Here is a 57,095-nt window from a genome sequence, read left to right as displayed (position 1 = left end):
TCGGGGTGGAGGGCGGCGGTCGCGAGCGCGTGCGCGCTCCCGCCGGAGAACCCGGCGAGTCCCGCGGTCTCGATCTCGGCGGCGTCGAGCACCGCGGCCGCGTTCGCCCCGGCGTCGCGCACCGTCCGGTCGGGTTGCGGGTCCGACCGACCGTATCCGGGCCTGTCGTGCGCGACGAGCCGAACGCCGTGCTCCGTGGCTGCCGGCTCGAGGAGCCCGGCCAGCAGGCGTGACCCGGGCGTTCCGTGGAAGAACAGGACGGGGTCCCCGTCCGGATCGCCGTACTCGGCGTACGCGATCGTCCGGCCGTCGTCGACGGAGACGGTCGAGACGTCGGCTGTCGCCGCCGATGCTCCCGTCGCCGTCGATGCTCCCGTCGCCGCCGCTGGTGTCGTCGCCGATCGCGATGTGGAGGGCTGCGTCGGCATCGATCCGGAGGCTACGGTCGGCCGGTTGAAATCGATGCCGGAACGGCGCGGCCAGTCCCTCGGTCCCGTCGGTCCCGTGGGTTGGACGGTGCGGGAAGCGCAAGCCCTTTGCCGCTCTCCCGTCGAACTCCGCCGGTATGTCCCCGTCGCGACGCCGCCTCCTCCGAACCGCCCTCTCCGGGATCGCGCTCGGGGTCGGGACAGCCGGCTGTCTCGACGCCGCCGATTCCGGATCGACGTCCGACCGTCCCGCCGGCCCGAACCCGAGCTCCGGGACCGAGACCGACCCGCCCGTTCGAAAGCCCAGAAACCCCGGCGGACGGTCCGTCCTCCGCGAGGCGGACGCCACCGGAACGCCGTCGACCGGGAGTGGAAACGGGAACGGGAGCGAAACCGGAACCGGGAACGGAACCCGAACCGGAACCGGAGCCCGAGGCGAGCCGAATTCGGGACCCGCCGCGAGCGGACCGCCCGTCGGCGCCGTTCCCGGGGCCATCAGCCGGGAACTCATCGTCGACGCCGACCGCGTTCCCGAACTCGCGTTCGCCGACGGCGTCCCCGCCGACGCGGCCGCGTCGGCCCGGTCGTTCCTCGAGGCGACCGACTTCGAGACGCAGTCGGTGTTCTTCAGGACGTTCGGGATCGAATCCTGCGAGCGGTTTCGGATCCACTCGGTCTCCTGGGAGCGGGACCACGTCGAGTTCGAGTACTGCCGCGAGCTCAGGCCCCCCGACCGGGCGTGTACGGCCGACGCGTGGGACGCCGTCGGGCTGTTCATCCGGCTGCCGGTGACCTTTCGCTCTCCCACGGCGTTGTCCGGCTCCGGCGCCAGCGGCCGGTCCCCGTGCCGGAACGTCGACACGAGGTACGACCGCATCGACGCGAACGCCACCGTCGAGGGATCCCCAACCGTCGTCGACCCGACTGACGCCGGCTCGACTGACATCGGATCGACGGACGACCAGCCGACTGACTCGGCGACCGTGACCGTGGGAACGTCAACTGCATCGGACACGTCAAACGCGTCCACTACGGCCACTGCGTCCGACGCCTCCGACGGGGGTGACGGATCGTGACTCCGCCGAACCGATCACGTCGCTCCGTACTCTCGGGGATCGGGACCGCGGCGATCGGGGCCGTCTGTGCCGCCGGCTCCGTCTCGCTCGCCGGCTGTACCGACCGTTCGGACCGGTCCGTCTGGGACGATCCGCCGACGTTCGACCCGACCGGACTGGAGTCGGTCCGGGAGTCGTCGCCGCCCGCCCGGCCCGCGATCGTTCCGGTTCCGTTCGATCCGACCGTCGCCGAACGGTTTCGGGGCCGGGTTCGGGCTCTCCTGGCTCCGATCCCCGAGCCGCTGTCGGCCGAAACGCTGCCGAACGGCGCGATCCGGAGCCGGATCCGCGAGGAGCGTGCCGCGGCTCGCTCGGCGCTGGCCGCCCACGAGAAACTGCGCGACCGCCGAGCGTCGCCGCCCGCGCTTTCGGTCGCGGACCGGCTCGTGACCGCCCGGGGACACGCCGCGAACGCGGTCGGAACGTGGGCGGCCGTCGCCGAACGCGGGGCGCCACGTGACGTGACGCGGTCGGTGGACGCGACCCTCGAGACGATCGAGTCGTTCGGCGGGGCGCTTCCGGGGCCGGCACGGACCGTCCAGGAGGGGACCGCCGTCTACGGGGCGATCGAGCGCTGGCTCGACGTGGCGCGGCGGTCGACGCTGGTCGGCGGCGTCGACGCGATCGAGGAGCGGGCGAACCCGCTTCGAACCGGGTCGGCCGTCGGCGACGTCGAGACGGTGCAGGCACGGATCGACGCCGGTCGCCACCTCCGGCGCCGGTACGTCGCGCTGCCCGCGGTTGCCGACGGCGTTCCGGCTGCAACGGTCGAATCGGCCATCGTCGACGCCCTCGAGGCCCTCGCGCCGCGGATCGAGGAGCGTCTCCTCGATCTCCACGGGGCCGACGCGTCCGAGGAGCTCGAACACCCGATCCGCTACCCGGATTCGGACGTGTACCGCGAGGAGTCCTCGCTGCCGCGGGACGCGCCGAGCGTCCGGCTCCTCTCGCGGCGGATGGGCGAGTTCTTCGACGAGGCCCGGTTCGACCCGATCGCGCTGCCGGGCTTTTCCGCGACCCATCCGGCGACCCGGCTGCGGCGGACCCACCGGACCCTCGCGTACCTCGACGCGTTCGACGTGCTGGGCGAACGCCTGGCGGCCGACGACCCGTTCCTGCCGGACGACGGCGCCGAGATACGGTCGGCGCGGACTGACGCGATCGACGCGATCGAGTCGCTCGCGTCCTCCGACGCACCCTTGAATCGGTGGCTGGCTCGCCGCCTCGTCGAGGACCTCGATCGCCCGGACGAGATCCTCGCCGACGCGACCGAAAGGGGCGTCGAAGCGGACCCGTCAGCGTCGGTTCTGCAACCGATCGCCGACGCCTACGCGGAGTATCGGTGGATCGATATCCTCGCGGGGACCGTGCCGGATGCGACCGGGACGGTCGCGGATGCGCTGACGTGACTGCAGTCAGGTTCGCTCCCGTCGACGTCGGATACTTCGTCGGGGAAAGCCGGAATCGACGGCGTTGATATTACTATTGCGACACTGTTCAAATAATATCGAAAAGTGAAGCGGACGTAGTTTTTTGGTGCCTATGCCAGAAACCCGCCGCCTCACCGAGTGTAGTGGCTTCCCGGGGCGAGAGTTTGTGGAGCGAAAGGTGACACTCGAGTCAGCTATGAAGCTCGGTATCGAACTGCATTTGGCTGGACTATCGCTGTCAGATACCGTTTCAGTCCTGCTGGTTGAGTGTCGAGCACTGTCGCTCTACCGTTCACAACTGGATTCAGAAGGCTACCCTACAGCCTGTAGAGAGCCACAGCCCGAATTGCGTCGCGGTTAACGAAACGTAATCCGAGTGAATGACCAGCGCTACTGGTTGTTTGCTGCAACTGATCCTGACTCGAGTCGCCTGCTGCACGTGCGACTATTTTCAACCCGGACGTCTGCGCTGACCGAGATTTTCCTCGCGGAACTCCAAAAGAACCATCTCATTGACGACGCGATCTTTCTGGTCGATGGCGCACCCTGGCTGCAGGCGGCCTGCCACCGTCACTTACACCGATTCCAACACGTCATCTACGGGAATCGGAATACCGTCGAACACGTCTTTAAACGACTGAAACATCGAACTGCAGCCTTCGCCAACCACTTCAGACACGCTGATCGGAACACAGCAGAAACGTTGCTTCAAGCATTCGACGTCTGCTTCAATCAGCTACTCTGAACAATGCCGCGTTAAGTTAGAGGATGAGACACTTGAATTCAGAGTGTTTATGGTCGAAATCGAACGCCTTAGCGAACGTATTGCGTGGATTGATTTGTCGTTTGTGGTGCGAGATCGGACGCCACGATAGCCAATTGAAATAGGAATATAATATCAATTTAAATATACAAATTTAATGGGTATGATAGTATTTAGAAATATAGGATCAATCGGAGCCACATTGCTGTTTATGATTAGATTCATAAAGCTGACCTACAGCCGATCTCGACCGTATCTGAGGATCAACTTGCGGTTGATGAAAAGACGCTCCGTCTTCACGGCCAGCCATTCCGGCTGTACGACGCGGTTGCTACATCTACCAACGAAATTCTTCATCTTAGGCTCTACCCAACCACAACGAAACAGACGACACAATGGTTTTTTTTTATCGAGCTTCATCAACGCTACCAGCTTGTTGACGTCGAACCTCTCGTCGATGATGCAGGTTATCTCGCTAAAGACGGTTATCGAGTTTGGGTGATTCGCTATTGAAATCAAAACGTTATTGAACATATATTTTGGAAAATAGAACATCAAACATCACTGTTTGCAAATAGTTTTAGCAATGTCTCGGTAGAAACAGCTTAAAACTGGCTCGAAGCCGTCGCAGTCTACTACGACCCACGCCAAACTTAACGCGACCAGGTGAGATGCTCGTGGTGTTGTCACGAACGAACTAGGTGAAAATGTGTGGATGTCCTGCCGGTGAAATGCATCAAAGTTCGTGCAAACACCGCGTTGTTCGTCACAGTCGTCGAATTTCCGTAGAGACTTAGAGGCGGATCGAATGTGATGTAGGTGATGCCGCCTCGGTCGTGATAACTCGTCTCGCGGACAACTCTCCCTGTCCTCACTGCTTGGACCGGGTGCCACCGCTGACGGTACATCCGATATATCCGTTACTCGAACGCGAACTCAGTTCCGACGCGTCGCTCGCTCTTGCCCTCCTGGACGTGTTCAGCGAGCGCGACGTCGAGCGATCCCATACCGATCGGAACGAACAGGACACGGTGGTCAGCCCCGACGGAGCTTGTGTAGTCATCGACGAGCACCTCGCCGATAGTCGCGTCCACGTCGTTCCGCGTCAGGTCGCCGCGGTCGGCCATATCTGAGAGGACGCCGCGCTGGAGGCACGAACTAACGTCATCGACGACGATATGGTCGGCCGCTCGGATCGACTCGTCGGGGAGTTCGCGGTACGAGCCGAGGCCGACGATGAAAACATCGTCGGCGAGCCACGCCTCCTCCAGCACGGGGGTCTTCGAGTTCGTGACTGTCAGGACGGCGTCGCTACCGACAGCCTCTTCGGGATCGTCGCTGACAGTGAGTTTGGCCTCTAGCTTTGGGCGGAGCCTCGCGGCGAGGGTGCGGGCCCGGTTTCCGTCGACGTCGAAGAGTCTAAACCAGTCGACGCCGGTGAGGCGATCAACAGTGCGGAGTTGGAACTCGGCTTGGAAGCCGGCGCCCAGAACGCCGATCGACCGCGGGGTAGTCGGTGCGAGGTGTTTCAACCCTACGACCGACTGAAGTGCGGTCCGCACGCCAGTGAGGTACATCCCCTCCATAACTGACTTGAACTCGCCGCGTTCAAGATCGAACAGGAGGACCCGCGAACTAATCGGCATCTCACCGTCGGCGTCCCAGGTTGCGACGGCCCACTTCGTCCCCGCGACGCCAAGCCAGTCTACGTACGCCGGCATATTGATTGAGAACGCGTTCATATCCGGCCAGCCGCCGTCGTCGCCGAGGTGCATCGTTAGCTTCGGCGGGTTCAGTACCTTGTTGCGTGCGGTCTCGGCGTAAGTTCGCTCGACAACTTCAAGAGCGTTCTTGAGATCGATGCGTCTCTGCACGTCATCTTTCGAGTACAGTGTCGTGGCCATTCGTTGGTAGTGTACTGTGCTCCATTCGTGACGTATTATATATTTCGCCTCGACGGGTGTCCGTCTGCGACGGGATCGGAACCCGTCCCGACTGTCATCGCGAGCGATCGGTTGGTCGGCGTCCTGACGAATCAACGAAGTAAACGACCCATAAGCCCGCTGGTGCTCCTCTTTTTGATCGTCGAGGATGGCTTGAATGCGCCGGTGTTGCCGCGGTCCCCTCGGTGGGAATGCGAGGTCGCACCCGAAAACCCGCAGCAGGTTGATGGTGAGAACCTAGACCGTGTACGCCCTTTCCGAGCGGGTGATCGCCGTCGAGCGTCTCGCACACCGCCATCCCGTTCAGATCGTTGCTGTAGTACCTTTATCACCGTATGAACTAACCACCGGACGAGGCGGTCGGTATCTTTTGTCAGAATTCGTGATCGGTGCAGCGTCGATCTCGGAGAGACTGGCAGTGACACCCGCCCGCTGACGGTCACCACCCATCTGTCGCATTCCCCTGTGAGCGCTCCCAGAAGTCAAGGAAGTTCTCTCCAAGGATGCCCTCAGCGGCTTCGGGGAACCGCTCTTCGAGTCGCTGCCGGACGACGGGCCAGTTTCCGTAGGTCTCGAACTCACCGATCCCGGCCGCAATGGTACGCTGCTCAACCTTCTCGCGGTCGAACCCGAGTTCAACAATGTGATCTTTGTAGTACTCGAGCAGCTCCGGCGGAAACAGCGAGTCTGCCGGGTAGAAGTCTGTTCCGAGGCCGACGTTGTCGGCGCCTACGATCGAGACGGCGTGGGCGAGGTGCTCGAGGAAGATGTCGAGCGTCGGTTCGTCGACACCCGGCGCAATGAACCACGGAAGCGTGACGATGCCTATGTAGCCGTCCGCGTCGGATAGTGCCTCGAGTTCCTGGTCTGTCTTCCCCCGGTAGTGCTGGGCGACCGCCTGACAGGTCGCGTGCGTGACTGCGACAGGTTTGTCAGAATACTCGATAGTGTCGAGGGTCGTCTGTTTCCCGCAGTGGGAGATATCTACGATCCCCCCGAGCTCGTTGATGCGGTCGACGGCGGCTCGCCCGAACTTCGAAAGACCGCCCTCGGCGGGGTCGTTACAGCCGGTCGCGAGCCGGTTCTGGTAGTTATAGGTGAGTTGGAATAGGCGGACGCCCTCGTTGTAGAGGACATCGATGTCCGCGAGCGACCCGTCGATGGCACCGTCGACATTTTGCGTGTTCAGGACGATGCCCACGTCGTCCTCGGCCGCGACCCGACGTGCCTGCTCAGGAGAGGTCACCTTGCGGAGCCAGTCAGCTGAGTCAAACCGCGACTGCCACCGAGCGAGGTCGCGTCGTTGGCCGGCACGCTCCGATATGGACGAGTCGTGTGTCCACGGCGTGACAGAGAGTAGGTCGACGCCCGCCGTCCGATAGATATCCCGCACGGACGTCCGGAAGGCTGGGTCGTGCTCGAACCGCCTCACTTCGTAGTCCCAGATGGCCTCCCAGGCTTCGTCTTTCGACAGGCCGTCGGCTACCATTTCTCTGACCGCCTCGTCTACGTCCGTCACGTCACCGTACGCTCGGATCACCTGTTCCCAAGGAGCAGATGACGTGTAGTCGAAAACCGGTCCATCCCCTGTTTCCGATCGTTTCTCAGTCATAGTTGATTATCGAAATCGTCTTGTATCACTGTTTTGAATGCTGTGCATCCGTCGGGCGCACACCGCCCGAAAGAGTCGTCTCTGTCACCCGTACGGGCAGCCTGCAAGGAGAAAAGTGGTTGACATCGAGTCGCGTATGGTTATCAGTCCCACCAGTCACCTTCTCACCCACGCGATGGGCGGATTTCCCCGTCGCGTTGGGACTCCGGACCCAGGACTGGTCGCTGTCGAAAACGAGGCTCGTGTGGTTTACCGCCACCAACGCCCTGAACGTGACTGGAACCGGGTCAAACTCAACCACGAGCCGTCTGAACACACCAGTGTCACTTGATTGTATCACTATTTGCCACAATACTTCATTGAAAGTTACTATACGTATAGGTTGGGGTTGAGGTGCTTATTTATTGTGCTCTTCAGCCCGCGTGTCCGGGATGGTTCCCTGATAGTCCGAGAAGGACGGCTTCGTGCACACCTCTAGTCGACTATAGTGAACGATTGGCGAAGCCGAACGAGTGAGTCCTTTAATTCACTACTCGCTGTAAGATCCCGTATGAGTCCAGGAAAACAGTGTAAGTCGGTGCAGTCGGCGCGATAGAAGGACTCTGGTCTTACTAATGGTAAGTAAGTTCCAGCTCGATTGTATCGGCCGCTTCGCAAACCACGTTTGGTAATGTCTCGGTAAAGTGGTCGCCGCTCAGTCGATTTTTAGGGCCTGCAATCCCGATTGCACCCTGGACTTCGTCCTTCTTTAAAATAGGGCTCGCAACCGCATGGACGGTTTGTATAGTCTCACCTCTGTTCATCGCGAATCCACGATCCCGAATAGTCTCTAATTCCTCGAATAACGTGTCGGGATTGGTGATTGTGCTTCCGGTTCGCTCCGGGAGGCCGTAACGGTTGATGATGGCCTCGACGCGAGATATCGGTAAATTCGCGAGGATGGCTTTGCCCGCGGCGATGTCGTGTAACGGCGTGCGTTTTCCTATACGACCGCGAGTCTGGACGGCTTTCTCGCCAACACTTTTCATCAAATACACCGCTCGTCCGTGTTCCTCGACTACGATCCAAACGACTTCATCGGTCTCCTCTGCAACCTGATTAATGACCGAGCGCGCTGCGGTAGTCAGGTCCATAGTGTTTCGAACCACCATCCCGTTGTCGAGCGGCTTCAAACTCAGTCCATATCGGGAGCCATCTTTGACAACGTATTCGTGTTCAAATAGGGTTGCTAAATACGTGTGGGCAGTGCTCTCTGCGATGTCGAGTGCGTCCGCGATCTCTGTTACAGTGCCTCCGTTTGATTCTCGGAGATACCGAATCATCTCGAAAACCGTGTCGGCGGTTTTCACAGTCCGATTTGGCGTGTCAAATAGCCCCATAGAGATTGTTTCTCCTCGAAAGGTAAAAATCTATTTCTTCCTAGACTATATTTTCTCAATAGATATTTCGGTATTTGCAGAACGGATACGCTCCGCTTGCCCTTCTTGTGGAATCAGGTACTATTTTGCTTGTGCCGTTGCCGTTGTGTATCCCTAGGCGGTGACGGAATTGGTGATTGAGCCAGTTGAAATTGCTTCCGTACCAAAACCCGTTTGTATGTTAGTCGTTGATGCCTTCGGAGGGACTACTAGTGTCAAACTCACTCTCCTCCCGCTCCCAAAGTATCCAATTACAAAACTAATTCTGTAACGGAATCTCTGAGACACCGGGGTGTATACCGTCTGCAATAATAAATTTCACATCTGAAAATTCGGTATTTGAAGAGATTTTAGTTCCGTTTGTAGTTCCTCAATAGGCCGACAAGTGTACCGATTTGCTATCTTAGACTCCAGATCATCCATCAGCAGTTGAGCGATAGTTTTAAATACCTCCTACAGAGTACTATGATTGCAATATGGCAGAGAGTAGCAAACTCGATTCGAGTCGACGTCAGATTCTGAAATACCTGGGCGTATCATCAGCATCGCTCGGATTGGCCGGGTGTATGGGTGGTAGTTCCGGTAACGGAAGCGGAACTGACTCTAGTGGAGACAGTAGTGGCGGTACAGAAACTACCGGAGAGGCAGAACAGGAGCAGTACACTGTGCCGATGGGTGCGGGCTCGTCCGGCGGAAATACCTTCCAATTCTGTCAAGCTGTCTCGCGTGCACTTGATGAACACGCAGAAAAGGCACGAATGTCAGTACAGGAGACAGAAGGGTGGGTTTCAAACGCTTATTTATACGACAAGGGTAATATTCCAGCGGTTTCCCTAGACAACAACACTGCCGACTTGGCTTTCCAAGGAGCAGGTAAATTCAATGATCAACCCGTAGAGAGCCTCCCCTACCAGGGACTGGGCTATACAACGATCCAGATTTATTGGCTCGCAGTCGAAGGGTCTGGGATTGAATCAACCGCTGATCTTTCCGGAAAGAATGTTTTCCCGATTCAACCGGGTTTCGGTACTCGGCTGCTCACAGAGACGATTCTGAAGGAAGCCGATATGTGGAACGACATCCAGCCGGTAAATGTGGACGTTGGTGACGTCCCCGGTGCTATCGCTGAAGACCGTATTGATGCGTTTGCCACGTACGGCGTCAATGGGAAATCGCTTGTCTCTTGGGGGCAACAGATCGACGTTAACGCAGATGTCTACGCGATCGAGATGGGTCCTACATTCGAAAAGGCAGTTGACAATGTCGGCGGTGCTCGTAAAGTCGAGATCGAACCCTATGGATGGGATCAAGACGTGACAAAACTAACGGACAAAGTCACGAGCTGGTCCCTCGACGGCCAACTCAGATTCGGATCAGAGGTACCCAAGGACGTCGTCCACGAAATTCTCAGTGTCCTACACGACCACGTGGATACCGTCGAAGAAGCCGACTCCAATACGCTACCATACGGTGAGGTGGACACGTTCTCTGCATCGTACCTCCCTGACCAGCCAATTCATCCCGGTGCCGCAGCGTTCTTAAAAGAGAATGACGCCTGGAATGATGACTGGAAAGTCGGAGATGTTAGCACGTAATCCACGCTCCACTCGGAAGAGATTCGCAGAACAGAGCTAACAGACTCTCCTTGTCTCTGCAAAAGGTGTTCACCGTGGAATTTGGTGATAATTCCTTGAAAATAAAACAAATCTTGGAAATCCTATGTTTCAGGGATCATTTGGATCGACAGTGATATCTCGGGGAAATGGGGAACTTCGACCATCCTAATGGATAAGACGTGGATATCATTTACTGATCCCAGGTTATCCACGTAGTAGGTTCGTCGGAACGGCGTTCTCTTTCGCCTTGATAACGTACGAGAGGACATTATGCAACGATGGACCATCCTGTCTGCTCCGAACGCGAGTGAGTGTCGGTGGTCTTGAATGTTAATTGTCCTTACACCGTGAACGGGGCCGAGAATTGCTGGCGATACGATTGGGTGAGTTACTTTCGTCAGACTGATACGGTCCTGTAAAGTCTCTACGCTTTTATCGCGTAGATTGTTTGTGAGTTAGAGTGTTTCGGGTTGGTTTTCAACGCTTCTTTCGCTGGTTCTCGGAAGAATTCGCGGCGGAGTTGGAACGCTCTGAGATCCGGTGTGAGCCTGTCTTTGGAGAGACCTCGATGTGGCGAGAGCCGCCGTCGCGTCAGCGGGGTGTGGTTCGCAGATGTTCACGTGTACATCTCTGTCAACGTACTCACCGCGCTATAGACGACGTATTTGCGGTCGAACACATCGTCCTCATCGAGTGTATCGTACGCCCGAAAGCCATCAGTATAGACGGTCACCGACTCTTCTTTGTGGTCTGCAAGCAGGAATTGAATGTGCGGTCGCAATTCTCTCACAGATACCGCTGAAACGCTCGATAGCTGCCGTGAATCACGGATTTGGAACGGCAGCGTAAACACAAATGACGTCGTTACCCCAGCGAACCTGCTGGAACAGGTTCACGGCTCAACGCTCCGAGACGGACGTCTTGATTGGTAACTTCGTTCGTCTGATGACGCGGTCACCCTTGCCCGCTGTGAATTCCAGCGACTGCTGAGAACTGGCCAACAATCTTCTATCCAAGAGCGAGTTTCTAAATGCCGATCACGTCTGCACTCTCGTGATACATCCTTCGAATGTGATCGGGTATCCTAGGTGTGGACCGTGGAATCAGTGAGCGAAGGGAGAGACGGAAAGACACCTCAGTCCGTAATCTCCGTCTATTGGCAGATTGGAGTTAGTGAACGCCGGTATCTTTATCACAGGTGATGAGTGTGATAGTCATATGGACCCAGACCTCGATAGTCGGTTAGGAGGCCTAATCACGATTTTATCGTTAGCTGTCTGGACAGCCGTGATTTATTACGCGCATACCCAAATGATGCCCAAGGCCAAGTATGGGATCATTTTCCTCGGTGGTATGCTGTCCATCTACGCTCTCAAAGAGATAGCAGAAGTCGGCAAAGATGATGAATGGAGGATCGTCAAAATTGCCTCTCTTGGAGTGTCAATCGCGATTACAGTTGCCACAACTGCCTACCTTGTAGCTAATTTCAATGAGCTGTCGGTAGTCAGAGTTGGTTACGCGCTCAGTCATGAGTATATCCTCGCCGCCTTCTTCACTCTAAACCTCTTATTCTTGGTTCACCGTGAATTTGGAACTCATTTTCTCGTTATCATTGGGGTTGGAGTCGGATACGGGTACTTTGGTCAGTACCTGCCTGGAACACTCGGCCACGGAGGCCTATCGTTTCGTCGACTGTTACAGCTCCTCGTTCTCGATATCAGCGGTTTCTTCGGATTTCTGAACGAATTGACGGCAGCATGGATTGCTCTCTTCTTACTCTATGCCGCCTTCCTCAATAGTTACGGCGTCTTCGACGTTATATTCAACTTTGCTGGTAAGACAAATAAATATATTGATTCTGGTGTTGTTCAGACAGCCGTCATTTCAAGTGCTATCATCGGCTCGATAAACGGGAGTCAAACGGCGAACGCCAGTATGACCGGTTCTATCACTATTCCTCTAATGAAACGTAATGGAGTGAGGCCCGAGATTGCCGCTGCAATCGAGTCAGTAGCGTCGACTTCGGGACAAGTTCTTCCTCCGGTTATGGGTGCGGGGGCCTTCGTAATGGCATCCATCCTCGGGATCTCCTACACGACGATACTCGTTGCGGGAATCGTCCCGGCTCTGATCCTCGTCCTCAATATCGGTATCGCTGCGCACATCATCGGAAAGCACGAGCTCGACCGAGACTCAGTGGTGGACATCGCCGAAATCGAAAACAAATCCAGAGTCCACTATTTCTTTGATGGCATACGTTTCCTCGTTCCGTTTGGGATTCTTGTCTATACACTCGGAGTTCTCCAGTGGACGGTGATGACGTCGGCCCTTTACACCGCGATATCTATGCTGATTCTCGGTGTCAGCCTGCCTGTTATCCAGACGATGATCGACCCAGCGACTGAAACAGAACCTGTCACCACTCTCGGGCAGGAGCTTCGAAACACCGTTGACGGCTTTCGGTCAGCGGCGTACTCCACCGCACCGATCGCGATCATTATGGCGGCGATTGGCGGGGTGGTAACGATTCTCCTCGCCACCGGTGTTCCCGGCGCTATTTCCCTCCGTATGATCGGTTTGACAGGCGGTATTCTACTATTGGGAGCAATTCTTAGCCTCGCTTTATCCATTATCTTGGGACTCGGAATGCCGACTGTCGCAGCCTACACGATTGTTGCCCTTTTGGTCGCGCCCACACTCATCAACCAATTTGGAGTCCCGGAGCTTGCAGCACACTTTTTCGTGTTCTATGGCGCAATATTGGCCGGGCTCACACCCCCAATCGCGGTCGTGTCGGCCGTGGCCGCGGGAATCGCAGGCGCTGGGTTCATAAAAACTGCATACTATGGAATGAAAATCGCATTTTCGCTGTTCATTCTGCCGTTCGTCTTCGTCTATCATCCTGAGATCTTGATCACGTCAGTAGACCTCTCTGCCCTGACCAGCTCAGGGCTAGTTCTACTCGGATCAATTGGCCTTATCTACGGTATCAACGCCTATTTGTCATTCAACCGCCCCGTGAATGTGTTATTAAGAACTATTTATATCGTGGTCGGGTTGACAGCAATGCTGACAACGAATCAGACAATACAAGTTATCGCAGTATTTATGATTCCTGTTATTTATAGTGTACACAGAAAGATGCAGTCCATTGAACGGTTGAAAAACCCTATTGCACTCCCGACTCGCTCCTAACCGAATCGCATCTGGGTTCTATGTACCTGTAGGTAGCAGTATTGATTTGAAAGTCGAATAAATCGCCGAGATATTATTCCATATGTGATAATTAACTGACACTCCATAGCGTCACAAAGTGCAGATGAATTCGTCACTGCCGTATATCCTTACACCGATGGCACCTGATTAGAATTGAAGGCTGAAGTGACTGAACCTCTGAGTAATCTATGCCCGAGATCAACTGCCCCAGCGGAGTAGCGACTGCTTCGGGCCATAATTTGGAGAGAGAAGCGACATTGCGGTGGACAATGTATCCCGGTATTCGACTCTATTTTGAAAAAATATAATCTATAGATATTATCTCAAAGGTTGAAAGATTGGTGTCGAGAGCTGTCGATCGACTGTCCACAACTGGATACAGAAAGCCGATCTACAGCCGGTTGAAGGGGAGAGTTCGAATTACGTTGCGGTCGATGGAACTGTAATTCAGATTGATAACCAGCGCTACTGGCTGTACGCTGCTGTCAACACTGATAAACACGAAATCTTTTACGTGGTGGTTGGAAGAACACAAAATCTCGTCTCTCATCGATCTTTTTTGGCGGATTACACGAGACACACGACTGTCGACGACACGCTATTTCTCATCGATAGAACTCGGTGATCCAAGAAGCACTCCGTCGACACTGCCTCCGATTCCAATATGAAACATACAGAAATTAAACACTACCAAATAAATCTACAAAGAACTAAAACACCAAATAAATGAATTTATAAACTATTTCGCTACGTCGATCAAGCAACCGCCGAAACATAGTTACTTGCCTAGGCCTTGCCAAAACCAAATTATCTGAACAGTACGGCCAGTGCTGTTTGTTATTAATTCTAGACTCCAATATAATAACACTCATAAGCGAGGACGCCCTATCGGATCGTATGACTCACACACGGCGGGACCTCCTGGCGGGGACCGCAGGCGTGCTCGCGACGTCCGCCACCGCCGGCTGTACCGGACAGCTCCGGCGGATCGCCGGCGAGCGGTCGCTCGAGAAGGGCGGGTATGCCGCCTTCTTCACGCTGTACGACTTCGCGCGGCACGTCGGCGGCGAGACGTTCCCCGTCGAGAACCCGATCCCGACGGGCACGATGGGCCACGCCTACGAGGCCGGCCCGGAGCTCGCCACCGAGGTGGCCTCCCACGAGCTGTTCGTCTACCTCGACGTCGAGGGATTCCAGCGCTGGGCGCTGGACGCGGCCGCCACGATCGAGCGGGACTACCCCGGGGTCGAGCTCGTCGATGCCCTCGACGGGATCGAGCTGCTCGCGGCGGACGCGGATCACGCACACGAAAGCGGCGATGGCCACGGGACCGACGATCACGACGGGGAGCACGAAACTGACGGCCACGGCGACCACGAGACCGCCGACCACGAGACCGCCGACCACGGTGAAACCGGAACTGACGAGACCGCGGCCGACCGGTCCGGGGTGGATCCTCACTACTGGACCGACCCCGTCCGCGCGTCGCAAAGCGTGGAGAACGTTCGGGCGGGGCTCGAGGCGGCGGATCCGGACAACGCCGACGTGTACGCCGCGAACGCCGAGGCCTACCGAAGCCGGCTCGAGGACGTCCACGCGACGTTCGAGGAGGGACTGGCCGACCGTACCCACGGGACGGTCGTGCTCGCGGGACACAACTCCTACCGGTATCTCGGGGACCGGTACGACTTCACCGTGCACTCCCCGCAGGGGGTCTCCCCGCACGCGGAGCCGAACCAGGACGAGATCTCGGCGACGATCGACCTCGTCGACCGGGAGGGGATCGACGTGATCCTCGCCGACCACTTCGGCTCGAACGACCTCGCGAACACGATCGTCCGCAATTCGACCGCCTCCGAGGTGCGGGAGGTCTCGCCGGCCGAGGGCACCACCGCCGAGTGGAACGACCGGGGCTGGGGCTACGTCGAGCAGCTGACCGAGATCACTCTGCCGGCTCTCCAGGCCGGGCTGGGGGTCGACGCATGAGCACGGTCGCCGCCGCCCGGAACGTCACCTTCAGTTACGGCGACACCGTCGCGATCGAGGACGTCACCCTCGAGGTGGAGTCCGGCGAGTTCCTCGGACTGATCGGCCCGAACGGTTCCGGGAAGACGACGCTGTTGCACCTGCTGTTGGGACTCAAAGAGCCCGATTCGGGGTCGGTCGAGCTGTTCGGCGAGCCGGTCGCGGCGTTCGAGGACGGCCACCGGATCGGCTACGTCGCCCAACAGGCGACACAGAAGGGGTCGACGATGCCGGTCACCGTCGAGGAGGTCGTCGAGATGGGACGGTATCCCCACCGCGGCGCCGAACGGCTCACCGACGACGACCGCACGATCGTCCGCGACGCGATGTCGCGGGTCGACGTCGACGACCTTCGGGACCGGCGCATCAACGCCCTCTCGGGCGGGCAGCGTCAGCGCGCCTACATCGCCCGCGCGCTCGCCTCCGAGGCGGACCTGCTCGCGCTCGACGAGCCGACCGTCGGGGTCGACGCGGAGTCGCGGGACCGGTTTTACGGGCTCCTCGACGAGCTCAACGACGAGGGGATCGCGATCGTCCTGATCGAACACGACATCGGCGTGGTCACCGACCGGGCCGAGCGGATCGCCTGCGTCAACCGCGAGCTGTACCACCACGGGGACACGGAATCGTTCGTCGAGAGCGACGCGCTCGAGCGCGCATACGGCGCGACCGGGACGGTCGTCCACCACCATCACTGAGATGACCGGACCCATCCCTGAGATGACCGGACTCATCACGCGGCGTCGACTGTTGCACGGAGCGGTCGTCGGCATCGCCGGCGCCGTCCTCCTGCTCGTGGCGTTTATGGTCAGCGACGGGCTCGCGTCGCTGGGCCTCCCGGGCGGCGGGTTCGCGGCGTACCTCGTCCTGCTCGGACGCGCGGTCGGCGCCGTGACGGGCCTGGAGCTGTTCGGGTTCCGGTTCGTCTGGTACTCGCTGGCCACGGGCGCGCTGATCGGGATCGTGGGCCCGCTCGTGGGGATCTTCATCGTCCATCGGGAGATGGCGCTGATCGGCGAGACGCTGGCGCACACGGCCTTCGCGGGCGTCGCCGGCGGGCTGCTCGTCGGGAGCGCGACCGGCTGGTCCGCGCCGCTGCTCGTGTCGGCGCTCGTGGCGGCCGTGATCGGCGCCCTCGCGGTCGAGTGGCTCGCCGAGCACGCCGCCGCCTACGGCGACGTCCCGATCGCGATCATGTTGACGGGGTCGTTCGCGCTCGGGACCATCATCATCTCCTGGGGCGGCGGGTTCTCCGGGCTCAACATCGAGGCGTTCCTCTTCGGCAACATCTCGTTCGTCCCGGTCGACGGCGCCTGGCTGATGGTCGTCGTCTCCGCGGTCGTCCTCGCCGCGGTCGGGTCGCGGTACAAACAGCTGCTGTACGTCACCTTCGACGAGCAGGCCGCCCGGGTGGCCAGGCTGAACGTCGCCGGCTATAACCGGCTGCTCATCGTGCTCACGGCGATGGTCGTCGTGGGATCGATGCAGGTGCTCGGCGTGATCCTCGTGGCGGCGATGCTCGTCGTGCCCACCGCGGCGGCCTCCCAGGTCGCCACGAGCTTCCGGGAGGCGATCTACCTCGCGGTGCTCGTCGGGGAGACCTCCGTCGTCGCCGGGATCCTGATCGGCTACGGCTACGGGATCCCCGCCGGCGGCACGATCGTCCTGATCGCGATCGGCTGGTACGTCCTCGCGGTGTTGCTCGCCGACCGCGGGATCTCGCTGTCGACGCGGTCGGCGTCGTAGGATCCCGGCGGCTCACGCCGCCGCTCGGCATCGGCGGAGCGTGAGAACGGAAGTTCTCCCACAGCGAACACAACGCTTTTGCCCTCCGCCCGCGCGGGTTCGCCCATGACGGACGGGAACGCGGGAACCGTGAAGTCGGTCGAGACGATGTTCGCGGTCGTCGACGTGCTCCGCGAGCGCGACGGGGCACGGGTGACGGCGATCGCCGACGAGCTCGACCTCTCGAAGAGCGCGGTGCACAAGCATCTGAGCACGCTCCGGAACCACCGGTTCGCCGTCAAGGAGGGCGACGAGTACCGGCTTGGACTGGGCTTTTTCGGGTACGGATCGTACGTCCGGACCCGGTACGACGTCTTCCGGAAGGCGAAGCCGCTCATCCGGGAGCTGGCCGACGAGACCGGGGAGATGGTCTGGCTCATCACCGAGGAGAACGGGATGGGGATGTACCTCTTCGGCGACGGCGGCTCCCTCGACGTCAACGTCGATTCCCTGGTCGGCACCTGGCGACACCTCCACCTCAACTCCGGCGGAAAGGCGATCCTCTCGCGACTCCCGGAGGAGCGCGTCGTCGAGATCGTCGAGCGACACGGGCTCCCGCGGCGCACCGACGCCACGATCACCGACCTCGACGAGCTCCTCGCGGAGCTCGAGACGGTCCGGGAACGGGGCTACGCGCTCAACCTCGCGGAGGACATGGCCGGGATCCACGCGGTCGGCGTCCCGATCGTGCACCGCGACCGCGTGCAGGGCGCCCTCTCGATCGCCGGCGCCGCCAACCGGCTGACCGAGGACCGGATCCACGACGAGTACGCCGACCGACTGTTGACCGCCGTCAACGACCTCGAGTTGAACCTCACCTATCGGTAGCCGTACCGCGCGGCTCGTTCTCGTATAGTGATCGGTAGTTATCCCATATTCGTCGTGCTTCAAACTATATATCGTGTCTTATAGATCTTTTACAAGTATTTATCGCATATACAGCCAACTACAGATTATTTAAATAGATCTATTCAATATTTATTCGTTCTTTATGAGTGAATGAGTTTTCGAAGGAGCACTCCGCGGTCTCCGATATATTACAACCATAGGTTCGTAATATATTTCTCAGCGGGATCGATCGGCGCGGCGAACGTGTCACCCGTCACGTCGACGTCCCGATCCACACGCGTCGATCGTCGACCGGACCGATCCGCGATAATTGTTCTCCATCAGAGAACGATTTTGCTGCTTCGTTCCGACGCGTTTCCCCCGCTCGCGTCACCGCGTCGCCGCGAGCGGCCCGAACGCGGCGCCACCGTGGGGATTTACGTACTCGGGGATCGATCGTCGGGTATGGTCATCGGAGCCGACCTCGAAGCCGCCGCCGAATCGCACGCAGACCTGCCGGACGCCGACGAGGTGTACGACCGCGAGGAGCCGATCCCGCTGTCGGCGCTGTTCGACGACGCGTTCGTCGCGGCACACACCGACTTCGAGACCTTCGACGAGCTGGTTGCCGCGAGTCCCTCGGACGCCGACGTTGCTGGCGACCTCGGCGAAGTGCCGAGCGGACTCTGGGACGAGTTCGTCGCCGAACACACCGACTTCGCCGACGAGGAGGCGTTCGTGATGGCCGCCCGCGATAACTGGGTCGCGAAGAAGCTCGACCTCGAGTGATCGACGTCGATCGACGTTCCTGGCTGGCCGCTCTCGAAGCCGGAGTCGGGAGCGGCGGTCAGTAGTTGCCCGTCGAGACGATCGGCGGGGTGCCGTGCGGGCCGTAGGGGGCGTCGTCGAGCCACTCGCCGGCCGCTTCGAAGTGGTCCGCAAGCGACGCGGCGGCCTCCTTGCGCAACACGGTGACGGGGTCCTCCCCCTGGAGGTATTCGAGCGCCTGGCCGGCCGCGTTCAGGTTGTACTCGGCGGCCGTCTCGCGGCGGGCCGCGTAGAGCTCGACCTCGTCGCGGGCGACGGCGTCGGTCCGGGCGTTCACGGCGACCGCGATCGCGGAGGCCGCCTCGTCGGCGTCGGCGACCCCGGAGTTCATCCCGCGCGCCCCGAAGGGGGCCAGCAGGTGGGCCGCCTCGCCGGCCAGCAGCACGCGCCGGTGCTCGTCGACGAAGGAGTCCGCCATCACCTGGAGGAACTTGTAGGTCGACACCCAGGTGATGTGGTCGACGTACTCCTCACCCATCACGTCGCGGACGAACTCGCGCATCCGCCCGTCCTCCGTGAGCGCCTCGGGGTCGTCGTCCTCGAAACACTGGATGTCGAGCCGCCAGCCCCCCTCGAACGGGACCAGTAGAACGTTGCGCCCGTCGGTCTCCGGGGCGTCGTAGTGGAACAGCCGCTCGAGCGGCAGCGGGTCCTCGTCGGGGTCCTCGATGTCGGCGATGATGAAGGAGTTCTCCGACTGGTCGCCCTCGAACTCGGCGCCGATCTCGTTGCGAACCCGCGAACCGCCGCCGTCCGCGCCGACGAGGTACTCGCCCGTCCACTCGCGGCCGTCCGTCGTCTCGACGCGCACGCCGTCGGGCGAGGAGTCGACCGTCTCGACCTCGGCCTCCCAGTGGACGTCGATCCCGGCCTCCGCCAGCGCCTCGTGCATGTACTCCTCGGTCACGACCTGCGGGAGGCTGGTGAAATGCGGGATGTCGCCCGACCCGCCCGGCGAGTCGTAGGTCCGCCGGAACACCTGCTTGCCCCGCCAGCGCGTGTGGCGGGTCGGCCAGACGAGCCCCTCGTCGACGAGGTCGGTGCCGAGCCCGGGGTGGATGCGCTCGAGCGTCCGCAGCGTCGACCCGTGCACGTAGATCGCCCGGCTCCCGGACCGATCGCGGTCCGCGGGGTCGCGCTCGAGGATCGTCGATTCGACGCCGCGGGCGTGCAGCGCCAGCGCCGTCGTCATCCCGACCGGCCCGGCGCCGGCGATCAGCACCGGCGCGTCCGTGGTAGGTTCGCTCATATGAGACGTGTTCGCGTTACGCGACGAACATCAAAGCGTTTGCGGTCCCTTCGTGAACCCGGACCGCCCGCGATCCTCTCAGTACGGGAACTCGAACACGGCAGCTCAGTACAGGACTCCGAACCACAGCAGCTCAGTACAGGACTCCGAACCACAGCAGCTGGAGCGGAAAGAGGACGACCATCGTCACCAGCGAGCAGGCGGCGGTCGTGCGGATCAGCTCCCCCGTTTCGACGTCGCCCTCCGCGAGCATCGCGATCAGCACCGCCGACTGGTAGGGGAAGAAGTAGGTGCTGAGCGCGAGCGTCTCCGAGAGCAACACGGGCGTCAGCGGGAGCCCGGACGCCTCCGCGAACGGGATGAGCACCGGGGTGAGCACGCTCGCCACGGCCAACCCCTCCATCAGCAGCGCCAGGGCCGCGGTGCTCAGGTAGACGAGCGTCAGGCTCACCGCCAGCGGCACGTCCGCCGGGATGGAGCCCAAAAGCACCGTCGCCGCGGCTTCGGAGACGCCGGTCGCCGCGAGCCCGTCGCCGATCGAGAGCACGACCGCGACGAAAAAGAGGATCGTGAAGTCCGCCTCCGCGTCGACGATCTCGAAGGAGACGGCCCCGATCCCGGGCAGGAACGCCAGGACCACGACCGCGATCGCGCCCACGACCGGGTCGAGTCCGTGCAGGAAGTCGGTCGTCCAGATCGCCGTCCCGACGAGCAGGAACGCCAACATTCGGCCGGGGCGGGTGACGTCGGCGTCATCGCGAGTATCGGAATCGCGGGCATCGGAATCTCGGGTGTCGGAATCGCCGGTATCGTCCTCGGATGCGGACGCGACGTCGTCCTCCGTGGCCGACTCGATACCGCCTCCCTCGAAAGCGACCGTCGAGTCGGCGTCGGGCCGGAAGAGGAAATACACGACCGCGAGCACGGCGATCACTCGCGTGATCCCCATCACGGGGTACAGATGCAGCGCCCACTCGCTCCAGGCGATCGCGTGGCCGGCGACCGACTCGGCCAGCCCGGAGATGATGATGTTCGGCAGGTCGGCGGTCAGAAACCCCGGCGAGCCGTAGAAGGTCGCGAACAGCGGACCCAGATAGAGCCCGACCCGGGCCGTCCGGTCGTCGAACCGCGAGCCGATCGCCGAGAGGATCGGTGCGAGCAGCAGCACCCGCACGAGCGCGGAGGGGACGAGCAGCGCGAGCGCGTGCGCCGAGAGCCCGAGGCCGACGAGGAGGCGCCGATAGATCCGCGTCGGGGCCATCGTCCCGGCGCCGGACCGAACCGACGCGGGCACGCAACGGGCGATCACGCGGTCGCCGGCGAGCTCCGCCAGCCCGCTTCGACGGGTCGCGACCCCCATCAGCAGGCCGAAGCCGACCAGCCACGTCGCCGACGATCCGAAGCCCGACAGCGCCAGCTCCGGCGTGAAGACCGCCGCGAGCAGCCCGATCCCGATCACGCTGGTGTACGCCGGCCGGATCGGCGAGAGCACCCAGAGGCCGATGCAGAACACGGTGATCGAGAGCATCCGCCCCGGGTCGCCGCCGACGGCCACGAGGGGGATCGTGCCCGCGATCGCCGCGATCGGGAACGCGATCCTGGGGCTGCCGAGGCGCTCGCGGACCCGTCCGCTCACGGGTTCCGTCCTCCGGTGCAACCGAGCCGGTTCCGGCCGTGTTCTCGATCTCCCTCACGATGCCGGCGTCCCGCCCGGCTTCGGGACCACGTCTCGCTCCGCATTCGCGATCACTCCGCGAGGACGACGAGCGCGTCCAGCGCGACCGCGCCGTCCGGCGAGACGAGCACCGGATTGACGTCGATCTCGTCGATGGCCGGCGCCTCGACGAGGAGGTCGCCGACCGCCTGCACCGTCTCGACGAGCGCGTCGACGTCGCCCGGCGGCCGCCCGCGATAGCCGGACAGCAGCGGCGCGGCCGTCAGCGACTCGACCGCGGCGCGCGCCTCCGCCGCCGTCACCGGCGCGATCCGGTGGGCGACGTCCTCGTACACCTCGGTGAAGACGCCGCCGAGCCCGACGAGGGCCACGGGGCCGAACGACGGCGTGTTCATCCCGCCGACGATGAGCTCCGTCCCCGCGTCGAGGGCGGCGGCGTCCTCGATCAGCACCTCGGCCTCGATCCCCTCGGCGGCCGCCGCCTCGCGGATCGCGTCGGTCGCGTCGGCGACCGCGTCCGCATCGGCGAGGTCGAGCGCGACGCCGGCGCCGTCCGCCCATTCGGTCTTGTGGGTGACCGCGGGCGACGAGACCTTCGCGACGACGGGATAGCCGATCGCCTCCGCGGCCGTGATCGCCTCCTCCGCGTCGGCGACGACCGCGCGGTCGGGGGTCTCGATGCCCGCCGCGTCGAGCAGCGACTTCGACTCGGCCTCGGTCAGCGTGGTGCGGCCGGCGGCGCGGGCACGCTCGATGATCGATTCGACGGCGTCCTCGTCGATCCGGGTCACCGTGTCGAGTGGCGTCGCGGCGTCGGAGGCGGTCGTTCCGTCGGCGGCGCCGCGGTCAGACATCGGCGTTCACCCCCGTCGAGTCAGCGGTTCCGTCGTCGCTCGGCTCCTGCCGTTCGTCATTCGGTTCCTGACGTCCCCCGTCCGCGAGCGCGCCGTACCGCGCGAGCAGGCTCACCACGTCCGCGGCGCGCTCGGGCGAGTGGAACACGGGGATCCCCATCTCCTCGAGCGCGGCGACGTCGTCCTCGAAGTCCGCCGGGGGACCGTCCGTGGCGAAGACGATGGGCTTCTCGACCGTTTCGACCAGCGACCGCATCCGGTCGACGGGCAACCCGAGGGCGTCCTCGTACAGCTCGTTCACGAGGACGACGTCGACCGCGTCGTCCGCGGCGACCGCGGCGACGACGTCGCCGAACTCGGGCATCGGCCGGCCGGTGTCGATCGGGTTCTCGGCGTAGGTGATCCCCGGCAGGATCCCCGCGATCTCCTCGCTCGTTGCGTCGGCGAGTTCGGGGAGGCGCCCGCCGGAGCGCTGGATCCGGTCGGCGATGATGATCCCCGGACCGGCCTGGGCGGTGATGACGCCGACGTTGGGGCCCGCCGGGAGCGGTCCGTCGCCCAACACGGCCGCACCGTCGAGCAGCTCCCGGGTCGACTCGACGGTCGGGATCCCGTACTGCTCGAAGCCCGCGAGATAGAGCTCGTGGTCGCCGGTCAGCGCGCCGGTGTGCGACTCCGCGAACGCGCCCACGTCCGACTCCCCGACCTTGTAGGCGATCACCGGCGTGTCCGCGGCCCGCGACGCCTCGAGGAGCTCGCGGCCCCGGTCGGTGCCCTCGACGTGGAGGACGATCGCGTCGGTGGCGGCGTGGTCGTCGAAGTGACCGATCGCCTCCGGGAAACCCACCGTCGCGCGATTGCCGAGTCCCACCATCGCCGAGAGTCCGCGCCCCTCCCGGAGCGTCTGAAACGCCAGCGAGTGGGCGACCCCGCCGCTTTGGGCGATCACGCAGGTGCCGCCGGCCGGAACCTCCTCGACGCCGCTTGCGAACGATCCGCACAGACCGTCGCCGGGGATCACGAACCCGCTCGTGTTCGGTCCGAGGACCGCCATCCCGTGGTCCGTCGCCGTCTCGACGACCCGGTCCTGCCGGTCCTCCCCCTCCGGGCCGGCCTCGGCGAACCCGCCGGCGTAGATCACGGCGGCGTCGACGCCGGCGGCCGCACACTCCTCGATCACGTCCGGAACGACCGGCGCCGGCACCGCCACGAGCGCGAGGTCGACGTCGTCGTCGATCTCGGTCACCGAGGCGACGAACTCCCGGCCGAATATCTCGCCCTCCGCCGAGGGGTTGACGGGATGGATCGTGCCGTCGAATGGCCGGAGGTTGACCAGCACCTGGTGGCCGATCTTCTCGGGGGCACGCGAGGCGCCCACCACGGCGATCGACGCCGGTTGGAACAGGCTACCAACGTTCATACGCCGTGTACAGAGACCGCCGGCATATCCCTTTCGACACTTTTCGACCGGAACAACGTCCGTCGTGCGGACGTCGATCCGCCGACATCGGTCCGCGGACATCGATCCTGCCGATATCCTTTTGCCCGGCCCGCCCGTCGCGTCGGGTATGGCCGAGTTCGAGAACCCCTACGCCGAGGAGAGCCCGTTCGTGCAGGCGCACTTCGACTGCCTCGACTGCGGCGGCAAGCTCTGGGAGTACGCGGTCCAGCGGCGCATGGTCTGTGAGGACTGTCGAGCCGTCTTCGCGACCGACGACGTCTTCGACGCGCAGACGTAGGCCGTCAGCCGACGATCCGCGTTCGACCGTCTCGACCGCCAATACACTTATGCCGATCCTGCGATAACGGGACACTATGGCACAGTCAGAGCCTGATCCGGAGGAGCTCCTGGAGCTGAGTTCCGAAACCCGGACGATCCTCGAGGAGCACAGCCTCCGCCCGCTGTGGGAGGTCGAGGACGAGATGGGAACCGCCCTCGACGACCCCGAGGCGGACGTCTGGAAGTGGGAGGACGTCCAGGAGGCGATCGACCACATCGAGGAGGACGTGCCGATCGCCGACCTCCCGCCGGGGTTCCAGCGCCGCGTCGCCGTCCCGATCAACACCGCCCACGCGATCTCGAACAGCATCTACGTCGGGATCCAGACGGTCTCGCCCGGCGAAACGGCGCCCTCCCACCGTCACGGTGCGAACGCGCTCCGGTTCGCGATCGACGGCCACGAGGACATGAAGACGGTCGTCGCCGGCGAGGAGTTCCCGATGCGGAACAACGACCTGATCACCACCCCGCAGTGGGAGTGGCACGACCACGTCAACGACTCCGACGAGACCGCCGCCTGGCTCGACGTCCTCGACCTGCCGCTCGTGCTCGACTCGATGAACGCCCGGAACGTCTTCGAGAACCACGAGCTCGAGCGCCAGCCGGTCACCAAGACGCCGGGCTACTGGGACTCCCAGTACGGCAACGGCCGTCCCGAGGGGGATTCCGGCGACGGCTCGATCCCCGGGCCGTTCGAGGGGATCCGCGAGCCGACGCCGCCGTACCGGTTCGGCTGGGACGAGATGCTCGAGGCGCTGCGCCAGCGCGCCGACAACGACGAGCCCGACCCCCACGACGGCTACAGCCTCTCGTACGTCAACCCCGCGACCGGGAGCCCGCCGCTGTTCCCGACGATGACGTTCCGTGCCCAGCTGCTGAACGAGGGGCCGACCGACCCGCACTTCCACAACGCCACCGAGGTCTACTTCGTCATCGAGGGCGAGGGCGCGACCCACGTCGGCGACGAGGCCCTGGAGTGGAGCCAGTGGGACGTCTTCATCGTCCCGCCGGACGAGATTCACCACCACGAGCCCGACGACGAGGCGATCCTGCTCGGGATGAGCGACCGCCCCGTCCTCGAGGCGTTCAACTTCTACGCCGAGGCGGAGCCGTCCTCGTAACCGGCCGTCACTCCTCGAAATCGGCTCTCACTTCTCGTCGTCGGCGGTCACTCCTCGAAGAACGTCGTCCGCACGTCGTCGCGCCGGATCTTCCCGGTCGAGGTCCGCGGGAACGACTCCCGGGTGATCACGTACTCGCGGGGGCGCTTGAAGTCGGCCAGTTCGTCGTGAGCCTGACAGTACGCGTCGAGGTCCGCCTCGGTCACGTCCCCGTCGACCGCGACGACGGCGGCGATGCGTTGGCCCCACCGCTCGTCCTCGCGGCCGACGACCGCGGCCGCCCTGACGTCCTCGTGGGCGGTCAGCACGCCCTCGACCTCCTGCGGATAGACGTTCTCGCCGCCGCTGACGATCATGTTGTCCACCCGGTCGACGATGTAGAGGAGCCCGTCCGAATCGACCCGAGCCACGTCGCCGGTTCGGAGCCAGCCGTCGACGGTCAGGCGCTCGCTCTCGCGCGGCCGGCCGACGTACTCGGTGGCCATCCCGGGACTCTTGCCGATCACCTCGCCGGTCTCGCCGGGATCGACCGTGGCGGTCGGGTCGGGCTCGACCTCCGGCCCGACTGACTCGACCACGCGCAGCTCCCAGGTGAACGACTCCGTGCCGATCGTGCCGGGGTTCGCCCGTTGCGTTTCGGGGTCCGCGAACGCCAGGTTCGGGCCGCCCTCGGTGAGCCCGTAGGTGTTGTACAGCCCCTCGCTGAGGTGCTCGGCGACCGCCTCGGAGAGCTCCTCGGTCACGACCGACCCGCCGGTTCGGATGTACGACAGCGACCCGAGGTCGTAGCTCCCCTCGCGCTGCTCGTCGACGAGCGTGTGTAGCTGGGTCGGGACCGCGAGCAGCCCGGTCGCCGCGTTCGATTCGATCAGGGCGAGCGTCTCGGGCGGATCGAAGTCGGTCTGGACCACGAGCGTGGCGCCGGCCTGCAGGTGCGGCATGATCCACGCGTTCGTGGTGACCATGTGGTACCACGGCGTCGTGAGCACGCCGACGTCCCGGTGGTCCAGCTGCATCTCCATGACGTCCTGGGTGCTGCCGTACCACAGCTGCTCCTGGTCGAACGGCACCGCCTTTGCGACGCCGGTCGTCCCGCTCGTGAACAACATCCCGTGTTCGTTTCCGTACGATTGCGGCCGGCCGGCGTCGGGGGCGACGTCGGCGACGAGCGACTCGTACTCGCGGACGTCCCCGCGGTCGGTTCCGTCGCCGTCGATGCTGACTCCGGTTTCGATCGCGGTCCGGTCGAGGACGTCGAGGGCGCGGTCGGCCGTTCGCCCGTCGAAGACGAGCACCGCCGGGTCCGTCGGCTCGAGCATCTCCACGAGGGCGCCGGCACTCTCGCGGAAGGGAAGCTGCACGTTCCCGAGCCCGCGCTTGTGGCTCGCGAGGAGGACCTCGATGACCTCGCTGCCGTTGTACGCGAGCGTGGCGACGCGCTCGCCGGGCGCGAGTTCCTCGAGGGCGGTCGCCAGGCGGTCGGTTCGCTCGTCGAGGGCGGCGTACGTCAGGGATCGGCCGTCGTCGGTCCGGACCGCGTCCCGCTCCGGGTGACACCGGACCGACCGGTCGAATGCGTCGAGGTAGTTCATATGGGACGTGAGTACGTGTCGAACGGTGGCCGGTCCCAATAATTGTTGTCCTCCGTGGCGGGGCGATCCGGGGACGGACGCCGCGACCGCGTCAGGCGAGCGCCGCGAGCGCCCGCCGCCAGAACCGTTCCTCGCGGTCGGCGATCGTCCGCACTCGGCGGGACGCCTCGGCGAGGCGGGTCGACAGCTCCGCATCCGTTTCGGCCTCGCTGGCGCGCCTGAAGGTCGTCGCGAGCCGCGACCAGTCGTCCGCGATCCCGTGCATTCGGTCCGGCGCCGTCTCCGGGAGCGCAGGAACCACCCGGGCCGCCCGCTCGAGGAACGACGCGTACGGTCGCCGGAACGCCCCGCCGCCGGTCCCCCGCGAGTCGACGTTCTGGGCCGCCAGCCGAGCGGTCCACCGCGGTTCGGAGCGGTCGACCCACTGTGGGAGGTCCGCGGCGAGCGTCCGGATCCCCTCGATCCCGGTCACCGCAGCCACCGCGGACGCCGCCGAGCCGTCCGGACCCGCTGAGCCGTCCGGAACCGCCGCACCGGAGGGCCCCGACGCGGCGGCGGGATCGAGCATCGACCGGGCGGTCGCCGCGATCGCCGCCTCGACCGTGGCGGCGCCCATCCGGTCCGTCGCCGGCTGCTCCGGCTCCGGATCCGTGACGACCGTGGTCCGGTTTCGGATCGGGACCAGGTGGTCGTCGGTCATCGCGTCCCGGAGCGTCGTCAGCGGCACCCGCTTGACGTCGTCGAACTCGTTGTCGGCGATCAGCGCGACGCGGTCGGCACCTGCGGCGCCTCGATCGTGCTCGCGGTCACGGCCGTCCTCGAGTCCGACGCAGAGGACCCGGTGCGGCGCGAAGTGGGTGTCGGTGTCGAAGTACGGGAGCCCGGCGACGTCCGTGGCGAGCAGGACGGGGTCACCGTTCGCGAGCCGCGTCTCGAGACGGTCGCGGGTCCGCGCCCAGTCGTCGCCGGACCGACGGTCGTACGCCACGCCGATCCGGTCGAGGAAGGTCGTCTCGAGTCCCGGCGATCGACCGAAGAACGCTCGGTCCGGGCTCGAACCGGGCGTGAAGTAGGTGAACCCGATCCCCTCGCCGAGCCCGAAGCAGATGGTCTCCGAACACGTCGGACCGTTCACTCCCGAACACGTCCAGCCGTACCGTTCCGCCAGTCCCCGCAACGCCGTCGAGCCGCAGTGGAACCCGGACGCGTGGTCGAACCCCTCCAGCGTGGCGCTTCCTTCCGGCGTGGCGCTTTCCCGTCGACCGTCGTGGATGGCGGACATTTCGGTATCGGCGATACCGCCGGCAGCCGGGTGAAGGATCGTGCGAACATGTCCGCACTCGATTCGTCTCGGTTCGCGTCTCGATCCGCCGGATCCGACCTCATCCGGCGTGGATCCGACTTCGTCATGATTATGTATGCGCCCACGAGTCACACGGGTATGCGATTCGTCCAGTACGACGAGGGTCGACTCGGATTGCTCACCGACGACGGAACCGGAATCATCGATCTGACCGACCGGCTCGGGCTCGAATCCGAGGATCCGCTCGCGGAATACATCGAGAGCGACGACGACGCGAGCGAGTACGCCGACGCCGAGGCGGACGTCGCGGTCGAGGACGCCCATCTCGGCTCGCCGATCCGCCGGCCCGGCAAGGTGATCGCCGCGCCGCTGAACTACGAGAACCACATCGAGGAGGCGATCGCCGACCGCGACATCACCACCGACGAGTGGTTCTCGATCGAGGACAAGGGCTACTTCCTGAAGGCCCCCTCGAGCGTCGTCGGCCCCGACGACGGGATCGAGCTCCCCTTCTCCGACCGGCGGTGTGACCACGAGGTCGAGCTCGCGTTCGTGATGGGCGAGGACGTCAAGGACGTCTCCACGGAGGAGGCGTGGGACGGCATCTTCGGGTACACCATCCTGCTCGACATCTCCGTCCGCGGCGACCAGGACCGCTCGAACCGCAAGTCCTACGACACCTTCACCGTGATCGGCCCGGCGGTCGTCACCGCCGACGAGATCGACGACCCCCAGAACCTCGACCTCGAGCTGCAGCTGAACGGGGAGGTCCGCCAGTCGGACAACACCTCGGATATGGTCTACACCTGCGGCAACGTCGTCCAGTACGCCTCCATCGGCGCCACCGTCGAGGCCGGCGACGTGATCACCACCGGCACGCCCGAGGGCGTCGGCGCGCTGTCCGACGGCGACACGATCGAGGCCACCATCGAGGACGTCGGCTCGATGACCGTCGACGTCACCGAGCGCGACCGGACCTTCGACGACGTCAACGTGAACAAGGACGGCTAGGCGGGATCTGTCCGGTCGGCATCGGGATAGCCCCACCCATAAATATAATATTTCGATCTATATTTGATATTTTATATTGTTGCCGTAATTCAGGGTATCTCATTTTCCGGTCCGCTGATACTGTCGGGTCATCACTGATAACGGAAGGAAAAACAGGAGGTGTTCCCGACCGATCGCTCCCGCCGGTGGTCGTGTCGCGCTCTTCGCTTCGGGCGTGGTCGCTTGTGCCATCAGATAGCTCCAGCCCGCATTGATCCGAAAGTAGTCCTTGACGATGGGTTCCGGATGGGCGTCGCTGAGGGTATCATGGATGGCGGCTCCGCGACGCCGAGCCTGCTCACAGCTCGGTTCCGGAAAAAACTCGCGTGCAAAGAATGCGTACACGTGTGGCGTTTCAAATATCCCATCGATGATGGAATCGATCGAGGGTGGCGGAGTCTCATCCGTCGGCAGCGTCTCTTCATCAAGATACTCCTCGATCGGTTCGATGGCTTTCAACTCCGGGCTCGTTTTCGCCCGTCGCTCATGCTCCGAGAAGAACTCGATGCAACACTCCGGATACCCGTGAAGCGCTCCCTGATACCGTTCGAACGCGGCGCGATCATCGGCGACGACCGCGTCGATATTCCGGTCAAGGACGTCGTCCGGTGCCGGTGCATCCTCCTCGCGGAAAAAATAGATGCGTGCTCCATAGTTGACCCTCTCGGGCGTACGTAACCATTCCGGGAGTACAAAGCACGTGCCGGGAAACTGCCGTTTGAGATACTGCACCTCCGGAAGCCGTTGCAGCAACTCTCGATACTTCGTGGACGCTGATCTGAGGGTTTCGTGCGTGAGAGAGTCGAAGTCGAGTTGAATTTGATCGTGGAACCGGCGTGATCGAACGGCGATGTTCCGGCGTTCCGTCAGCGTCGGCGTGGTCTCAACCGCATCCATCGCCAACTGCTGTCCTCGAAAATACACCTCATCAAGCTGAATACTTGCACCACGCCGCTCGTTCGCGAGGACTGCCTGTACGTCCAGTGCTGCAAACGATGGCAGCGTGGCAACGCCGTCCTTCTCCGGAACTGACATAAAGCGGTGTTCAGCACGTTCAGCTATACCCTAATAAACGCTGGTGCTGAAACGACCGACGGCGTCGAAGCGACGTAACGCTCGTCCACGGAAGTGATGGACTCATCCAGATAAGTATATTTATTCTGTCTAATCTCTATTTTTATATATTTTTCGTCATTTATATTCGGATCCACGATCAGGTGCGGCGTCCGCCTGACTCAGGCCAGTCCGACGCCCTCGGCGATCAGCTGGTGGGACTCCAGCGCGTCCGCGTGGTCGGCCTGGACGTGCTGGATCATCACCTCGTCGACGCCGACGCGGTCGGTCAGCTGCTCGAGCAGGCCGGCGATCGTGTCGGGGTCGCCGGAGATCGCTCGCGGCCACTCGTCCGCGGCGAGCGTTTCCGGGGTCGGATCGGGCACGCCGCCCAGCTCGTCGATCGCCTCCTCGATCGACGGGCGGGTTCCCACGACCCCGCGACGCATTCGCGCGAAGGAGGCCTCGGCGACGGCGCGCCGCCGGGCCGCCTCCGCGTCGGTCGGTGCACAGACGGCGTTGACCGCCACGATCCCGTGCGGGGAGTCGGGCGTGCCGGGCCCGTCGGCGGGATCGAACCGGTTCCGGTAGGTCTCGAACGCGCGTTCCGCGAACCCGGGTCGGATGAAGGCGGCGAAACAGTACCGCAGGCCCAGCTCGCCGGCGATCGCGGCGCTTGAGGGACTCGAACCGAGGACCCAGGGGACGGGCATCGCCGCTCCCGACCGCGGAATCCGGAGGTCGCTGTAGGCGTGGTCCTCCGGGAACTCGTCCGCGAGGTGGGCCACGACAGCCTCGATCTTCTCGCGGTGGTCGCCGTCGGGGTCCGTCGCGTGGCGGTCGGTCCCGAGCGCGCGGTCGGCCGCCGGCGAACCGTTCGCGCGTCCGAGCCCCGCATCGATCCGGCCGGGCGCGAGCCCGTCCAGCGCGCCGAAGACCTCGGCCACCTTGAACGGGCTGTAGTGGTTGAGCAACACGGCGCCGGAGCCGAGCCGGATCGCGTCCGTCTCCGCGGCCAGATGCCCGATCAGGACCTCCGGCGTCGTGCCCGCGAGCGTGTCGGCCATCGCGTGATGCTCGGCGACCCAGAACCGCTCGAATCCCAGCCGCTCGGCCTGTTGTGCGGCGTCGACGGTGTTCGCGTACGCGTCGGCGGCGGTTCCGGAGTCGGGGACCGGCGAGAGGTCGACGGCGGAGAGCTGCATGGTCGAGGTACGTCGGTCGGTCGGAAGAACCGATCGACTCGACGTCCCGCGTTGCGTCGATACGACTCCGACGTCCGGTCACGGCTGTACGCTCAGGTCGAACTCGTAGACGCTCCCGTCGACGGTGGCGAAGAGGTGGTCGAACTCGATCCCGAGCTCGAACGCGTCGTCCGCCGGGAGGTGCTCGCCCGCCCCGAGCCGCTCCATCACGGACCGGAGCGCCGCGGACATCGGCAGCTCCTCCTCGTAGAAGGGCGTCCGGACCGCGGTCCGGACCACGTCGGCCCCCTCGTCCGGAAGCGATCCCGGCGACAGGTCGGTCCCGATGAGCGTCGACCGGACGCGGTCCTCGAAGTCCGCACGCGTGCTCGCGACCGGTTCGACCGAGTGTGTCGTCTCCGTCGGCGTCGCGGTCCCCCGCTCGGCGTGCGCTGCGAACCACCGGTCGTTCGAGCGGACGTACTCGAAGGGGGGATCGGGAACGAGAGCGCTTTCGTCCGCGTCGAGGAGTTCGTGGTACAGCGGGCCGCGCGTGCCGAACGCGTCCCCGCCGACGTCGATCGGCGGATTCCGGTCCGCGTAGACGGCCCCGAGCGCGGCGTCGACGATCCGGCGATCGGCCTCCGAGAGCGACTCGACCGGCGGGGTTACCCCCTCGGCGTCCGCCGGTGGATCGTCCACGAGATCGAGGTAGAACTCCCACCACTCGCGCTCGACGGTCCGTTGATCCTCGATGTGAACGCGGTAGTACGTGGCTCCGTCGTCTTCATCCGTCCCTGCATCGTCGACGACGAACCGCGCCGCCTCGCGAGTCTCGGACCCGAACTCGTAGGTGTAGGTCAGCGCGTAGTTGAGCGCCGTCATCGACCCGGTCCGGATCAGCCTCCGGTAGCGGTCGCGTTTGTAGTGGTCGGGGTAATCGATCGCGAACCGTGCCGTCGGCGCCGTCGGGTCAGCTACCAGCACCGAATCCGGAAGCGACTCGCGTTCGTACGCGCTCAGCCGGAGGGCGTCGGCCGTTCGCCCCAGACAGCCGGCGACCAGCGGGAGCGTCGTCGCGGCGGCCGCGGCCGCCCCGGACGCCAGGAACTCCCGGCGCCACCGGCCCGATCGGACCTTCCGTCGCGATCGACTCGAGCGGACTTCCCGGCTTGACCCGTCCGAGCGGTCCGAACGCTCCCACATTAGTATCCTCCGGGAAGCGCCAACAGGAAGCTCACCACGACGAACGGGATGGAGAACAACAGCGCGTAGCTCGCGCCGCCGGCGGCCAACAGCACCCACGTCGAGGGGCCGTACCCGGTCGGGTCCCAGTCCAGCGCGAGCCGGGGCAACGCCACGTTCGTGACGACCGGCACCCCGACCGCGTAGCCGACGAACAACAGCACGGCGACGTTGATGAACGCGTTGCTCCAGGCGACGCCGGCCGTATCGACCGTCGTGACGACGACGGCCGCGCCGATGATGTAGGGGATCGAGCCGCCGACGCCGGCGAGCAGGTACGTCGGGAGAACCGACCCGGTCGGCGGGAGCGCCGCGAGCAGCGACCGGATCCGGTCGACGATGAGGAACGGCGACCAGAGGAGGGTCGCGATGAGCCCGGGGACGAGCAGGAACCCGGCGAAGGTGGCCCACTCGAACGCCGGCTCGAGCGTCGCTTGTAGCGGAACGGAGGCAGGTATTGGAGGGAGTACAGCGGGGATCATTTATATATCGTATCGTCGGACGGGGCTCAATCCCGTGAGGCGGGCTTCCGGTCGTCCCCGCGTGCTGCCGCGCCGTCCTCTCGTGCTGCCGCGCCGTCCCCTCGTGCCGCCGAGTCGTTCCCTCGCGCGGTCGAGTCGTCGCCCCCGCGTCCCCTCGAGCCGTCCGCCGCGGTCGGATCGACGAGGACGTAGTCGCTGCGCGACCGGAACGTCCGCGCCGGAATCTCCACGTGCCCGTCGTCGTTCGTCTCGAATTCCGGGAGCGGACGGCCCTCCGGATCGATGACGAACTGCCGAAGGTCGCCGGTGGCCGGGTCCATCGTGACGTTCACCAACGTGCCGACCTCCTCGCCGTCGACGGTCATCACGCTGTACCCGGCGATGGTCGACCCGAGTATCTCGCCCATACCGGGGCAACGGGATCGGGTATAAAAGATGTGCCGTAGGCACAAACTGCGATCGAAGTCATCTCCCGGCAGCGGTGCGACCGGAGAGCCCACCGGGCCGGTCGCCGGCCCGAAGCCTGAACGCTTACAACCCCCGCGAGCCAACTGCGGGTATGATACCGCTCGCCACCGGATCCGTATCGCTGCCGATCCCCGAGACGTCGATCGCCGTGCTGGTCGTCAGCCTCCTTCTGACCGCCGTCTGGCTGGCTTCGGTCTACCGATAGCGGGGCGGACGGGAAGTTCGACCTCGCCGTGTTCACTCCGGCGACTGCACCCGCTCGTGGAGCCACGCGGCCGCCTTCTCCGCCGTTGCGGCCTCCTCGGCGGTGAGTTTGATCCGAACGGTCTCCCCGGGATAGGATCCGACCGTGACGTCGAAGCGGTCACGGAGCTCCTCGAGCCGGTCGATCAGCGCGCTCTCGGGCTCATCGACCTCGACCGTCACGGCGTGTCGGGGCGTTCCCGTGAACTCGTCGGCGACCCGTTCGAACATCGTTCGCATTTCGTCGGGGACGCCGGGGAAGACGTAGACGGTCTCGACGACCGCACCGGGGGCGACCCCGGAGTCGTTCTCGAGGAGGCGCGCGCCCGCCGGCAGGTGCGCGGTTCCGTCGGCCAGATCCGCCGCGCTGTAGCCGTCCTGCCCGTCGAGCCACTCGACCGCGTCCGCGTGTTCGACCAGGTCCCGGCCGAAGGCCGCCGCGACGCCCTCCATCGTGCGGTCGTCGTGGGTGGGTCCGAGCCCGCCGGTGACGATCACGGCGTCGTACTCGGCGTAATACTCGTTGACCGTCCGAGCGATGTCGGCGACGTCGTCCGGGATCGTCGTCACGCGACGCACCTCGACGCCGCGGGCGTCGAGCCGGTCACACAGCCACGTGGCGTTCGTGTTCTCCGTATCCCCGGACAGCAGCTCGTCGCCGACGGTGACGATCCCGACTCGCATACCGGCCGGTAGGCGCCAGCGCGTCAAAACCCCGTCGCCGTCGGACCGGGACGTCGTGTCGAATCCGGTCGGGACGTCGTGTCGAATCCGGTCGGGACGTCGTGCCGAATCCGGTCGGGACGTCGTGCCGAACCCGGTCGGGGCGTCGTGCCGAACCCGGTCGGGGCGTCGTATCGGGACGACCCGCCGCGTCGACCGACTCCCACGACGGCGCTACCGCATCCCCGGCGGCGGCCCGTCGTCGTCATCGAGGTCCTCGAGGCCCATCTCCCGGCGTCGCTCGCGGAGGGCCTCCAGCTGGCGTCGGAAGTAGAGGTAGCCGGCGACGCCGATCGCCAGCGCGACGACCGCGATGGCGCCGAAGACCGGGAGGTCGCCCCGACGATACGCCTGCACCACGACGACGGAGGTGGTGACCTCCTCCCAGACCAGCCGTTCCTGCCCGTCGACGGTCGTCGCCTCGTAGCCGCGCGGGGAGGCGTGGCCGAACGGCCGCAGGTCGGTGGTGTACCCCTCCGGCAGCCGGACCTCGTAGGACCCGGTCACGTACGTCCGCGCGATGAACCGACGGGGGGAGCCGTCGCCGGCGTAGGCGATCGATCCGCCCTCCATCCCGTCGTCGAACCGGACCCATATCTCGTCGGTCGTCTGTTCGATCTCGCCGCCGCGGGCCCGGAACTCGGAGCCGTTGATCACGGTCCCGTTCGGATACTGGTACCGGAACGCCCGCAACTCGAGCGGGTCCTCGGTTCCGTAGCCGGTCTCCTGGTACAGCCGGAACTCCTCGCGGCCGGTGGCGTTGTAGACCGCCAGGTACGTGCCGTCGGTCCGCAGGTCGATCCGGGCGTCGGTCGAGGCGTTCCAGGGGTACTCGCCGGGCGGTTCGGCGTCGAGCGTCTCGTTCGCGATCTCGCCGCCGCCGGTGACGTAGCCGAGACAGCCGGCGCTGGCGGCAAGCAGCGCGACCGTCGCGAGCGCCAGGATGGATCGTCGATTCACGGATGCGAGTGGGGACGGCGATCGGTCAGACGACACACCGGAGTTCCGCCGGGAGGTACGAGCCGATCGCGGCCAGCAGGCCGGGCGGATCGGTGCCCTCGCCGCAGACGATGCTCTGTTCGAGCAGGCCCAGCCGCTCGACGGTGACGATGTCCTGGGCGTGGCCGGCGCGGTTGACGGTCGCGCGGGCCTCCCCGCGGGTCACGGAGTTGACGGTCACGCGGCCGGGGCCGCGCTGCCACTCGTAGAGCCGGTCGCGTTCGGCGTCGGCGAGCCGGGAGGTGGCCTCCGCGGACGCGTCGTCGCTGCTCTCGGCCTCGTCATCCTCGTCCTCGTCGACCGCTTCCGGGTCGGCGTAGACGAACCGCATCGGGAGGTGTTGAACGAGGCCGAACCGCTCGACGACCTGCGCCGGCGACCCGCGGCCGAGGCCGATCCGGTCGGCGGGGATCCGGACGTCGACGCCCGACCCCGCGTCGAGGACGAAGCCGTCGTCGTCCCAGGACTCGAGGGTGCCGACGTACTCCTCGCCGGGCTGGAGCCCCTCGTCGTGTGTCACGATCTCGCCCCACTCCTCGGCGAGCGCGTTGCGGGCGACCGTGGCGTCCTCGCCGGTCACGTCGACCTGCACGAAGTCGTCGCCGCGGACGCCCACCTGCCACTCGACGTGGAGGTCGCCGATCGCGTTGTCCACGAGCGCGTCCATCCCGTCGAGCGCGCGGTCGTGGGCGTCGCCCGAGACGTAACACTTGGTTGCGAGGACGACCATCAGTTCCCCACGTCCGCGTTGAGCTCCGACCGGAGCTGGTCGATCCGCCACTCCATCGCCTCGACGAGCCGGTCGTTCTCCATCGCCTCGATCGGCGAGCCGCACTCGGGGCACTCGAAGCCGAAGTCCATCGCCTCGCCGAACTCGAAGCGGATCGAGCACACGTCACAGAGGTAGAACTCGTGGGTGCGCTCGTACTCCTCGCGCTCCTCGAGCGCCTCGAGGAGCCGGTCCATCTCCTCCTTGAGGTTCTCCGGGATGTTGTCGTAGTGGAAGGTCCACAGGTACGTGAGCCACCCGGAGTCCTCGTCGCGCACGCGACGGTACGTCGCCAGGTCGTTCTCGTACAGGATGAACAGCGCGCGACGAACGTCGTTGAGCTCCAGGCCCAGCTCCTCGGCCAGCTCCTCGTCCGTCACCTCCCCCTCGGGGGGCGCGGCCGCAACCGGCATCCCCGTCGGTCCCACCAGCTCGTGGAGGTACTTCTGGATGACGGGGTCGTTCAACAGATCCTCAAAAGCCATTACGGTGTACTCGACCCGGCAGTCGTTTAAAAGGATCGAAGCGGCGGGCGGCGGGTCCTCGATCGGTTGCGGTCGCTCCCGACATTCACCAGTCCCGACATTCACCAGTTCCGACCGACACGCCAGTCCCGACCGGCACGTCAGCTCCGACCGGCAGCCAGTCCCGATCCAACGTCGGCAGACTCTTGTGGCGACGGGTCGACCCCGTGGGTATGTCCGACTCCGACGTCGACGGCGGTCGGTCCGGGGCGGGCGCGATCGCCACGGAATCGCCCTCGCGGGCCGAGCTCCTGGGCGCGGCGCTGCTCGCGGTCGTTCCGATCGCCCTCCTCGGCGGTCCCGCGGTCCTCGTGGCGAGCATCGTGACGGACGGTCCGATGGGCACGGGGCTGGCCGTCGCGGCCGCGGCGGTCGTGGGGCTGGGCGGATCCTACGTGCTCGGGCCGGTCATCGTCGACCGCGCGATCGATGCCCGGTCGGCGCCGATCGGTCCCGCGTCGGGCGGTGGGTCCGCATCCGGCGACGACACGTCAACCGGCGATCCCGCCGTCGACGCGCTGGTCGATCGCGTCGCGGACGTGGCCGACGCCGCCCGGGTCGACCGACCGACCGTCCGCGTCGTGGACCGGCGCGCGATGAACGTCGGCGTCGTCGCGACCCGCGCGGGGACGACGCTCGTCGTTCCCACGCGGCTGGCCGACCTCGACGATCCAGCCTTCGACGCGCTGGTCACGAACGCGCTGCTCCGCGGCGAATCGGGCCGCGCACGGCTCGCGACCGCGCTGTTGGCCCCCGCGCTGGTCGTCGAGGTGCTGACGCTGCTTGGGGCCGAGCTCCTCTCCCGGCGCGACGGATCGGACGGCGCCGATCGCGGCGCGGAGTCGGAGCGGCCGCGAATGTTGGGCGCCGGCGACCGCGGCGACCGGTCGATCCCCTGGGCCGCGTACGCGCTCGGCGGCGGCCTCCTGCTCGTGGCCATCGCGCCGCTGTGGATCCCCTTCGCGGTCGGGGACCGACTCCTGATCGGTCGGGGGCGCTCCCGGACCGACGCGGCCACGGCTCGGGTCGGCGCCTCCGGGATCCACGGCACCGGGTCCATCGACGCCGCGTCGCTCGCGGACGCGCTTCGAGACGCCCGCGACGCCAGCGGCTACCGGGACTGGCCGCCCTCGCTCGACCGGCTCTCGGTCGTCCCGATGGGCGACCTCGTCACGCGTCGCGTCCGCGGGACGAGCCGGCAGGAGCTCCGCGTCCGGATGGCACGCCTTCGCTCGAAGCGGTCGCGATAGCGAAACGGCTACACGACGAAGCGGTCGCGACGGCGAAGGCTCCGAACGAAGCGGTCGCGCTACTCGTCCGTCCGACGATCCGGTGAGACGCTCTCACCGGGAGCGTCCGCCGGATCGACGACCTGCTTCCCCTCGGCCCGCGGCACGACGACCTGCTCGGCGTCGACCCACTCGCGGTCGAGCTCGGCGCCCGCGAACAGCCGGTCGAGGAAGACCGCCAGCCCGGCGACCTCGGAGTGCGGTTGGTTCGTCACGCCGACGTTGAACGCGGCGTGTTCGTACAGTTCCCAGGGGACCTTCTCGCCGCCGACGACCACGAGCAGCGGGCCGTCGGCGTGCGCCTTCCGCACGTCCTCCTCGACGGACTGGACCGGCTCGCCGTACATCGTCAGGTGAACGACCGTCCCGTCCCAGTTTCGGACGACGGACCGCTGGTCCCCGCGGAGCTCGACCGCGAAGGGGCCGCCGAACCGGTCGGTGATGTCACGGACCGTCTCGGCCGACTGGCCGGCGTTGTCCGGGAGGATCACCCGGTCGGCGCCCAGCGCCCGGGCGGTGAGCCCGACGTGGGTCGTCATCCGGTCGTCGCGCCCCGGCCGGTGTCCGTACCGGAGCACGACGACGTCGTGTGCGTCCTGCATACCCCGCGCTTCGCCGGGCACCGGGTAGTGGCTTTCGCCATCCGGTCGGTCGAGGTCGTCGATCGGCACGGTACTCTCGGGGGCTGCTCGGGACCGATCCGGAACGCAACGCACTTGCGGCACGCCCGCCGAGGGCGCGTATGAACCTTGCAGGCGCGCGGGTGCTGATCACGGGCGGGGCGGGGCTCGTGGGCAGTCATCTCGCGAGCGACCTCGTCGACGACGCCGAGCTCGTGCGGGTGATCGACGACCTCTCGAAGGGCGACCGGGACCGCGTTCCCGACGGCGCCGAGTTCGTGCACGGCGACCTCACCGACCCCGACGACGTCGCCGCGGCCCTGACGCCGGATCTCGACGTCGTCTTCCACTTCGCGGCCTACACCGACACCAACTACGACGACGACCGCGAGCTGTTCGAGGAGAACACCGAGATGACCTACAACGTGGCCGAGCGGATGGTCGAGGCGGGCGTCGACGCGCTCGTGTTCACCTCCTCGTCGACGGTCTACGGCGAGGCGCCCCGGCCGACGCCGGAGGATTACGCCCCCCTCGAGCCGATCTCGATCTACGGGTCCGCGAAGCTCGCCGACGAGGCGCTGCTGTCGACGTACGCCCACTCCTACGGGTTGACCGTCCGGAACGTCCGGTTCGCCAACATCGTCGGTCCCCACCAGCGCGGGAACGTGATCCCCGATTTCATCCAGAAGCTGCAGGCCGACCCCGAGAGCCTGACCATCCTCGGGAACGGCCGCCAGGAGAAGTCCTACCTCCACGTGACCGACTGCGTCGACGCGATCCGGCACGTGCTCGAGCACGCCGACGGGGCGTTCGCAACCTACAACCTCGGCACGCGGACGACGACCTCGGTGACCGAGATCGCCGACATCGTGAGCGAGGAACTCGGTCTCGACCCCGACTACGAGTTCACCGGCGGCGACCGGGGCTGGACCGGCGACGTCCCGAAGATGCGCCTTTCCATCGAGAAGCTCTCGGCGCTCGGCTGGGAGCCGGAGCGCTCGAGCCACGAGGCGGTCCGCCGGGCGACCCGCCAGCTGATCGCGGAACTCGCGCCCGAACACGCCGAGTGACCGGCTCGCGACCGACTCGAGACGCTCCGATACCCCGCCGAATCGAACCCTTCTAAGCCCCCGTTCGCCTACGCCGACGTGTGCAGATAGTCGGCTACGAGACGGGCGTCGGCTCGGACGGCGATCCGGGACCGGCGGGACTGCTCGTGGCCGCCGGTGACGGTGCGGTCGACCGGATCGACCTGTCCCCGGGTCGCGAGCTGGCCTACGACCTCGGCGACCGGCACTGTGCCGGCACGATCCACGACGGCGCCCACATCGCGTGTGCGGAACCCGCGGCGCCGTACTGTGCGTCACACCGCGACGTCTGGGTCTGTGCGCGCTGTACCGGCACGTGCTTAAAAGAGGAGATGGACTGTCACGACCCGCACGCGGTCTACCTCGCCGCCTTCGCACCCGACCGATTCAAGGTCGGCGTGACCCGTCTGTGGCGCCTCGAAACCCGTCTCCGGGAACAGGGCGCGGACCGTGGCGCCCACGTTCGGACCGTCGACAACGGCCGCATCGCCAGGGAGATCGAGGCCGGCCTGGCGGCGGACGTGGCCGAACTCGTCGACCGGGTTCGCGTCCCGACGAAGCGGTCCGGCCTGGCAGCGACCGTCGACGCGGACGCCTGGGAGCGACTGCTCGACCGGTTCGACGTGACCGAGCGGTTCGCGTTCGAGTACGGTCTCGACCTCTCCGACCGGCCGATGGCGGAGACGATGCTCACCGGTCGAGCGATCGGGACGAAGGGACGGCTGCTCGTTCTCGAGCGTGCCGGATCGACCTACGCGGTCGATCTCCGGGACCTGGTCGGGTACGAGGTCGCCGAGCGTCGGTCCGAACGGGATATCCAGTCGAGCCTCGGCGCGTTCGGCGGGTGACCGGGACCCGGAAGCCGTCCCCTATGGCCCTGCGCGAACGACGATCGTCCGCGTCACCGCCACGACGGCGACCGCGGCTCCGGCGACGAGCCCGACCGTCAGCGTGACGCCGGCGTCGGCGCCGTCGACCGCGAGCCGCGCAGTCGCATTCACCGGGTTTCGGGGAAGCAGGGATGCGCCGCCGAAGAGCGCGAGCATCGCCATCGCGTAGCAGATCTGTGCCGCTCGCCTGTCCGGCAGCAGGAAGGCCAGGGCGGCGGCGATCCCGACCACGATCCCGGCCACGGCGGTCGCGAGCACGAGCAGCCGGCCGACGCCGGCGACGGGCGTCCCGTTGAGGCGGAGCAACCCGAGCCAGAGGGCCACCTGGGCCGGAACGAGCCCGATCGCCGCGAGCGCCTTGCCGTCGACGATCTCCACGAGGGTCGCCGGCGTGACCCGCAACAGCTCCAGGGTTCCGCGGTCGATCTCCTCGGTGATCGAATCGATCGTCAGCGACCCGGAGATGAAGGCGGGAACGAACACGAGCACCGGCACCAACACGGTGTAGGTGAACCCGTAGTACGGCGCCGAGGTCCCGCCGTCCGGGACCGCGAGCGGGGGCCGTGAGAGCGCGTCCGAACGCCGGTCGCGCTCGGCCGCCTCGAGCGTCCGCAGCACCGACCGGAGCTGGACGACGATGACGGTCGTCTCCACGTTCGAGTCGGGCACCGTCGCGTCCACGTGTATCCGCCCGTCCCGGCGCGTTCCGACGAGCACCGCGTCGACCCGACCGTCGGCGAACGCGGCGGCGGCGGCGTCGGAGTCGGCATAGGGTCGCGCTCGGACGCCCTCGACGTCCGCGGCCGCGGCTTCGAGCTCGGCGACGGCCTCGCCCGTGACCGCGGTCTCCACCTGGGCGCCCTCGAGCGCTCCGGGATCGTACATCGAGACGAGCCCGACCACCAGGAACGACGAGAAGGCGGCGATGAACAGCTGGATGCCCAGCGCGAGCAGGATCGTCTTCTCGGCGCGCAAGCCCGCGATCTCCCGGCGGGCGATCGTGACCCGATTATCCATAGAGGCTCACCACCCCGTAGTTGTATGCCGCGTGCAACCCCGTCGCGAGCACGAGCGCGAGCACGTATCGCCCCCGTCCGCGCCGGGCTCCGAGTGCGGACACCGCGGCCGTGGTCGCGTGGAGGGTAAGCGGCGCCAGAAACAGGCCGATCGCGACGAGCGCCACCGTGCCGTCGCCCGCGTTCGGCGGCAACACGCCCGACGGCGTGAACGCTGCCCTGCCGAGCGTCACCGACGGGAGCCCGACGACCTGTACCGCCGCGGTCAGCTTCTCGCCCAGGAAGAAGCCGGCTCCGGCGGCGATGCCGAGCGCGATCGCCAGGCGGTCGTGGGCGGCGAACGCTCCGTCCTCGGACTCGACGGTCCCCTCGGCGTCACCCGCAGCGCCGCCGTTCGGAAACACCCCGCGTTGGAATCCGGCATACACGGGCAGGCTCTTCGCGACTTCCTCGATGCCGGCGATCGCGATCAACAGCACCGGGACCGACAGCGAGACCGGTGCCGCAAAGAGCACGGCCACGGCGAGCAACTCCGCGAGGAACACGAACGGGATCGTACACGCGGCCAGGACCGCGACCGACCGGAGCCCCGTGAGTCGCCCCGCGAGCGCGTCGAGGAGCTTGGCGGGCACCCGCTTTTGGGTGAACATATCCTCCTCGCGGTAGGTTCCCGTTCCCAGCACGAACAGCAGCGTCCCGGCGACGTAGAACGGGCCGGTCGAGAACAGGTATTCCCCGATCCCGACCCCGGCGCCCTGCAGGTCACGGACGACGAGCGTGAGCGGGGAGATCAACGCGATCGGGGTGACGGTCGTGAAGATCGCCGGGACGAAGACGTAGCTCGTCAGCACGACCGTGACGGTCACCGTGAGGAACGTGAGCTCCGTGAACGACCGCGCGAACATTCCCGCGAGAAAGGTGGCCGCCAGGAAGACGAGGGCGATCGGCACCACCGCGAGCACGGAGACGACGCCCCCGCCCACGGCGGCCGCGATCGCGACCGTCATCAGGACCGCGGCGAGGAGGTACGGAAGCGTCTTCCCGGCGACGATCTCCCCCCGCGTCGCGGGCGAAACGAGCAGCAGCTCCCCGCGGCGGTTGACTCGTTCCCCGAGTATGGTCGACCCGTACGCCTGTATCAGCACGTTCAACGGGACGAGGAAGGCGAACGCGAGCACGAGCGAGGCGAACGGGAACGGCGGCGAGATCGACGCCGGCGATCCGCTGGTCGTCCCGAACAGGGCGCTCGCGCCGCCGCCGATCGAGGGCGGTCCGAGTCCGGATCCGCCGGATTCGTCTCCGGCGGTCGAACCGGATCCGCCGCTTCCGCCGGACCCGGCGCTATGGTTCGCGTCCCCGGCTTCGGTGCTGGTCCCGGCTTCGGTGGTTGCCTCCGTTCCCCCGGTGGTGGCCCCGGTTTCGGTGGTCTCCGTGCCCTCGGTGCCGGCGGAACCCCCGTCACCGGTCGTCCCACCGGCTCGGTCGGTCGATCCGGCTCCCGTGGTTGGATCAGCACCGACCACGGCGACCTCACGCTGAACGTATCGAACCGTGACGTTCACCGGATATGCCGCGGTCCGGTCGGTTTCGGCGGCCATCAGCCGCTCGTTGTGCGCTCGGACGGCGTCCCGGACCGCGGACGCGGCGGCCGCGCCCTTTCGGTCGTCGGCGACGAGCAGCCGCACGCCCGCGTCCCGCTCGAGCAGGATCGCGTCCAGGCGGTCGCCGAGCGCGTCGATCTCCGGCGTCGCCGTGTCGATCGCCGGCTCCGCGGCGAGCGCCTCGTGGTACGGCGAGTCCGCCTCGACGCCGACGCGGTAGATGTCACGGTCCACCGCGGCGCCATCGATCCCGGCCGCGAGCCCGACCCCGAGGACCGTCCCCGCCAGGAGGAGGACGGCGAGTCCCAGCAAAGCCGTCCGCCGGTCGACCGTGCCGGCAGTCCGGGAGGTTTCCCACCGCGCGATCCGGAGGACTCGACGAATCCGGTCAGGCAGCCGACGCAGGCGCCGGAGCCGACCGGACGCGTCGGGTCGGTCGTCGGTCGCGTCGGTCGACCTCACGCGTCCCCCGCCTCGTCGGTGTGCCGGGACACGTGTTCTCCACGGGCGGCCGCGCCCGCCATCGGTTCGCCGACGATCGAGAGGAAGACGGACTCGAGCGTCGGCTCGTCGGTCCGGACGTCGGTCACCTCGCCGCCGGCATCGACCGTCGCCCGTCGGATCCGCTCGACGTCCGTCATCGAGGTGACGACCGTGCGATACCGGGCCGCGGCCTCGGCGGCGGTCGGAGCCGTGCCGTCGGCGGTGCTCGGGGTCGTGACGTCGGCAGCGTCCGTGGCTCCCGTCGGGGCCACGGCGGTCGTTTCAACGTCGTCGAGCTCTGGAGCGACCGTGGTGGTGACGACGTATTCGACGGTCCCGTAGGTCTCACGCAGTTCGTCGACGCTTCCGCGGGCGATGATCTCGCCCTCGTTCATCACGATCACGCGGTCACACACCGATTCGACGTGATGCAGATCGTGTGCCGAGAAGACGACCGTTTTGCCGGCCGCGCGCAGCTCGTGGGTGAACGCCAGCACGGAGTTGGTCGTCACCGGATCGAGTCCGGACGCGGGCTCGTCGTAGATCAGGACGTCGGGATCGTTCACGAGCGAGCGGGCGATCGCGACCTTGCGTTTCATCCCCTTCGACATATCTCCGAGTCGGCGCGTTCGGTGGGCGAGCTCGAGCCGGTCGAGGGCGTCGTCGATCCGGTCGTTCGCGACCGACCGGGGCACGTCGTACAGATCGGCGAAGAATCGGAGGTACGACAGCGGCGTCATGTCCTCGTACAGCGGCGATTCCTCGGGCAGGAAGCCGAGCCGGCGACGCATCTCGGGGTCGCCGGCGTCATAGCCGGCGACGCGGACCTCCCCGTCGGTCGGCTCGATCAATCCCGCGAGCGTCTTCAGGGTCGTCGTCTTCCCGGCCCCGTTCGGCCCGACGATCCCGAAGACCTCGCCCTCCTCGACGGCGAAGTCGCTCCCGACGACGGCGTCGAACCCCCCGTACGTCTTCCGAAACCCCGTGACCTCGATCATACCCGAGGGTCGGGATCGTCTCTTATAAATGTCGGCTGAAACGGACCCTCGCAGCCGGGGATCGTTCGGGAGGCTGATCCGTCGAGAGGAGTGGCCCGTCGGACCGGGTGACTGGCCGGATGTGGCGACTTATCGCGGCCGCTCGAGCTCGAACCGGTCGCCGGTCTCGGCGTACCAGTCCCCGGCAAGCCGGCCGACCGCGTCGAGCTTTCGGACGTCGAGCTTCCCGTCGGTCGTGATCGCCTCGTCGACGTGAGCGTAGACGACCTCGCCGAGGACGAGCGTCGACCCGCCGACCGAAACCGTGTCGTGCAGCGTACACTCGAAGCTCACGGCGGCCTCCCCGACCCGCGGCGCGTCGATCCGGTCGCACTCGACGGGCGTGATCCCGGCGCGGTCGAACTCGCTCTCCTCCGGCGGGAGCGTCGCGGCGGTCTCGTTCATCGCCGCGACGAGATCGCGCGTGACGACGTTGATCGCGAACGCCTCGGTCTCGAGCGCGTTCGCCAGCGAGTCCTTGGGGACGTCCCGAGTGGCGACCGGCGCGAACAGCAGGACCGGCGGGTCGACCGCCGCGACCGTGAAGAAGCTGTACGGCGCGAGGTTCTTGCCGGCCGACCCGCGCGAGGAGACCCACGCGATCGGCCGGGGAACGACCGACCCCGAGAGGAGCCGATACGGGGACCCGAACGCGTCGGGCTCCCCGCCGCGGACGCGGCGGTCCGCGTCGTCGTCGCTCGGTCCGGCGGTGACGCCGTGGGCGTCGTCGATCCGCCCGTCCGCATCGTCGTCCGCCATCAGTTCTCGTATCCCTCCTCGAACGGGTCGATCTCGGTCTCGCCGGGGGTCTCCTCGTCGACCGTGAAGCCGGGCTCGGCGGTCGCGAACTCGAAGACGAGGCCGTCGGGGTCGCTGAAGTAGATGCTCTTGAAGTACGTCCGGTCCTTGACGGACGAGACCCGAACGCCCTGATCGCGGAGGTGGTCCTGCCATTCCCGGAGGGCGGCCTCCTCCGCGACGCCGAACGCGAAGTGGTGGCTCGCGCCCGGCCCCGGCGCGCCCCGCGAGTTCGGGTACTCGAAGTAGGTGACGACCGTGCCGGGCTCGCCGGCCGGCGTCGGCGAGAAGTAGTAGTGTTTGGTCCCCGGGTCGTCGTAGTTCTGGGTCCGCTTGACCGTGTGCCAGCCGAGGACGTCCTCGTAGAAGGCGACGGTCTCGTCCATGTCGGTACAGATGTTCGTCACGTGGTGCAGGCCGGTGGTCGGCGGTGTTTCGGTCATTGCGTATGAATGGTCAGGGTATGGTGATAAGTGATGCGCGACCGACGAGCGACGGGCATCGGCTCCCCGCGCCGCGGCCGCGGCGGTCGGGCTCGGAACGGCTACGTGCCGACGTCCGAGTTACTGCTTAAAAGACGCCCGAACTCCTCCTTAAAACACGCTGCCGCCGAGCGCGTAGGGCCACTCGATCGAGGCGAGCGCGAGGAAGCCGAGCGCGGCCGCGAACAGGCCGGCGTTCTTGAGGAAGCTGGTCATCTCGGACTCCTGCTGGTCCTCGGGCACCGCCCAGAAGTCGTGCATCATCGGCGTCGCCACGAGCAGGAACAGGGCGAGCGCGCCCGCGGCGATCGCGGGCAGGGCGCCGACGGCCACGCCGAGCCCGCCGAAGACGAGCAGCACGCCGGAGCCGATCACGGAGAGTTTCGGCAGCGGGACGCCCTTCATCTCGGCGTAGCCGGCCGTCCCCTCGAGGTCGAGGAAGTGGTTGATCCCCGTGAACGCCAGCACGCCGCCGAAGACGACGCGGGCGAGCAGGAACAGCTCCGCGGCGAACGGAGCGTCGAACGGTGCGGCGGACTGCAGCGGCATCGTCGCGATCTCTGGTAACATCGTGTAACCTGCTGTAGGAACCGAACCCTTATATCCGTTCCCGGACAAGAAGGTTATCAGGTAACACCGATGTCATCGCCGGACCTCCTCGAGACCGACGACGCCGGAACCGACGCCCGCGCCGAAACCACGACCGACGCCGCGTCCGATACCGGAGCCGCCGCGTCCGAAGCGGCGGACGCCAACGCTGCCGCCGCAACCGAAACGGCCGACGTCGACGACGCCGCCGCGGCGAACCCGGGCGCGTGCCCGGTCGTCGACTCGTTCGAACAGATCGGCTCGCGCTGGCGGCTCGTGGTCCTCCACGAGCTCCAGAACGGCGAGGTCCGTTTCAACGAACTGAAACGATCGACGGACGCGAACGCGCGCACCCTCTCGCGGGTGCTCGAGGACCTCCAGGAGACCGGCTTCGTCGAGCGCCGGCTCGAGGAGGACGCGCCCGTCGCGACCTACTACAGCCTCACGCCGAAGGGGGAGTCGCTGTGTCCGGTCTTCGACGAGATCGAGGACTGGGCCGACGAGTGGCTCGCGGCCTGTCAGGAGTGATTCGACCGGGTCATTCGCTCGATCCGATCCTGCTCACGCTGGGACCGTTCCACCCGGCGGTCGGGCCGACCGTTCCGTCCCGGATCGGGGATAACCTTTGAATCATAGGGCCCGTATGGTCCCCTATGGCAGGGACCTACCAGCACTACATCGACGGCGAGTGGGTGTCCGGCAGCGGCGACGACACGTTCACTAGCGAGAACCCGGCGACGGGCGAGACGCTCGGCGAGTTCGAGCGGGGAACGCCCGCCGACGCCGACCGGGCGGTCGCGGCCGCCGACGAGGCGTTCGAGGAGTGGCGCGAGCTCTCCCGGATCGACCGTGCGGAGTACCTCTGGGACGTCTATCACGAGCTCCGCGAGCGCACCGACGAGCTCGGCGAGATCGTCACCAAGGAGTGCGGCAAGGAGATCAGCGAGGGGAAAGCCGACGTGGTCGAGGCCGCCCACATGGTCGAGTGGGCCGCCGGCGACGCGCGCCATCCGAAGGGCGACGTCGTCCCCTCCGAGATCCCCGACAAGGACGCGTATATGCGCCGCAAGCCCCGCGGCGTCACCGGCTGCATCACGCCTTGGAACTTCCCGGTCGCGATCCCCTACTGGCACATGGCGATCGCGTTAGTCGAGGGGAACACGGTCGTGTTCAAGCCGGCCGAGCAGACGCCGTGGTGCGCCCAGATCATCGCGGAGATGTTCGACGACGCCGGCATCCCCGACGGCGTGTTCAATATGGTCCAGGGTTTCGGCGACGCCGGCAACGCGATCGTCGAGAACGACGACGTCAAAACGGTCCTCTTCACCGGCTCGGCCGAGGTCGGCCACATGATCCAGGACAAGCTCGGCGGCGTCCCCGGCAAGCGCGTCGCGTGTGAGATGGGCGGGAAGAACGGCATCGTGATCACCGAGGAGGCCGACCTCGACGTCGCCGTCCACTCCGCGGTGATGTCCTCCTTCAAGACGACCGGCCAGCGCTGCGTCTCCTCCGAGCGGCTCATCGTTCACACGGACGTCTACGAGGAGTTCAAGGAGCGGTTCGTCGAGGTGGCCGAGAACGTCGCCGTCGACGACCCGCTCGACGAGAACACGTTCATGGGCCCGCTCATCGAGGCGGAGCACGTCGAGAAGGTGACTAAATACAACGAGCTGGCCAGGAAGGAGGGCGTGAACGTCCTCGTCGACCGGACGGAGCTCGACGACGAGGAGATCCCCGAGGGCCACGAGGACGGCCACTGGGTCGGGCCGTTCGTCTACGAGGCCGACCCGGACGCCGACCTCCGGTGTACCCACGAGGAGGTCTTCGGCCCGCACGTCGCGCTCCTCGAGTACGACGGCGACGTCGAGCGTGCGGTCGAAATCCACAACGACACCGACTACGGGCTCGCCGGCGCCATCGTCTCCGAGAACTACCGGCAGATCAACTACTACCGCGACCGCGCCGACGTCGGGCTCGCGTACGGCAACCTTCCCTGCATCGGCGCGGAGGTCCAGCTCCCCTTCGGCGGCGTCAAGAAGTCGGGCAACGGCTACCCGAGCGCCCGCGAGGCGATCGAGGCGGTCACCGACCGGGTCGCCTGGACGCTCAACAACTCGCGGGACATCCAGATGGCGCAGGGACTCTCCGCGGACATCAAGACGAAGGACGACTAGCAGGACGAAATCGGATGAGGAATGACTAGCGGACGACGGACGGATCGGCGCCGATCGGTCGGGAGACCCGCTATCCGTCCGTCTCATCGAAGCCGCCCAACGCGTCGTCGATGACGCCGTGTTCACGTCGCCCCTCGTTCAGCGCGACCGTATCCGCGTAGGTCTCCCTCGCGTATCCGACGTGGACGTACACGAGCGTCACCACGAGCGCAAGCGTGTATAGCAGGGGGCCGATCCCCGGGAGGATCACCCCGATGATCGCGACGCCGATGACGTACGCGACCGCCAGCACCACGTACGCGATGACGATCCTGATCAGAGCCGCGACGGCGACCCAGAGCTCGCGCGTGTAGACGTACCCAAGCGGCGGGAACAGCGCGGACAGCCCCGCGGCGACGAGCGGCGACCACGTGCGATCGGGAGCCCGCGAGGCCGCCGGATCGACGGCCGGCGCACGCTCCCGGACGTAGTCCGCTGCGGCGGGCACCGCGGACGTGTCCGGATTCGTTCGAAACCGATACGTCGTTCCGGTCCCGTCGGTGATCGACAGGATCGCCGTCGTCAGCGACTCCTCCCGGTCGACGCCGACGACGTCGTCGTAGTCGAACGTCCGGACGCTGTCGCCGTCCTCGTGACCGGCCACGTAGTGGATCCCCTGATCGGATATCAGGAGGAACTGCCGGAGGGTGCTGCCGCCGTCGTCCACGTCATCGGGGTAATCCGTGGTCCCGTCCGGGCGGCGGATCTCGATTCCCTCCCCGGCGCTCCGGAGGAGGTACTCGGGCCGTTCGTCGGGCCGGAGATACGCCATCAGCGGCCGATCGTGGAGACACGTTCCCCGCCAGCCGTCCAGTTCCGACAGATGTGCCGGCTCCATCTCGCCGGCGGCGGCGTCCGCAAGCGCGGCCGGATCCCGCTCGTCCACCACCATATGTGTGGTATTATGTCTCACTGCCCATATAGTTTGATGGGCTGACACGTCCGCGGCTGTGGACGTCTCCGTATGGCGACGAACGACGGTGGATGGCGGGAGGCGGATGGATGGGTGATGTGCGCGGCCGGGGAGCGGGCCGTGGCGGATCCCGAACCACGGCCCGTCCTCACATCACCCGGGTGGTCGGGACGGGAGCGGATAGTACCGACGTTCCGACGAGAAAAGCGTCGAAACCTCGGCAACCATCGGTACGTCGTCATCCCGAATAAATGTATGGAACTCGTGTAGGCCGTCGTCGGTTGAGCCCGAGTTTGCTCCGTCGGCCGTCGATCGTCCGCCGCACTCACTCGATCCGGCGGTCGCCGAGCGCGGGGAACTCCTCGCGGACCGCGGCGACGCGGTCGGGCTCGAGGTCGGCCATCACGGTCTCCGGGGCGTCGTCACAGGCGGCCACCGGGGTCCCCCACGGGTCGTACACCGTGGTCCGGCCGACGAGTTGGTCGCCGCTTTCGAAGGTTCCGCTGCCGTTGATCGCCGCGACGTACGAGAGGTTCTCGATCGCGCGGCTCCGCGGGAGCGTCTTCCAGTGCTCGACGCGGGGGTAGGGCCACGCGCTCGGCACCAGAACGAGGTCGGCGCCCGCGTCCAGAAGCTGGCGGTAGAGCTCCGGGAACCGGAGGTCGTAACACGTGGTCACGCCGACGGTGAACGGGCCGATCTCCGCGACGTCGACCCGCTCGCCGGGCTCGAGCCGCTCCGACTCGGCGGAGCCGTAGCCGAACAGGTGGTGTTTCCGATAGACGAGTCGGCGCGTCCCGGACGAGTCGAACAGGACCGCCGCGTTCGCGAGCCCCGACTCCGTGGGCACGTCGATCCCGTCGGCCGCGGAGGCCTCGAGGTCCTCGATGACGGTGCCGGCGAGGACGGCCACGCCGTGTCGGCGCGCCCGCTCGGCGAACCGGTCGAGGCGGTCGGACGCGAGGCTCACGGCCGCGCGCTGGTAGGACTCGAAGGCGAAATACCCGACGTCGAACAGCTCGGGGAGGGCGATCAGGTCGGCCCCGTTCGCGGCCGCCTCGTCGACCGCCTCGAGGGCGCGTGTGATGTTCGCCTCGACGTTGCCGCCGTCGATGTCGAGCTGTACGCACGCGAGCCGGGTGGATGGTGTGTCGGTCATCGTTGGGTGGGTGTATCGGTGGGTGGATGTGGGTGTCGTCTCGCTGGTGTCGTCTCGCTGGTGGGTGGATCGTCAGTCGGTCGCGCCCGCGGCGACGTCCTCGTGGAGCGCCCGCTCGAGGTTCTCGATCTCCGCCTCGAAGTTGCGCTCGAAGAACCGCTCGACGCCGGGGAGCCGCCCCTCCACGACGAACTCGTTCTCGAGCCTGCTCGTGCCGTCCTCCTCGACGATCGTGTGTTCGCCCGTGACGCGGAACGCCCGCGACCGGCCGACGAACTTCACGCGGTTTGGCGGATCACGCTCGATCTCCCTCGTCTCGACGTCGATCGTCGACCGGATCACCGGGATCGGCAGGCGGATGTGCCACGTCGCGTGCCGGTCGTCGTGCACCTCGTAGGACTCGACGACGCTGATGACGCTGGCCCGCTTGCCCGGGTCGGCGATGAACGACCAGACGTCCTCGGGGGCGGCCTCGAACGTGAACGTCCGCGAGACACGGACCGTCATACCCCGGGCTACGTGGGGCAGTGAATAAAAAGGGGTGGATCGGTCGGCGGCCGTGGCCGACGCCGGGTACAATGTCGACGCCGGGTACAATGTCGACTCCGGTCCGGATGCCGGCTCCGTCTCAGGCCGTCGAGCGCGAGACGCGCCAGGTGGTCGAGCGCGCGCGGCCCCACTTCTCGATGTCGACCTCCTCCGACTTCTCCGCCAGGTTCGGCAGGCGGCTGCCGACCTGCTTGGCGGTGAGTCCGATAGCGTCGGCGATCGTCTTCGAGCGAACGTACTGTTCGCCCCGGGACGCGCTATCGTGGAGGTAAGCGAGGATCCGACGTTCTTCCTCCGTGTACTCGGTCATCGACGAACGTACGGGGCGGCGACGTAAAACGGTTTCTCGTTCCCGTCGTCGGTTCCGTCCTCGGGACTCGCCCGTCGTCGCTCGAAGCGATGGACGGTCGCCGATCGAGGTGATGGACGGTCGTCACTCGAAGAGATGGAACGCGGCCACCGACAGCACGGCGGCCACCATCGCCACGCCGAAGCCGGCCGCGCTGACGATCTGTGTCGGTCCAGCGAACATCACGACCGCGCCGAGCGCGACGATCGCGGCGGCGGCGAGTCCGACTCCCAATCCGACGTCCGATCCGGTGGCTCCCTCGCTCATACCCGACCCTTCCACGGCGCTCACTTATCGTTTCGGATTCGGCCCGCGGACGGGGCGATTCGCGCTGATCGCCGCCATTTAAGTCGTTCACGCCGCCACGGTGGGGTAGCCATGGGTTCGAACGGGATCCGATCGATCGGGGGGATCAAGCTTGCCGTCGCGGTCGTGGTCGGCCTCGCCGTCGTGATCGGCGGCGGGTTCGCGGCCGGCGTGCTCGGCACGCCGAGCGTGACCGGCGTCGACAACGCGTTCGGGAACGTCACCGAGGAGACCACGGAGATCCACACGGACATCCACGTCCGGAATCCGAACCCGATCGGGGTGACCGCCGGCGGGCTGACGGTCGATTACGAGGTCCGAATGAACGGGATCGCGATGGCGAACGGGACGAAGTCGGGCGTGTCGATCGACCGCGGGAACGACACGATCCCGACGACCACCGCAATGAACAACAGCCGGATCCCCGACTGGTGGGTGAGCCACCTGCAAAACGGGGAGCGGACGACGCTGACCGTGCACGCGGACGTCCATTCGTCGCTTCTGGGCCGATCCTTCGACGCACCGAGCGTCGAGCGCGGGATCGACACCTCGCTCATCGAGGCGTTCAACTCCACCGAGGACAAGGAGGTGAACGCCTCCAGCCCGGTCGTTCCCGATCCCGTGCTGGTGATCCGCGAGACGCGCGGCGAGTGGGGAACGGTCTCCGAGTCTGAGACGGAGATCCGGATGTCATTCGACGTCTACAACCCGCGGTCGGTGCCGATCGCGGTCTCGGGGATCGGCTACGACGTCGCGATGAACGACGTCGAGATGGGGTCCGGCGCGACGAACTCCTCCGTCGTGATTCCGCCGCGGAGCGAGGAGACGATCAACGCCACGTTCCGGCTCGAGAACGAGCACCTCGACGAGTGGTGGGTGAGCCACCTGCAAAACGACCAGGTGACGACGCTCGCCGCCGACTTCTACTTCCGGATCGACCTCTCGGAGGGCGGCGGCGACACGGTTCGGGTCCCGCTCGACACGATGACCCGGACGATCGAGACCGACATCTTCGGCGGCGGCGCGGACGACCCGTCGGGGAACGACACCGCCGACGGCTCGGGGAGCGACGGCGACGGAACCGACACCTCCGGGACAGCGACGCCGGCGGACGCTCCCGGCGAGACCGAAACGCGGGACGATTCGACCACGGAAACCGAAACGGACGACGGCCTGCTGGGTTCGGACCCGGAAACGGACACGCCGAGCGATACGCCGACGCCCACTGATACGGAATCCACGACGGAGACGACGACCGACACGCCGACGGAGACGGCCACCGAAACGGACGACGGCGGCCTGCTCGGCGTGCGCCGATCGGGGACACGGGAGCGAACGCCGATCGGCGTTCGGTAACGGCGTTCGCCGGAGCCGGGGTCGGCGCGGAACCGTCGCCGTTTTGGTGACGTCGGCCGAAGCTCGCGTCAGTGACGCGTCTGCCCACCTCGGACCTCGGCGTCTACCTGCTCGCGGGACTGTTCAGCGCCCTCGTGTTCGCCGTCGCGCTGGCCGCCCTCTCGCTTTTCGTGCCGGGCGGACTGGGCCGCATCCAGCTGGCCGGACTCGTCGTCGGGTTCCTGCTGTTCCTCGGGGCCCACGTGACGGCGATCTGGATCTACCGCGAGATCGGGGCCCGCGAGGGCGCCTCGTGACGTGTGGCGGTCACGTCGGTTCCCGGTCGCGCCCGGCTTCGTCGATCCCGCGAACGGACCCGATCGACGCTTGAAAAATATCTAAAAATGAGAATTTTTGCGTTACCTATCCTAAAAGACACGTTTAACGTCGTTTCGATCGCCGCCGATCTCGACGCGAAAGCTGCGGTTTTTTACGAAACGCTTCCGTGAGATCGTCGGCATCATCGACGGGAATCCGGCGTTGACGAGGGCGTTGGTCTCGGTTACTATCGGTCTTTTTGATTTCGGAGGAGGTCAAGGACGCCGTGCTCCCCGACTACTTCGGCGAAAAACTCCCGACTGATCGGGAACGGATATGTATATATATCAGGAACGGCTGTGAATGGAGCATTCCGTTGGTATCCGAAGCGACGGCAGCGTACAGCCGGGGCTGCTCGCCGTTGATCCGCGTCGCCTTCCGATCGGTGGCAACGCGATCCGGCCGCTCGCCATCGGTCGGCCGGAGCTCGGCTTTTCGAACCCAGTCGTGAACGGCCGCTCGTCTCCGATATGGACGGACCTCTAAAAAAGTAAAGTTGTATTCAAAAGTGGTACTTCAGCAAAATGATGGCGAACGCTCGGTTCACTGTTTTCGCCGAACGTCCGGTCCCGCCCGCTCCCCTTCACGCCGATCCGGTCGGTAGACTCGGTGAAGCGATCCTTTCGGGCAGGGATTCGACGGACTCGACCGCCTCCGTGGCAGGGAGCCGCGCCGTACACGGCGCGGGGGCGTCAATAGTCGTCGCTGTGTTCGATCTCCAGTTCGATCGTGTTCCGCGTCTTCGAAAGGAGATACGGGTAATCCTCGGTGAGCGTGGATCCCTGAAACCGATCGGCCGGCCCGGCTATGCTCACTGCCCCGAGCACGTTTCCCTCGGCATCGAGGATGGGGACGGCGACGCCGTTGATCCCCTCGATATGCTCCTCGCGGTTGAACGCGATCCCCTCCTTTCGAACCCGTTGCAGCTCCACGTCCAACTGTTCCCTGGTCGTGATCGTCCGATCCGTCGTCTCCGGAAGTCCGTGCTGATCGATTATCTCATCGACCCGTTCCTCGGGAAAGTACGCCAACATCGCCTTCCCGAGGGCGCGATTGTGGAGCGTGGCGGTGCGGCCGATCGGGGCGTCGATGTCGAGCGCGCTCCCGTTGCTCGATTTATGTAAATAAACGCCGAGTCCGCGCTCCTCGATGGACAGTATCACCAACTCGTTCGTTTTGCTGCCCAGCTTGCTGATCTCCTCCTTCGCGGCTCTGAAAAGCGGGATGCGTCGGCGGGCTTGGATGCCGATCCCCAGCAGTTTCGTTCCGAGCTTGTACTTCGTCTCATCCTTGATGACGAAATCGTTCCGCAACAGCACGTTCAGGTGATAATGGGCGGTGCTCTTCGCGATATCAAGCTGATCGGCGACCTCGGTGACGCCAACGGTGCCGTGTTTATCCAGCAATGAGATGATCCCGAGAAGGGTAGAGTCCGAATTGCGTTGGTCGGGGTCGTCGTTCATTAACGTGCTGATGGATGTCTGGTGTTAACTTAAGTCTAATTCCACCGGACGGCGTGGGCTTCCAGCCACGTATCGGCGGTCATCGGAACCGCGCGGGATGAGGTTGTTTGAAAATAGACAATAACGACCTTCTATATACCAACTGTTATTTTAATGCTGTTTCGATCGTCGTTGATATCGGCGCGGGAAGTCCGGTCTGCTCGCCACAGTGTCCCGATACGATCGTCGATGTCATCGGCCAGGGACACGACGTCTTTACGCTGTGCCTGTCGGATACTGCGGCGAGAAACTCCCGTCCGATCGGGAGGGTTGCGTCAAAAACGGCCGTAAGCGGATCGTTGTGAGAGTCCTGATCGACGGCGGCGTACGACCAATACTGCCCGTTGATGTTCCGAACCGTCCTTTGATCAACGACGACGCGATCGGACGTTCGCCATCAGTTTGCCGTCGATCGACTTTCCGAATCCGGTTGTCAACGGTCGTCTGACGCCGACCGACGCGAGAAAAAGCAAGAATCTACATTATATGTATATCTGATATTTAGGGTTTGATATGGCGAATGAATGCTCACCGAATTCTCGAGACGTTCTTCCCGGTTTCACAGCTCGAATCGGTCAATTCGGTAGAGACGAGTGATGATCATTCCGAGGCACAACAACCCGGGCAAAACAATCCGGTATGGAGTCCTCCTCTCGTTCGAATATATAGAATAACGGTACTACCGATTAATCCGGGTGAGGACCGTGGTATGGATTTCCGTCCGCTTCGTGGAAAGACACTAAGTATGCGTAACTTCAATCCGGTTCCATAGCCCTTACCCAGTTATGTCTCCAGAGATAACGCGGATCGAACTGACCGCATTCACGTACCCGATACCGGACGTCCGGCTCGATCACACCGCGCAAAAGCTCGTATACGCTCCAGGTGAGACGTACAACCGTCAAATACACGGAATTCGCATTCACACCGACACCGAGTTCACGGGTGAGTATATCGGCGGCGGAAAACCGGCAGCAACCCAGGTCGGGCTCTGTGCCGAGTATCTACTGGGGGCGAACCCGCTCCAACGCGAGAAACACTGGAACGCGATGCGCGAGATGCTCCGAAAGTACGACCAGATGGGGCTCGGACTCATCGACATCGCGCTCTGGGACTTCGCCGGGAAGTACGCCGGACTCCCGATCCACGAACTGCTCGGCACGCACCGAACGAGGCTG

At 65.3% G+C, this 57,095-nt stretch carries 52 protein-coding genes and 4 pseudogenes (2 of these 56 cut by a window edge); 23 read left to right on the top strand and 33 right to left on the bottom strand.

Annotated features, from left to right (window positions below; genetic code table 11):
* Positions 1–428, bottom strand: the 5' portion of a protein-coding gene (locus tag BLV25_RS10350; protein WP_092732924.1) for an alpha/beta fold hydrolase. Its footprint begins 517 nt before the window's first position; 428 of the gene's 945 nt are visible here — the first part of the coding sequence; the start codon lies at positions 426–428; its stop codon lies beyond the left edge, outside the window.
* A gap of 137 nt (positions 429–565) precedes the next feature.
* Between BLV25_RS10350 and BLV25_RS10345 the strand changes: the two genes are divergently transcribed.
* The 4 genes and pseudogenes from BLV25_RS10345 to BLV25_RS18235 all read left to right on the top strand — a co-directional run bounded on the left by BLV25_RS10345 (position 566) and on the right by BLV25_RS18235 (position 4,345).
* Complete coding sequence (locus BLV25_RS10345; RefSeq protein ID WP_176819476.1) at positions 566–1,504, top strand: hypothetical protein; 939 nt, start codon at positions 566–568, stop codon at positions 1,502–1,504.
* The gene (locus BLV25_RS10340) at positions 1,501–2,952 is read left to right on the top strand and encodes a hypothetical protein (protein WP_092732921.1); all 1,452 of its coding nucleotides are present in this window, start codon (positions 1,501–1,503) and stop codon (positions 2,950–2,952) included. The genes BLV25_RS10345 and BLV25_RS10340 overlap by 4 nt, the downstream gene beginning before the upstream one ends.
* A 133-nt stretch (positions 2,953–3,085) precedes the next feature.
* Positions 3,086–3,718 (top strand): annotated as a pseudogene (locus BLV25_RS10335) (IS6 family transposase).
* A gap of 49 nt (positions 3,719–3,767) precedes the next feature.
* Positions 3,768–4,345: pseudogene (locus BLV25_RS18235) on the top strand (IS6 family transposase).
* 311 nt (positions 4,346–4,656) lie between these two features.
* Here the strand turns inward: BLV25_RS18235 and BLV25_RS10325 are convergent.
* From BLV25_RS10325 to BLV25_RS10315, 3 genes are all read right to left on the bottom strand, one after another.
* Complete coding sequence (locus BLV25_RS10325; RefSeq protein ID WP_092732918.1) at positions 4,657–5,640, bottom strand: ornithine cyclodeaminase family protein; 984 nt, start codon at positions 5,638–5,640, stop codon at positions 4,657–4,659.
* Positions 5,641–6,118: 478 nt separating this feature from the next.
* Positions 6,119–7,291: a dipeptidase gene (locus BLV25_RS10320; protein WP_218128627.1), complete on the bottom strand. Its 1,173-nt coding sequence runs from the start codon at positions 7,289–7,291 to the stop codon at positions 6,119–6,121.
* Between the two features lie 611 nt (positions 7,292–7,902).
* Positions 7,903–8,670 (bottom strand): IclR family transcriptional regulator, encoded by a 768-nt coding sequence (locus BLV25_RS10315; protein ID WP_092732915.1) that lies wholly within the window; start codon positions 8,668–8,670, stop codon positions 7,903–7,905.
* A 515-nt stretch (positions 8,671–9,185) separates the two neighbouring features.
* Here BLV25_RS10315 and BLV25_RS10310 point away from each other — a divergent pair.
* Positions 9,186–10,304 (top strand): TAXI family TRAP transporter solute-binding subunit, encoded by a 1,119-nt coding sequence (locus tag BLV25_RS10310; protein ID WP_092732912.1) that lies wholly within the window; start codon positions 9,186–9,188, stop codon positions 10,302–10,304.
* A 445-nt stretch (positions 10,305–10,749) separates the two neighbouring features.
* Here the strand turns inward: BLV25_RS10310 and BLV25_RS10305 are convergent.
* Positions 10,750–11,094, bottom strand: a pseudogene (locus BLV25_RS10305) (hypothetical protein); the annotation flags it as partial.
* A 449-nt stretch (positions 11,095–11,543) separates the two neighbouring features.
* On the opposite strand from BLV25_RS10305, the gene BLV25_RS10300 reads away from it, so the two are divergent.
* The 7 genes and pseudogenes from BLV25_RS10300 (at position 11,544) to BLV25_RS10275 (ending at position 18,968) form a co-directional block, all read left to right on the top strand.
* The gene (locus BLV25_RS10300; protein WP_092732909.1) at positions 11,544–13,520 is read left to right on the top strand and encodes a TRAP transporter permease; all 1,977 of its coding nucleotides are present in this window, start codon (positions 11,544–11,546) and stop codon (positions 13,518–13,520) included.
* A 361-nt stretch (positions 13,521–13,881) separates the two neighbouring features.
* Positions 13,882–14,032: pseudogene (locus BLV25_RS18150) on the top strand (IS6 family transposase); the annotation flags it as partial.
* Positions 14,033–14,438: 406 nt separating this feature from the next.
* The gene (locus tag BLV25_RS10295) at positions 14,439–15,527 is read left to right on the top strand and encodes a metal ABC transporter substrate-binding protein (RefSeq protein WP_092732906.1); all 1,089 of its coding nucleotides are present in this window, start codon (positions 14,439–14,441) and stop codon (positions 15,525–15,527) included.
* A complete protein-coding gene (locus BLV25_RS10290) occupies positions 15,524–16,264 on the top strand; it encodes a metal ABC transporter ATP-binding protein (protein ID WP_092732903.1) in 741 nt (246 codons plus the stop codon). The genes BLV25_RS10295 and BLV25_RS10290 overlap by 4 nt, the downstream gene beginning before the upstream one ends.
* Positions 16,265–16,286: 22 nt before the next feature.
* Positions 16,287–17,312: a metal ABC transporter permease gene (locus tag BLV25_RS10285; RefSeq protein ID WP_021074337.1), complete on the top strand. Its 1,026-nt coding sequence runs from the start codon at positions 16,287–16,289 to the stop codon at positions 17,310–17,312.
* A gap of 105 nt (positions 17,313–17,417) precedes the next feature.
* Positions 17,418–18,179, top strand: a complete 762-nt coding sequence (locus tag BLV25_RS10280; RefSeq protein WP_092732900.1) for an IclR family transcriptional regulator — start codon at positions 17,418–17,420, stop codon at positions 18,177–18,179.
* 465 nt (positions 18,180–18,644) lie between these two features.
* Complete coding sequence (locus BLV25_RS10275) at positions 18,645–18,968, top strand: hypothetical protein (protein ID WP_021074339.1); 324 nt, start codon at positions 18,645–18,647, stop codon at positions 18,966–18,968.
* 58 nt (positions 18,969–19,026) lie between these two features.
* Here the strand turns inward: BLV25_RS10275 and BLV25_RS10270 are convergent, their stop codons facing one another.
* The 4 genes from BLV25_RS10270 to BLV25_RS10255 form a co-directional block, all read right to left on the bottom strand.
* Complete coding sequence (locus BLV25_RS10270) at positions 19,027–20,256, bottom strand: FAD-dependent monooxygenase (protein ID WP_081758124.1); 1,230 nt, start codon at positions 20,254–20,256, stop codon at positions 19,027–19,029.
* A gap of 133 nt (positions 20,257–20,389) precedes the next feature.
* Complete coding sequence (locus BLV25_RS10265; RefSeq protein WP_218128625.1) at positions 20,390–21,892, bottom strand: SLC13 family permease; 1,503 nt, start codon at positions 21,890–21,892, stop codon at positions 20,390–20,392.
* A gap of 110 nt (positions 21,893–22,002) precedes the next feature.
* Positions 22,003–22,785 (bottom strand): acetate--CoA ligase family protein, encoded by a 783-nt coding sequence (locus tag BLV25_RS10260; protein WP_092732897.1) that lies wholly within the window; start codon positions 22,783–22,785, stop codon positions 22,003–22,005.
* Complete coding sequence (locus BLV25_RS10255; RefSeq protein WP_092732894.1) at positions 22,778–24,205, bottom strand: CoA-binding protein; 1,428 nt, start codon at positions 24,203–24,205, stop codon at positions 22,778–22,780. The genes BLV25_RS10260 and BLV25_RS10255 overlap by 8 nt, the downstream gene beginning before the upstream one ends.
* Before the next feature lie 148 nt (positions 24,206–24,353).
* On the opposite strand from BLV25_RS10255, the gene BLV25_RS17440 reads away from it, so the two are divergent.
* Together BLV25_RS17440 and BLV25_RS10250 are read left to right on the top strand one after the other, a co-directional pair.
* Complete coding sequence (locus BLV25_RS17440; protein WP_176819475.1) at positions 24,354–24,524, top strand: hypothetical protein; 171 nt, start codon at positions 24,354–24,356, stop codon at positions 24,522–24,524.
* A gap of 76 nt (positions 24,525–24,600) precedes the next feature.
* Positions 24,601–25,686, top strand: coding sequence for a cupin domain-containing protein (locus BLV25_RS10250; RefSeq protein WP_021074345.1), 1,086 nt, complete (start codon positions 24,601–24,603; stop codon positions 25,684–25,686).
* A gap of 47 nt (positions 25,687–25,733) precedes the next feature.
* On the opposite strand, the gene BLV25_RS10245 is transcribed toward BLV25_RS10250, so the two are convergent.
* Both BLV25_RS10245 and BLV25_RS10240 read right to left on the bottom strand, forming a co-directional pair.
* Positions 25,734–27,278: a class I adenylate-forming enzyme family protein gene (locus BLV25_RS10245; protein WP_092732890.1), complete on the bottom strand. Its 1,545-nt coding sequence runs from the start codon at positions 27,276–27,278 to the stop codon at positions 25,734–25,736.
* 91 nt (positions 27,279–27,369) lie between these two features.
* Entirely contained in the window at positions 27,370–28,560 is a 1,191-nt protein-coding gene (locus BLV25_RS10240) for a BtrH N-terminal domain-containing protein (protein ID WP_092732887.1), read from the bottom strand.
* A gap of 159 nt (positions 28,561–28,719) precedes the next feature.
* Here BLV25_RS10240 and BLV25_RS10235 point away from each other — a divergent pair, with 159 nt between their 5' ends.
* Positions 28,720–29,592 carry a fumarylacetoacetate hydrolase family protein gene (locus tag BLV25_RS10235; RefSeq protein ID WP_021074348.1) on the top strand — a complete coding sequence of 291 codons (873 nt, stop codon included), beginning with the start codon at positions 28,720–28,722 and terminating at the stop codon, positions 29,590–29,592.
* Positions 29,593–29,691: 99 nt separating this feature from the next.
* On the opposite strand, the gene BLV25_RS10230 is transcribed toward BLV25_RS10235, so the two are convergent.
* The 9 genes from BLV25_RS10230 to BLV25_RS10190 form a co-directional block, all read right to left on the bottom strand.
* Positions 29,692–30,666, bottom strand: coding sequence for a hypothetical protein (locus tag BLV25_RS10230; protein WP_092732884.1), 975 nt, complete (start codon positions 30,664–30,666; stop codon positions 29,692–29,694).
* A 200-nt stretch (positions 30,667–30,866) separates the two neighbouring features.
* Positions 30,867–31,889, bottom strand: coding sequence for an LLM class flavin-dependent oxidoreductase (locus BLV25_RS10225; protein ID WP_092732881.1), 1,023 nt, complete (start codon positions 31,887–31,889; stop codon positions 30,867–30,869).
* A gap of 78 nt (positions 31,890–31,967) precedes the next feature.
* A complete protein-coding gene (locus BLV25_RS10220) occupies positions 31,968–33,074 on the bottom strand; it encodes a hypothetical protein (RefSeq protein WP_092732878.1) in 1,107 nt (368 codons plus the stop codon).
* Positions 33,074–33,595 (bottom strand): hypothetical protein, encoded by a 522-nt coding sequence (locus tag BLV25_RS10215; protein ID WP_092732875.1) that lies wholly within the window; start codon positions 33,593–33,595, stop codon positions 33,074–33,076. Before BLV25_RS10215 ends, BLV25_RS10220 begins: the two co-directional genes overlap by 1 nt.
* Positions 33,596–33,621: 26 nt before the next feature.
* Complete coding sequence (locus BLV25_RS10210; RefSeq protein WP_092732872.1) at positions 33,622–34,002, bottom strand: PRC-barrel domain-containing protein; 381 nt, start codon at positions 34,000–34,002, stop codon at positions 33,622–33,624.
* Between the two features lie 298 nt (positions 34,003–34,300).
* Positions 34,301–34,990: a competence/damage-inducible protein A gene (locus BLV25_RS10205; protein ID WP_021074355.1), complete on the bottom strand. Its 690-nt coding sequence runs from the start codon at positions 34,988–34,990 to the stop codon at positions 34,301–34,303.
* Between the two features lie 213 nt (positions 34,991–35,203).
* The gene (locus BLV25_RS10200; RefSeq protein ID WP_092732869.1) at positions 35,204–35,989 is read right to left on the bottom strand and encodes a DUF5803 family protein; all 786 of its coding nucleotides are present in this window, start codon (positions 35,987–35,989) and stop codon (positions 35,204–35,206) included.
* A 25-nt stretch (positions 35,990–36,014) separates the two neighbouring features.
* A complete protein-coding gene (locus tag BLV25_RS10195) occupies positions 36,015–36,758 on the bottom strand; it encodes a DUF2110 family protein (RefSeq protein ID WP_021074357.1) in 744 nt (247 codons plus the stop codon).
* Positions 36,758–37,282 (bottom strand): transcription factor, encoded by a 525-nt coding sequence (locus BLV25_RS10190; RefSeq protein ID WP_021074358.1) that lies wholly within the window; start codon positions 37,280–37,282, stop codon positions 36,758–36,760. Before BLV25_RS10190 ends, BLV25_RS10195 begins: the two co-directional genes overlap by 1 nt.
* A 212-nt stretch (positions 37,283–37,494) precedes the next feature.
* Here BLV25_RS10190 and BLV25_RS10185 point away from each other — a divergent pair, with 212 nt between their 5' ends.
* On the top strand, positions 37,495–38,571 hold the full coding sequence (locus BLV25_RS10185; RefSeq protein WP_092732866.1) for a hypothetical protein: 1,077 nt from the start codon (positions 37,495–37,497) through the stop codon (positions 38,569–38,571).
* 59 nt (positions 38,572–38,630) lie between these two features.
* Here the strand turns inward: BLV25_RS10185 and BLV25_RS10180 are convergent, their stop codons facing one another.
* Positions 38,631–39,212 (bottom strand): tRNA (cytidine(56)-2'-O)-methyltransferase, encoded by a 582-nt coding sequence (locus tag BLV25_RS10180; RefSeq protein WP_039401454.1) that lies wholly within the window; start codon positions 39,210–39,212, stop codon positions 38,631–38,633.
* Between the two features lie 140 nt (positions 39,213–39,352).
* Here BLV25_RS10180 and BLV25_RS10175 point away from each other — a divergent pair, with 140 nt between their 5' ends.
* Entirely contained in the window at positions 39,353–40,300 is a 948-nt protein-coding gene (locus BLV25_RS10175) for an NAD-dependent epimerase/dehydratase family protein (RefSeq protein WP_039401457.1), read from the top strand.
* Positions 40,301–40,380: 80 nt separating this feature from the next.
* Complete coding sequence (locus tag BLV25_RS10170) at positions 40,381–41,166, top strand: DUF2797 domain-containing protein (protein WP_092732863.1); 786 nt, start codon at positions 40,381–40,383, stop codon at positions 41,164–41,166.
* A 21-nt stretch (positions 41,167–41,187) separates the two neighbouring features.
* On the opposite strand, the gene BLV25_RS10165 is transcribed toward BLV25_RS10170, so the two are convergent.
* The 6 genes from BLV25_RS10165 to BLV25_RS10140 all read right to left on the bottom strand — a co-directional run bounded on the left by BLV25_RS10165 (position 41,188) and on the right by BLV25_RS10140 (position 47,195).
* Positions 41,188–42,225 carry an ABC transporter permease gene (locus BLV25_RS10165; protein WP_092732860.1) on the bottom strand — a complete coding sequence of 346 codons (1,038 nt, stop codon included), beginning with the start codon at positions 42,223–42,225 and terminating at the stop codon, positions 41,188–41,190.
* Entirely contained in the window at positions 42,218–44,287 is a 2,070-nt protein-coding gene (locus tag BLV25_RS10160; protein WP_256335700.1) for an ABC transporter permease subunit, read from the bottom strand. The genes BLV25_RS10165 and BLV25_RS10160 overlap by 8 nt, the downstream gene beginning before the upstream one ends.
* A complete protein-coding gene (locus tag BLV25_RS10155; RefSeq protein ID WP_092732857.1) occupies positions 44,284–45,306 on the bottom strand; it encodes an ABC transporter ATP-binding protein in 1,023 nt (340 codons plus the stop codon). The genes BLV25_RS10160 and BLV25_RS10155 overlap by 4 nt, the downstream gene beginning before the upstream one ends.
* Before the next feature lie 129 nt (positions 45,307–45,435).
* A complete protein-coding gene (locus BLV25_RS10150) occupies positions 45,436–46,104 on the bottom strand; it encodes a flavin reductase family protein (protein WP_092732854.1) in 669 nt (222 codons plus the stop codon).
* The gene (locus BLV25_RS10145; protein WP_092732851.1) at positions 46,104–46,586 is read right to left on the bottom strand and encodes a VOC family protein; all 483 of its coding nucleotides are present in this window, start codon (positions 46,584–46,586) and stop codon (positions 46,104–46,106) included. Before BLV25_RS10145 ends, BLV25_RS10150 begins: the two co-directional genes overlap by 1 nt.
* A 150-nt stretch (positions 46,587–46,736) precedes the next feature.
* Positions 46,737–47,195 (bottom strand): DoxX family protein, encoded by a 459-nt coding sequence (locus tag BLV25_RS10140; protein ID WP_021074368.1) that lies wholly within the window; start codon positions 47,193–47,195, stop codon positions 46,737–46,739.
* Positions 47,196–47,264: 69 nt separating this feature from the next.
* On the opposite strand from BLV25_RS10140, the gene BLV25_RS10135 reads away from it, so the two are divergent.
* Together BLV25_RS10135 and BLV25_RS10130 are read left to right on the top strand one after the other, a co-directional pair.
* A complete protein-coding gene (locus BLV25_RS10135; protein ID WP_092732847.1) occupies positions 47,265–47,741 on the top strand; it encodes a winged helix-turn-helix transcriptional regulator in 477 nt (158 codons plus the stop codon).
* A gap of 125 nt (positions 47,742–47,866) precedes the next feature.
* Positions 47,867–49,387: an aldehyde dehydrogenase family protein gene (locus BLV25_RS10130; protein ID WP_021074370.1), complete on the top strand. Its 1,521-nt coding sequence runs from the start codon at positions 47,867–47,869 to the stop codon at positions 49,385–49,387.
* 70 nt (positions 49,388–49,457) lie between these two features.
* Here the strand turns inward: BLV25_RS10130 and BLV25_RS10125 are convergent, their stop codons facing one another.
* The 5 genes from BLV25_RS10125 to BLV25_RS10105 all read right to left on the bottom strand — a co-directional run bounded on the left by BLV25_RS10125 (position 49,458) and on the right by BLV25_RS10105 (position 52,663).
* On the bottom strand, positions 49,458–50,318 hold the full coding sequence (locus BLV25_RS10125) for a hypothetical protein (RefSeq protein ID WP_092732844.1): 861 nt from the start codon (positions 50,316–50,318) through the stop codon (positions 49,458–49,460).
* Positions 50,319–50,664: 346 nt separating this feature from the next.
* Complete coding sequence (locus tag BLV25_RS10120; protein ID WP_092732841.1) at positions 50,665–51,498, bottom strand: nitrilase-related carbon-nitrogen hydrolase; 834 nt, start codon at positions 51,496–51,498, stop codon at positions 50,665–50,667.
* A gap of 72 nt (positions 51,499–51,570) precedes the next feature.
* Positions 51,571–52,005: a CoxG family protein gene (locus tag BLV25_RS10115; protein ID WP_021074373.1), complete on the bottom strand. Its 435-nt coding sequence runs from the start codon at positions 52,003–52,005 to the stop codon at positions 51,571–51,573.
* A gap of 121 nt (positions 52,006–52,126) precedes the next feature.
* Positions 52,127–52,357, bottom strand: a complete 231-nt coding sequence (locus BLV25_RS10110) for a DUF7123 family protein (protein ID WP_021074374.1) — start codon at positions 52,355–52,357, stop codon at positions 52,127–52,129.
* Positions 52,358–52,480: 123 nt separating this feature from the next.
* Complete coding sequence (locus tag BLV25_RS10105) at positions 52,481–52,663, bottom strand: DUF7525 family protein (RefSeq protein ID WP_021074375.1); 183 nt, start codon at positions 52,661–52,663, stop codon at positions 52,481–52,483.
* A 111-nt stretch (positions 52,664–52,774) separates the two neighbouring features.
* Between BLV25_RS10105 and BLV25_RS10100 the strand changes: the two genes are divergently transcribed.
* Positions 52,775–54,058 carry an LEA type 2 family protein gene (locus tag BLV25_RS10100; RefSeq protein ID WP_092732838.1) on the top strand — a complete coding sequence of 428 codons (1,284 nt, stop codon included), beginning with the start codon at positions 52,775–52,777 and terminating at the stop codon, positions 54,056–54,058.
* A gap of 71 nt (positions 54,059–54,129) precedes the next feature.
* Positions 54,130–54,354, top strand: coding sequence for a hypothetical protein (locus BLV25_RS10095; protein ID WP_021074377.1), 225 nt, complete (start codon positions 54,130–54,132; stop codon positions 54,352–54,354).
* A gap of 753 nt (positions 54,355–55,107) precedes the next feature.
* Here BLV25_RS10095 and BLV25_RS10085 read toward each other — a convergent pair.
* On the bottom strand, positions 55,108–55,878 hold the full coding sequence (locus tag BLV25_RS10085) for an IclR family transcriptional regulator (RefSeq protein ID WP_021074378.1): 771 nt from the start codon (positions 55,876–55,878) through the stop codon (positions 55,108–55,110).
* A gap of 824 nt (positions 55,879–56,702) precedes the next feature.
* On the opposite strand from BLV25_RS10085, the gene BLV25_RS10080 reads away from it, so the two are divergent.
* Positions 56,703–57,095: the 5' portion of an enolase C-terminal domain-like protein gene (locus BLV25_RS10080; protein ID WP_092732832.1), read on the top strand. 783 nt of this gene lie beyond the right edge of the window; only the first 393 of its 1,176 coding nucleotides appear in the window; it begins with the start codon at positions 56,703–56,705; its stop codon lies beyond the right edge, outside the window.

The organism is Halopenitus persicus (assembly GCF_900107205.1).
In the GTDB taxonomy this organism is placed as follows: domain Archaea; phylum Halobacteriota; class Halobacteria; order Halobacteriales; family Haloferacaceae; genus Halopenitus; species Halopenitus persicus.
This window is presented reverse-complemented; position numbering and strand designations above follow the sequence as displayed.

Bases quoted from the DNA above. Each gene is read 5' to 3' on its own strand.
- BLV25_RS10145 (WP_092732851.1), bottom strand. From the start codon at position 46,586: ATGACCGAAACACCGCCGACCACCGGCCTGCACCACGTGACGAACATC.
- BLV25_RS10255 (WP_092732894.1), bottom strand. From the start codon at position 24,205: ATGAACGTTGGTAGCCTGTTCCAACCGGCGTCGATCGCCGTGGTGGGC.
- BLV25_RS10300 (WP_092732909.1), top strand. From the start codon at position 11,544: ATGGACCCAGACCTCGATAGTCGGTTAGGAGGCCTAATCACGATTTTA.
- BLV25_RS17440 (WP_176819475.1), top strand. From the start codon at position 24,354: ATGGCCGAGTTCGAGAACCCCTACGCCGAGGAGAGCCCGTTCGTGCAG.
- BLV25_RS10180 (WP_039401454.1), bottom strand. From the start codon at position 39,212: ATGCAGGACGCACACGACGTCGTCGTGCTCCGGTACGGACACCGGCCG.
- BLV25_RS10110 (WP_021074374.1), bottom strand. From the start codon at position 52,357: ATGACCGAGTACACGGAGGAAGAACGTCGGATCCTCGCTTACCTCCAC.
- BLV25_RS10140 (WP_021074368.1), bottom strand. From the start codon at position 47,195: ATGTTACCAGAGATCGCGACGATGCCGCTGCAGTCCGCCGCACCGTTC.
- BLV25_RS10215 (WP_092732875.1), bottom strand. From the start codon at position 33,595: ATGATCCCCGCTGTACTCCCTCCAATACCTGCCTCCGTTCCGCTACAA.
- BLV25_RS10270 (WP_081758124.1), bottom strand. From the start codon at position 20,256: ATGAGCGAACCTACCACGGACGCGCCGGTGCTGATCGCCGGCGCCGGG.
- BLV25_RS10155 (WP_092732857.1), bottom strand. From the start codon at position 45,306: ATGATCGAGGTCACGGGGTTTCGGAAGACGTACGGGGGGTTCGACGCC.
- BLV25_RS10150 (WP_092732854.1), bottom strand. From the start codon at position 46,104: ATGGCGGACGACGATGCGGACGGGCGGATCGACGACGCCCACGGCGTC.
- BLV25_RS10100 (WP_092732838.1), top strand. From the start codon at position 52,775: ATGGGTTCGAACGGGATCCGATCGATCGGGGGGATCAAGCTTGCCGTC.
- BLV25_RS10245 (WP_092732890.1), bottom strand. From the start codon at position 27,278: ATGAACTACCTCGACGCATTCGACCGGTCGGTCCGGTGTCACCCGGAG.
- BLV25_RS10225 (WP_092732881.1), bottom strand. From the start codon at position 31,889: ATGCAGCTCTCCGCCGTCGACCTCTCGCCGGTCCCCGACTCCGGAACC.
- BLV25_RS10205 (WP_021074355.1), bottom strand. From the start codon at position 34,990: ATGCGAGTCGGGATCGTCACCGTCGGCGACGAGCTGCTGTCCGGGGAT.
- BLV25_RS10085 (WP_021074378.1), bottom strand. From the start codon at position 55,878: ATGAACGACGACCCCGACCAACGCAATTCGGACTCTACCCTTCTCGGG.
- BLV25_RS10285 (WP_021074337.1), top strand. From the start codon at position 16,287: ATGACCGGACTCATCACGCGGCGTCGACTGTTGCACGGAGCGGTCGTC.
- BLV25_RS10165 (WP_092732860.1), bottom strand. From the start codon at position 42,225: ATGGATAATCGGGTCACGATCGCCCGCCGGGAGATCGCGGGCTTGCGC.
- BLV25_RS10325 (WP_092732918.1), bottom strand. From the start codon at position 5,640: ATGGCCACGACACTGTACTCGAAAGATGACGTGCAGAGACGCATCGAT.
- BLV25_RS10345 (WP_176819476.1), top strand. From the start codon at position 566: ATGTCCCCGTCGCGACGCCGCCTCCTCCGAACCGCCCTCTCCGGGATC.
- BLV25_RS10315 (WP_092732915.1), bottom strand. From the start codon at position 8,670: ATGGGGCTATTTGACACGCCAAATCGGACTGTGAAAACCGCCGACACG.
- BLV25_RS10290 (WP_092732903.1), top strand. From the start codon at position 15,524: ATGAGCACGGTCGCCGCCGCCCGGAACGTCACCTTCAGTTACGGCGAC.
- BLV25_RS10320 (WP_218128627.1), bottom strand. From the start codon at position 7,291: ATGACTGAGAAACGATCGGAAACAGGGGATGGACCGGTTTTCGACTAC.
- BLV25_RS10220 (WP_092732878.1), bottom strand. From the start codon at position 33,074: ATGTGGGAGCGTTCGGACCGCTCGGACGGGTCAAGCCGGGAAGTCCGC.
- BLV25_RS10250 (WP_021074345.1), top strand. From the start codon at position 24,601: ATGGCACAGTCAGAGCCTGATCCGGAGGAGCTCCTGGAGCTGAGTTCC.
- BLV25_RS10310 (WP_092732912.1), top strand. From the start codon at position 9,186: ATGGCAGAGAGTAGCAAACTCGATTCGAGTCGACGTCAGATTCTGAAA.
- BLV25_RS10105 (WP_021074375.1), bottom strand. From the start codon at position 52,663: ATGAGCGAGGGAGCCACCGGATCGGACGTCGGATTGGGAGTCGGACTC.
- BLV25_RS10275 (WP_021074339.1), top strand. From the start codon at position 18,645: ATGGTCATCGGAGCCGACCTCGAAGCCGCCGCCGAATCGCACGCAGAC.
- BLV25_RS10135 (WP_092732847.1), top strand. From the start codon at position 47,265: ATGTCATCGCCGGACCTCCTCGAGACCGACGACGCCGGAACCGACGCC.
- BLV25_RS10115 (WP_021074373.1), bottom strand. From the start codon at position 52,005: ATGACGGTCCGTGTCTCGCGGACGTTCACGTTCGAGGCCGCCCCCGAG.
- BLV25_RS10235 (WP_021074348.1), top strand. From the start codon at position 28,720: ATGCGATTCGTCCAGTACGACGAGGGTCGACTCGGATTGCTCACCGAC.
- BLV25_RS10260 (WP_092732897.1), bottom strand. From the start codon at position 22,785: ATGTCTGACCGCGGCGCCGCCGACGGAACGACCGCCTCCGACGCCGCG.
- BLV25_RS10130 (WP_021074370.1), top strand. From the start codon at position 47,867: ATGGCAGGGACCTACCAGCACTACATCGACGGCGAGTGGGTGTCCGGC.
- BLV25_RS10175 (WP_039401457.1), top strand. From the start codon at position 39,353: ATGAACCTTGCAGGCGCGCGGGTGCTGATCACGGGCGGGGCGGGGCTC.
- BLV25_RS10280 (WP_092732900.1), top strand. From the start codon at position 17,418: ATGACGGACGGGAACGCGGGAACCGTGAAGTCGGTCGAGACGATGTTC.
- BLV25_RS10120 (WP_092732841.1), bottom strand. From the start codon at position 51,498: ATGACCGACACACCATCCACCCGGCTCGCGTGCGTACAGCTCGACATC.
- BLV25_RS10230 (WP_092732884.1), bottom strand. From the start codon at position 30,666: ATGTCAGTTCCGGAGAAGGACGGCGTTGCCACGCTGCCATCGTTTGCA.
- BLV25_RS10210 (WP_092732872.1), bottom strand. From the start codon at position 34,002: ATGGGCGAGATACTCGGGTCGACCATCGCCGGGTACAGCGTGATGACC.
- BLV25_RS10295 (WP_092732906.1), top strand. From the start codon at position 14,439: ATGACTCACACACGGCGGGACCTCCTGGCGGGGACCGCAGGCGTGCTC.
- BLV25_RS10195 (WP_021074357.1), bottom strand. From the start codon at position 36,758: ATGGTCGTCCTCGCAACCAAGTGTTACGTCTCGGGCGACGCCCACGAC.
- BLV25_RS10185 (WP_092732866.1), top strand. From the start codon at position 37,495: ATGTCCGACTCCGACGTCGACGGCGGTCGGTCCGGGGCGGGCGCGATC.
- BLV25_RS10190 (WP_021074358.1), bottom strand. From the start codon at position 37,282: ATGGCTTTTGAGGATCTGTTGAACGACCCCGTCATCCAGAAGTACCTC.
- BLV25_RS10125 (WP_092732844.1), bottom strand. From the start codon at position 50,318: ATGGTGGTGGACGAGCGGGATCCGGCCGCGCTTGCGGACGCCGCCGCC.
- BLV25_RS10240 (WP_092732887.1), bottom strand. From the start codon at position 28,560: ATGTCCGCCATCCACGACGGTCGACGGGAAAGCGCCACGCCGGAAGGA.